Below are 57,671 nucleotides of genomic sequence, written 5' to 3'. Positions count from 1 at the left end.
GGGCCACCTACGGCGTGGTCTCCAATAATTACATGCGTGCGGGGGGAGACGGCTACAAGATCTTCTCGACGAACGCGGTCAACGCCTATGATTACGGTCCGGGTCTCGAACTGGTCCTTGCCGATTATCTGGCCAAGCATACACCGTATAAGCCATACACCGACGGGCGCATCACCGTTCTGGCGCCCGGCGCTTCAGTTGAAGCCAAATCGTCGGAACCGGCAACGGCTCCAAAGACTCCGGGAGCCGCCAAGCCTGCTGAAACAGCGGCAGCTCCGGCAGCAAACCATCATTCCGACACCTATACTATCAAGCGCGGGGACAATTTCTGGGACATTGCCGAAGAGGTCTACGGCAAGGGCATCGAATGGAAGAAGCTCGCCGAAGCCAATCCGGACATGAAGGCAATGAAGCTTCCGATCGGCGCTCAAATGAAAGTCCCGGCGATCTAGAGCAGTTTTTGCTTATTCAAAACTTGCTCTAGGTCGTGAAGCTCATAAAATCTGGTAGACATGGCGCCTGTCGGCCCCTTGCTGGAGCCGAAGGCGGGTGAGACCCGTGGCTCGACGACTTATTCTTGAACCCGCCACTCAACATGCGGCCTTTCGCACTCTTGCAATCACTCCCGTGCTGACTAGGTTCCACGCCAGGAAGTGGAGTTGATAGATATGGCAATTTCTGGCGAGGCGTTGAAAGCGGTCACAAAGCCGGAAGACCATCCGCACATCGAAACATCGAAGATCGGCGTGCTTCTCGTCAATCTCGGCACGCCGGACGGGACCGACAAGACGTCGATGCGGCGCTATCTGAGGGAATTTCTCTCGGACAAACGCGTTATCGAGTGGCCTCGTGCTATCTGGCTGCCGGTGCTCTACGGCATCGTGCTCAACACCCGCCCGAAAAAATCCGGTGCACTCTACGACAAGATCTGGAATCGGGAGCGCAACGAATCTCCCTTGCGAACCTACACCCGCTCGCAGGGTGAAAAGCTCGGCGCGGCGCTTGCCTCGCATCCTGAGATCATCGTCGATTGGGCTATGCGCTACGGCCAGCCTTCGATCGAGCAGGCCCTGGAGCGGCTGGACAAACAGGGCTGCAAGCGCATTCTGATGTTTCCGCTCTATCCGCAATATTCGGCAACGACGACTGCGACGGTCAACGACAAGTTTTTCGAAGCCCTGATCAAGATGCGCTTCATGCCCGCAACGCGCACTGTTCCCTCCTATCAGGACGAAGCCGTCTATATCGATGCCCTCGCCACCTCCATCGAAAAGCACTACGCGACGCTCGATTTCGAACCGGAGGTGCTGATCGCCTCCTATCACGGCATTCCGCAGAGCTATTTCAGGCGCGGCGACCCTTACCCCTGCCATTGCTGGAAGACGACGCGGCTGTTGCGTGAACGCCTTGGTTGGGACGAAAGCAAACTAATCACCTGTTTTCAATCGCGTTTCGGTCCGGAAGAATGGATGCAGCCCTATGCGGACAAGACATTGGAGAAGCTTGCCAGGGACGGCGTGAAATCCGTTGCGGTCTTCAACCCGGGTTTTGTTTCGGATTGTCTGGAAACGCTCGAGGAAATCGCGGTCGCAGGCGCCGAGACCTTCCATCACAATGGCGGCGTCAACTTCACCCACATCCCCTGCCTCAACGACAGCGACCAAGGCATGAAGGTCATCGAGATGCTCGTCCGCCGCGAATTGCAAGGCTGGGTTCAACTTTAGGTCGTAAATTCATCGACCGGATTTATAAGTTACGACCGCAAACATACCTCCCGCAAACCCTCGCGAGAATCACAACTATCGTCTATCGTGCACCCGCCGGCGAGGTGTGTTGATTGAAGCTGCCCATAAGGTCAGCCAGGGGAGGCCATAGATGAGCGGTTTTGACTTCACGATACCAGTACTTGTCGTTCTCGTGCTTGTGGTTCTGTTTGCGGGCGTCAAGACGGTGCCGCAAGGTTACAACTATACGATCGAACGCTTCGGCAAATACACGCGCACCCTTGCTCCCGGCCTCAATCTGATCGTTCCGTTCTTCGACCGCATCGGCGCCAAGCTGAACATGATGGAGCAGGTGCTGAGCGTTCCGACCCAGGAAGTCATCACCAAGGACAATGCCAACATCGCCGTCGACGGTATCGCCTTCTACCAGATCCTCAATGCACCGCAGGCGGCCTATCAGGTCAGCGGGCTGCAAAATGCCATTCTCAACCTGACCATGACCAATATCCGTACCGTCATGGGCTCCATGGTTCTCGACGAACTTCTGTCGAACCGCGATACGATCAATGACCGCCTGTTGCGGGTCGTCGACGAGGCCGCGCAATCCTGGGGCATCAAGATGACGCGCGTCGAGATCAAGGACATCAATCCGCCGCAGGACCTCCTCGACTCGATGGGCCGCCAGATGAAGGCGGAGCGCGACAAACGCGCCGTCGTGCTGGAAGCGGAAGGCACAAGGGCAGCGCAGATCTTGCGCGCCGAAGGCTTGAAACAGGCACAGATCCTCGAAGCCGAAGGCAGGCGCGAGGCCGCCTTCCGCGAAGCCGAAGGCCGTGAGCGTCTGGCGGAGGCCGAAGCCAAGGCGACGGAATTTGTTTCTGCCGCAATCAGCGGCGGCAATGTGCAGGCGCTCAACTATTTCGTGGCGCAGAAATACACCGAGGCATTTGGCAAATTCGCCGCAAGCCCCAACCAGAAGGTCATCCTGATGCCGATGGAGGCGTCCGCGCTCATCGGCTCGCTCGGCGGTATCGGCGCGATTGCCCGTGAGGTGTTTGGCGAGAACGCCGCGTCAAACCCCACCACCCCGTCGACACCACCCGCACGCGGCCGCAGCGTTCCGGGCACTGGCGGGACAAATCCTTGACTGCGGAAGGTCTGGTCCTGCTGAGGTTCAGGACCGGCTAAGACAAAATGGCGGTATTGGAGAACCGAAGCGCAGTGTACTTTGCGTACATGAGCATCGGAAGCGCAGAAGAAAGCCATTTGCAGGCCGCGATGGCGTGAATATCAACAGGATTTGACATGCTTGAACGTCTCTTCACCGAGCTCGGACCCTGGAATTGGATCGTTCTCGGCTTGATCCTGATGATTTTGGAAGTGGCAGCGCCAGGGATATTCTTCCTGTGGTTCGGTGTCGCCGCGCTCATCGTTGGCGGGATCGCCATCCTGTTTGGCGATACTTCATGGATGCAATGGCAAATTCAGGTCATCCTCTTCCTGGTTCTCTCCGTCATAGCCGTCTTCATCGGCCGCAGGCTGATCGGCGCAACCGATGTAGAATCGGACGAACCGCTGCTCAACCGGCGCGGCGAGCAGCTGATCGGTCAAGTCGTGACCCTTGAAGAGGCAACGGTCAACGGCCGGGGCCGCGCCCGCATCGGCGATAGCCTGTGGCGTGTAACCGGTCCCGATCTTGCGGCGGGAACGCGCGTACGTATTACCGGCATCGATCGCGGAACGCTCGTTGTCGAGGCGGCCTAGGCTGCCCCTATCCGCAGCAAATCATGGAAATGCACGATGCCGACCGGAACGTTCTTTTCGGTCACGATCAGCGCGCCGATATTGTGATCGTTGAGAAGCGCCAATGCCGCGCTTGCCAGCATCGTCGGCGGCACCGTCTTGGGTTGCCGCGTCATGATCTCGTCGACAGTCATCGTCGCCAGATTGCGGTGCAGATTGCGTGAAAGGTCGCCGTCGGTGATGATCCCCGCAAGGGCACCTTCGTCATCGAGCACGGCCACACAGCCGAAGCGCTTGTCTGCCAGCACCTTCATCGCCTCGGGCATCGGCATCCCGAGCGGTACCAGCGGCAGCTGGTCGCCGCGATGCATGATCTCGCGCACATGTGTGAGGCTCGCCCCGAGCGATCCGCCCGGGTGGAACGTCTTGAAGTCGCCCGCCGTGAAGCCCCGCGCCTCGAGCAGTGCCACTGCCACCGCATCGCCCATGGCAAGCTGCATCAGCGTCGAAGTCGTGGGCGCCAGCCCGTGCGGACAGGCTTCCGTCACCCGCGGCATCAAAAGCACCACGTCTGCCGCGGTCGCCAGCGCCGAATTCTCGCCGGCGGTGACCGCGATCAAGGGAATGCGGAAACGCCGCGAATAGCTGACGATACCCTTGAGCTCCGCCGTGTCTCCCGACCAGGAAATGGCGAGAATGGCATCGTCGACGGCAATCATGCCGAGATCGCCGTGATTTGCCTCGGACGGGTGCACGAAAAAGGCCGGCGTGCCCGTCGAGGCGAAAGTTGCGGCGATTTTCGAGCCGATATGGCCGCTCTTGCCGACGCCGGTGACGATGATCCGGCCGCGCACGCCGGCAATCATTTCGATCGCCTTGCAAAACGCCTCTGCCAGGGGACCTTCCAGCGCATTGCTCAGTGCGGCCAGTCCGTCCTTCTCGGTTGAAATCGTCCGCTTGGCCGAATCGACGGCTGCGGTTTTGTCCAGTTCGGTATCGTTTATTGCCTGCATGGCCGCAACCGTTAGCGCCTCTGCTCGCCGCTGTCCAATATTTGTTCGCCGCAGCACCTTACAGTGGCACCGGTTAGCCAGTCGTTAACCATGGCTCTTTACCATCCTTAACGTTCGAACACTGGCAAAACCTATTGACGCACATTTCTCAACCACGCTTGGAAGCACCGCCATCGGGCGGCGGCTTCAGGACTGCAGTCAATGTCTGTCTGATGGCAGCATTGCTCAGCAGCACCGTGTTTGCGTTCCTGCCCTTGGCCCATGCCCAGCAGGCAACGCCGCTACGCGGCACCTTGCAGGACAATTCCGCGCAGGTTCAGGCGCAAAACGACAATGGTTCGCCAACGGCCAATCCGCCAGATGCCTCCCCTTCGCCAACGGATGGCGGTATACCGTCCCGCCGCTACGAGCCCGTTAGTCCGGGTGCGCTCCCGCCTGATGATGACAACGGCAATCTCGGTTTGCTCGGCGTACCCTTGGACGATGGTTCGCCGCCCGCGGGCCCAGCCGACAACAGCGGCGGGCTGAACCCGGACTCTGCCGCCCTGCCCGGCGCCGAGACCGCGCCTGTACCCGCTGCACGTCCGCTCCGTCTTCGCCCCGGCGAGCGATCGCTTTTGGGCGAAGAACGTGCCGATACATTCGATAACGGCCCGATCGAGCAAAACCGGGAAGCCAACCCGCCCGCTGGCCGCACCGATCGCGACAATCTTCCGGAACCAGCGCTCGAACGCCGCATCATCCGGCCCGATCCGGAGCCCTTCGCACCGCTTGGCATCAGGGCCGGTACCGTGACACTCCGCCCCTCCATCAGCACCGGATTGCGCGCCACGACCAATGCCGATGGCAGCTCGGACGGTAGCGCTGCATTGTTGTCGGAGACGCGCCTTCGCGCCCGCGCCACGACGGACTGGGCGCGCCACTCCGCCTGGCTCGATTTCGATGGCACCTATGACAAGACGATTTCAGGCGAGGAATATTCCGCTCCGAATGTCGGGCTGCGCGGTGGCATGCAGCTCGACCTTGGCGAACGCACCACCGTGAAGGGCGAGGCAGGCTATCGGTACCGGCAGGAAGACCCGAGTGCACCGACGACGATTGTCGGAACCTCGAACCGGCCCGCCGTCCAGGAGCTCGACGGCAGTCTTGGTATGCGCAAGGAATTTGGCAAGTTCTTCGCGGATGTAACAGGCAATGTGGATCGTACCGTCTATGGCAATGCCGAATTCTCCGATGGCTCAGTCGTCAGCCAGAAAGACCGCAACAACACCTTTGCCAGTATTGCACTGCGGGGTGGCTTCGAAATGTCGCCGGCCATCAAGCCTTTCGCCGAAGTCGAAATCGGCAAATTGATGTATGACGAGAAGGAAGATTCGAACGGCTTCCAGCGTTCCGGCGTTCGCACCGGCCTGCGCGGCGGTGTCGAGGTCGACTTTGCCGAAAAGCTGGCGGGAGAATTCGCGCTGGGCTATCTGCGTCAGGGCATAGACGATGACCGGCTTTCTCCAGTGGATGGGCTCAGCATTGACGGCGCCCTCAAATGGTCGCCGCAGCGCGGAACCGATGTGGATATCGGCCTGCTCACCCGCGTCGAAGGAGCCACGGCACCCGGCGACAGCGGCTCGATTTTCTACGAGGGCACAATCGGCATCAAGCGGCAGGCGCGCGCCAATCTCGATCTCAAGGCAACGCTGATTGCATCGCTGCGCGACAACAAGGACGGATCGGGCTGGGACAAGGGCTTTGGCGCTGAAATCGGTGCGACCTACTGGTTCAATCGTTTCTTCGGTTTTGATATCAGCGCCCGGCATGAGTTCACCCGCAGCGAGGTCGAAACGCGCCAGACCGATGAAACCAGCATTTTCATGGGTGTGACGCTGCAACGGTAGGATCGGCTTTTTGACGAAATGCGTTAATGAAGGCGCTGTGCGTGGTTCGACAAGCTCACCATGAGGGCGGTTGAGAATTGCAACTATAGTCGCCAGCGTTGCCTCTCTTGCTCCCTGCAATCAAACCACTTCCCTCATGGTGAGCTTGTCGAACCACGCACAGTACAACTGTTCAAGAGTTGAATGGACCGCTGAAGGGACAAATCAGCTTTAGATAGCGACCTGGCCGCGGCGCTTCAAAACGCTATCCGAAGGCGCCGTGCGTGGTTCGACAAGCTCACCATGAGGGAAGTGGGTGATTGCAGGGAGCAAGAGAGGCAACGTTGGCGACTATCGTTGTCATCCTCAACCTCCCTCATGGTGAGCTTGTCGAACCACGCACAGTACAACTGTCCACGAGTTATCTCCCCTGCGACGGGGAGATAGTGTTTCCGTCAATCTTCAGCCCTTCTTAGGCTCGATCGTCTTCAGCATATTGCCGATATTGTCGATGACGCCACTGCGGATATCCTCCCGCCAAAGCGCGAATGCGACGTTCGCCTCGACGAAACCTTCCTTGGAGCCGGTATCGTAAGTGCGGCCCTTGAAATGATAGCCGAAGAAATCCTGCTCTTTGGTCAGCTTCAGCATCGCGTCCGTCAGCTGGATTTCATTGCCGGCGCCGCGTTCCTGATTTTCGAGGATGCTGAAAATCTCCGGCTGCAGGATATAGCGGCCATTGATATAGAGATTGGAGGGAGCCGTGCCTTTGGCTGGCTTTTCCACCATCTGAGTCAGCTCAAAACCCTTGCCGACAGGTTTGCCCTGACCGACGATGCCATATTTGTGCGTCTCTGCCGGATCGCATTCCTGCACCGCGACGATATTGCCACCCGATTGATCATAGAGTTCCACCATGTCCGCGAGACAGCCATTCTTTTCCGGCTGCATGATCATGTCCGGCAAAAGCAGCGCGAAAGGTTCGTCACCGACAATGTCGCGTGCGCACCAGACCGCATGTCCGAGACCCATAGGCACTTGCTGGCGGGTAAAGCTCGTCGTTCCGGGCCCGGGCTGGATTCCCTGCAATTCGTCGAGCAGCCCGGTCTTGCCGCGTTCGGCAAGGGTAGCGTAGAGCTCGTACTGAGCGTCGAAATAGTCCTCGATGACCGCCTTGTTGCGGCCGGTTACAAAAATAAAATGCTCGATACCGGCCTCGCGTGCCTCGTCCACCACATACTGAATGACCGGCTTGTCGACGACCGTCAGCATTTCTTTCGGAATGGATTTAGTGGCTGGAAGAACACGGGTGCCAAAGCCCGCCACTGGAAAGACGGCCTTACGTATCTTCTTGGCTTCGGACATCATTACCTCGTTACTGATTACGATTGATATTGCGGGAATTTCCTCGATAGACTTTTTTGTCCCAAAGACCCAAAATGCACAGGTCTGTAAAATAAATAATCGTTGCCGGTGTTAATGTAGGCCATGCCGGCGGGTTTGCCCATGCATGGTAAACCAATTCCTAACTTTGACGTGCGTAATTTATCCTTTGACCCAAAATGACGGAAATGAGGAAAGACATGATCGGAGGTTTAGCAACGTTTTCGAAACACGCGCTGATCGTTGCCGCGGCAGCAGGCATCGCCTTGGCCGGTGCCATCAATAATGCGGCTGCCGATGCAAAGTTCCAGAACTGGATCGCGGATTTCCGTGGCACTGCACTGAACAGCGGCGTTTCGGCGTCCACGTTTAACCGTGCCTTTGCCGGCGTCACCGAAATCGATCCGGAAGTTCTGCAGAAGGCCCAGTCCCAACCGGAATTCACCGAGCCTGTCTGGGGCTACCTCGACAATCGCGTCAACGAACAATCCATCGCGACCGGTCGCGAGATGTCACGCAAATACAGCCGCTGGCTCGGCGCTATCGAAAAGTCGTTTGGCGTCGATCGCAATATCCTTCTCGCCATCTGGTCGATGGAAACCAATTTCGGCGAGATCATGAAACGCGACGATGTAATGCGTGATGCCGTCCGTTCGCTCGCCACCCTTGCCTATGCCGATCCACGCCGTGCCAAATATGCCCGCACGCAGTTGATCGCCGCGATGAAGATCCTGCAGACAGGCGATATCGATCGCAGCCATCTGACCGGCTCCTGGGCGGGCGCCCTCGGGCACACCCAGTTCATTCCGACAAGCTACCTTGCCTACGCCGTCGATATGGATGGCAATGGCAAGCGCGACATCTGGAATTCTGTTCCTGACGCATTGGCCACCGCGGCCAACCTGCTTCACAAGAATGGCTGGCAGCCCGGTCAGACGTGGGGTTATGAGGTTGTTCTGCCGGCTGGCCGCAAATTCCCGGCCGGTTCGCGCACAATTGCGGAATGGCAAAGCATTGGTGTCGTTCGCGCCAACGGCAAGGCCTTTCCGCGGGGTGGCGAAAAGGCAACGTTGAAGGTGCCCGATGGGCGCGGAGGCCCTGCGTTCCTGATGACGCGCAATTTCTACGTTCTGAAGAACTACAACAACGCGGATAAATATGCGCTCGGCGTCGGCCTTCTGGCCGATCAGATCGGTGGCTCTTCCGGGTTGCGTAAAGACTGGAATCGTCCTTTCACGCCGATTACGATGAAAGAGCGCGAAGAGTTGCAAAATCACCTGCGCGAACTCGGCTATTATGACGGAAAGGTCGACGGCAAGATCGGTGATGGCTCGCGCAATGCGATCCAGGCGTTCCAGAAGCAGATGGGCCTGGATCCCGACGGCCACCCGAGCAAGGAAGTGCTGACGGTGATAAGGAAGAAGTAGCAACGGCGCATGCCATTATCTCTCCCTACAAGGGGGGAGATATGCTCCGGCGTGGTCGGTGCAAATCTCGAAGGTCGCAGGATAGACTTATGTATGGCAATCAATTCGGTGTCCGCCAGGACAGAGGGGAGCGTTTCAGAGCCTCGGGCTCTAGCCCGATCAGCCACGCACCCCTGTTGCTTCCGTTGGTTCTCGCCCTTGCTGCCACTCTCATCTTCACCGAAACGGCTTCTGCCCGTACAATCCTCGACATGCTGTTCGGGCCGCGGCAGATCTATCGCGAAGATTCGGACCGCCTGATTGAAGATGGCAACGGCAGGCGGGTTCGCCCGCCCGCCCGGAACCGCCCGATCAAGCGCGCACGGCCGCGTACCGCAGCTCCGCAAGCCTTGGCCCGGCCGAGCACCACAATGAAAGAAGCCGCTATCCCGGAGAAATTGCCGGACGCCAAGACAGTCCTCATTGTCGGCGACTTCATGGCAAAGGGCCTTGCGGAGGGTCTCGATGAAGCATTCATCGATTCGCCCGGCGTTCGCGTCGTTGATAAAAGCGATGGTTCCTCTGGCTTCGTCCGCGATGATCATCGCGATTGGCCGGCAACGATCGGCGCTGTTATCGAAGCCGAAAAGCCTGCGGTCGTCATCATGATGGCCGGTGCAAATGATCGCCAGCAATTTGCCGACGGCCAGACGCTGTTGAGCGATGAGTGGAACAAGGAATATCAGGCGAGGATCAACGCCTTTCTCGAAGCCGTCAAGAAGACCGGCCGTCCGGTCGTATGGGTCGGTCAACTTTCCTACAAGACCAAGAGCATGACCAATGACGTGCTGGCCTTCAACGAAATCTATCGCAATGCGGCCGAGAAAGCCGGTGGCACATTTGTCGATGTCTGGGACGGATTCGTCGACCAGAGCGGCAGTTTCACCCTGTCGGGTTTTGACATGTCCGGCCAGACGGCGCGGCTGCGCAACAATGACGGTATCGGCCTGACGCCCGCCGGCAAACGCAAGCTCGCATTCTATGTGGAGAAGCCATTGCGGCAAATGCTGGGCAATGCAACCTCTCCCAACATTGCTGCAATCAAACCGGGTGCACCGGTGCAGGCGCTTCCGGGAACGCCGCAGGCTCCCGTAGAGGTCGACCGGCTTGCCCCGATCAGCCTCAACGATCCCGAACTCGATGGCGGCACCGAACTTCTCGGCGCCGCGCCGCGGGGTGCGCCGGTGCCCGAAAAGTCCGCGCGTGACCGGCTGGTCATCGATGGCGTAGCACCCGGCAGTCAGCCGGGTCGGGTCAATGATTTTTCCTGGCCGAAGCAACCGGATGCAACTCCGACTACCGGCGCTGTGCGTTGACCTAGAGCCTCGTGCGAGGTTCGACGGTGCCTCTCATGTCCTGCAACGTCTTTGCGTGACATGGTGCGATTCTTACGCAGGAATCCTCGAAACTGATGCAAGAATCATCGAATCTGGCGCAAGAATTTCAACCGGAACGCGAATTCTGGTTGTCCGCGGTTGAAAACGCTTATCGCGGCAGCACCGAAGTGCCCATCAGCGCCGCATCGATGGATTGCGCCGCCTGACGGCCCTCGCGGATCGCCCAGACCACCAATGATTGCCCGCGACGCACATCGCCGGCCGTGTAAAGCTTATCGACGCTTGTCCGGTAATTCTTGTCATCCGCTGCAACCGAACGGTTACCACGGCGATCGGCTCGCATATCGAGCGAACCCGCCAGTTCCTTGATAACCCCATCCTCGAACGGGCCGGAAAAGCCAATGGCGATGAACGCCAGATCGGCCTTGATGAAAAACTCCGTGCCGGCGATCGGCTTGCGCGCTTCGTCAACTTCGCAGCACTTGACGTGGGTCAACGTGCCATTTTCACCAATGAATTCAAGCGTTGCCACCTGGAATTCGCGGTCGGCGCCTTCGGCCTGAGAGGAAGATGTGCGCATCTTTGTCGCCCAATATGGCCAGACGCTCAGCTTGTCTTCCTTCTCCGGAGGCTGTGGACGAATGTCGAGCTGCGTGACCTTCACCGCACCCTGACGGAATGCAGTGCCGACGCAGTCGGATGCCGTATCGCCACCGCCGACAACCACCACGTGTTTTCCCGAGGCAACGATCGAGTCGCTCGGCCAGGCAACAGATTCGATATTCTCGCGGCCAATGCGGCGGTTCTGCTGGACGAGGTAATGCATGGCGTCATGAACGCCTTCGAACTCGCCGCCAGGGATACCCGCAGGACGCGGTGTCTCCGCTCCACCGCAATACAGCACCGCGTCATAGCTATCGATAAGTTCTTGAATTGGCTTGTCTATTCCGACATTGACCCCGCAGAAGAACGTAACGCCTTCGCCCTCCATCTGGGTGACACGGCGATCGATGAAGTGCTTCTCCATCTTGAAATCCGGGATCCCGTAGCGAAGCAAACCGCCTGGCCGGCTCTCGCGTTCATAGACATGCACCTCATGTCCGGCGCGTCCAAGCTGCTGCGCGGCTGCCAACCCCGCTGGACCCGAACCGATAACCGCGACGTTCCTCCCGGTCTTCGAAACAGCCGGCTGCGGAATGATAAAACCCTTTTCATAGGCCTTGTCAGCGATCGCCTGCTCTACTGTTTTGATTGAGACCGGCACATCTTCGAGGTTGAGCGTGCAGGCCTCTTCACACGGCGCCGGACAGATTCTTCCGGTAAATTCCGGGAAATTATTGGTAGAATGCAGGTTTCTGATCGCCTCATCCCAATTGTCGTTGTAGACGAGATCGTTCCAGTCCGGAATCTGATTGTGGATCGGGCAGCCCGTAGGCCCATGGCAGAACGGAATCCCGCAATCCATGCAGCGTGCAGCCTGCTTTTTGACCTCGCCATCCGACATGGGAATGGTGAATTCCCTGAAGTGCCGGATGCGATCCGACGCAGGCTGATACTTGCCGACCTGCCGGTCGATCTCGAGAAAACCTGTAACCTTACCCATAAAACTGTTCCCATGCTGAGCGTCGCCGCGGCAACGCTCCAAGCGTAAAGCATTGATATTATTCGGCTGCGACACCCATCCGCATACGCTCCATGTCTTCGAGCGCGCGGCGATATTCGACCGGCATGACTTTCACGAATTTCGGCCTGAAGGTTTCCCAGTTGTCGAGAATTTCCTTGGCGCGGCCCGAACCCGTATAGTGCATATGGTTCGAGATCAGCTGCACCAGACGCTCTTCATCGTGACGGGTCATATTGCCCGAAACGTCGACGCGCCCCTTGTGCATGAGATCGCCGCCGTGATGATGCAGCTTCTCGAGGATGTCGTCCTCCTCCGGTACCGGCTCCAGTTCGACCATCGCCATGTTGCAGCGCTGGGCAAAATCGCCTGCTTCATCCAGTACATAGGCAACACCGCCTGACATACCTGCCGCAAAGTTGCGCCCAGTCTGGCCGATAACGACGACTACGCCGCCAGTCATGTACTCACAGCCATGATCGCCTGTACCTTCGACGACTGCGATAGCGCCGGAGTTGCGGACAGCGAAACGCTCGCCGGCCACGCCGCGGAAATAGGCCTCACCCTCGATCGCACCGTAAAGCACGGTATTGCCGACAATGATCGAGTCTTCCGGCACGATTTTCGTGTTCTCCGGCGGACGAATGACGATGCGGCCGCCGCAAAGGCCCTTGCCGACATAGTCGTTGCCGTCGCCGATCAGTTCGAACGAAATGCCGCGCGCGAGGAACGCCCCAAAGGATTGCCCGGCAGTGCCGGTGAACTTGACGGAGATCGTATCTTCTTTCAGGCCCTTATGGCGATAGCGCTTGGCCACCTCGCCCGACAGCATCGCGCCGGCAGAACGATCAACGTTCTTGATACCCATCTCGATCTTGACCGGAATTTTGGTTTCGAGGGCGGTCTTCGCCTGTTCGATCAGCTTGCGGTCGAGAATATCGATGATGGGGTGGTTCTGCCGTTCGGTCCAGCGTGTCTTGTTCTCAGGTGCTTCCGGCTTATGGAATATGCGCGTGAAATCAAGTCCCTTGGCTTTCCAGTGGTCAATCATCTCGCGCTTTTCGAGAAGTTCGGCCTTGCCGACGATTTCTTCGAGCTTGGTGTAGCCCATCTCTGCAAGGAACTGCCGCACTTCTTCTGCCATATAGAAGAAGAAGTTGATGACATGTTCCGGCGTACCCTTGAAGCGCTTGCGCAAAACCGGATCCTGTGTCGCCACGCCGACCGGACACGTGTTGAGGTGGCACTTGCGCATAAGGATACAACCCGTTGCGATCAGAGGTGCCGTAGAGAAGCCGAACTCGTCGGCCCCAAGCAGCGCACCGATGATGACGTCGCGGCCAGTGCGCAAGCCACCGTCCACCTGCAGGGCGATGCGCGAGCGAAGACCGTTGAGCACCAGCGTTTGCTGTGTTTCGGCCAGACCCATTTCCCATGGGCTGCCTGCATGCTTGAGCGATGTCAGCGGCGAAGCACCGGTCCCGCCGTCATAACCGGAAATCGTGATATGATCGGCACGTGCCTTGGCAACACCGGCCGCCACAGTTCCGACGCCGACTTCCGAGACGAGCTTGACCGAGACATCCGCTTCCGGATTGACGTTCTTCAGATCGTAGATGAGCTGCGCCAGATCCTCGATGGAATAGATGTCATGGTGTGGCGGCGGTGAAATCAGCCCGACACCCGGAGTGGAATGACGGGTCTTGGCGACAGTCGCATCAACCTTGTGGCCAGGCAACTGACCGCCCTCGCCGGGCTTGGCACCCTGCGCGACCTTGATCTGCATCATGTCGGAATTAACGAGATATTCCGTCGTCACACCGAAACGGCCGGATGCTACCTGCTTGATCGCAGAGCGCTCGGGATTTGGCTTGCCGTCGGGGAGCGGATAGAAACGATCCGGCTCCTCGCCGCCCTCGCCTGTGTTCGACTTGCCGCCGATCCGGTTCATGGCAATGGCCAGCGTCGTATGCGCCTCGCGGCTGATCGAACCGAAGGACATGGCCCCGGTCGAGAACCGCTTGACGATGTCCTTGGCAGGCTCGACCTGATCGATCGGAATGGGCTTGCGGCCGGTATCCGACGCCATTTTGATCTTGAACAGGCCGCGGATCGTCTGCGCCTGCGCCGACTGGCTGTTCACCATGTCGGAATATTCCTTGAACGTCGCCGGGGACTCAGTACGTACAGCATGCTGCAGCTTTGCAACTGCGTCGGGCGACCAGAGATGTGCCTCGCCGCGGATGCGGTAGGCATATTCGCCGCCCACTTCCAGCGTGCTCATCAGCACGGGATCATTGCCGAACGCGTCGCGGTGCCGGCGAACGGTTTCCTCCGCAACCTCTTCAAGACCCACACCTTCGATCATGGTTGCGGTCCCAAAGAAGTACCGATCAACAAATTCGGATTTGAGGCCCACCGCATCGAAGATCTGCGCACCGCAATAGGACTGGTATGTGGAAATGCCCATCTTGGACATAACCTTCAAAATGCCCTTGCCAATCGACTTGATGTAACGCGAGACGATTTCGCGCGAGTCGACTTCCGGCGGGAACTCACCGCGCTTGTGCATATCGAGCAACGTGTCGAATGCGAGATAAGGATTGATCGCTTCCGCACCATAGCCTGCAAGGCAGCAAAAATGATGTACTTCGCGCGGCTCACCGGATTCGACCACAAGGCCTACCGAAGTACGTAAGCCCTTGCGGATCAGATGGTGATGGACTGCGGCAACAGCCAGCAATGCGGGGATCGGGATACGATCCGGTCCCACCTGACGATCCGACAGGATAATGATGTTATAACCACCATGCACCGCTGCTTCAGCACGGTCGCAAAGCCGCTCGACAGCACCAGCCATGCCTGCCGCGCCTTCTTCGACATTATAGGCGGTATCCAATGTCTTGGTGTCGAAGCGATCTTCCGTGTGACCAATCGATCGTATCTTTTCCAGATCGCCATTGGTCAGGATCGGCTGGCGCACCTCAAGCCGCTTGCGACGCGATGTGCCCACCAGATCGAAGATGTTCGGACGTGGCCCAATGAAGGACACGAGGCTCATAACCAGCTCTTCGCGGATCGGATCGATGGGCGGGTTGGTGACCTGCGCAAAGTTCTGCTTGAAATAGGTGTAAAGCATTTTCGACTTGTCAGACATCGCCGAGATCGGTGTGTCCGTACCCATCGATCCGATAGCTTCCTGACCCGTCGTCGCCATGGGCGCCATCAGAATACGCGTATCTTCCTGCGTGTAGCCGAAAGCCTGCTGACGATCGAGAAGACTGACATCCTTGCGCAGCGCGCGTGGTTCCACCGGGCTCAGTTCTTCCAGAATGAGCTGTGTATTCTTCAGCCATTGCTTGTAAGGATGGCGGTTGGCGATTTCCGACTTGATCGTGTCATCTGAAACGATCTCGCCCTTTTCCATGTCTATCAGCAGCATGCGGCCTGGCTGCAGCCGCCACTTCTTGACGATCTTTTCTTCCGGTACGGGCAGAACCCCGGCTTCCGATGCCATGATCACAAAATCATCATCGGTGACGAGATAGCGAGCCGGGCGCAGTCCGTTGCGGTCGAGGGTAGCGCCGATTTGCCGGCCATCGGTGAATGCAACGGCTGCCGGACCATCCCATGGCTCCATTAACGCCGCGTGATATTCGTAGAACGCCTTGCGGTCATCGGCCATGAGCTTGTTGCCGGACCATGCTTCCGGAATCAGCATCATCATCGAATGGGCAAGCGAGTACCCGCCCTGGAACAGGAACTCCAATGCATTATCGAAACATGCTGTATCCGACTGGCCTTCATAGGAGATGGGCCAGAGCTTGGAGATATCGTTGCCGAAGTATTCGCTGTCTACCGAAGCCTGCCGCGCCGCCATCCAGTTGACGTTGCCACGCAGCGTGTTGATTTCGCCGTTATGCGCCACCATGCGATAGGGGTGCGCGAGCTTCCATGACGGAAACGTGTTCGTGGAGAACCGCTGATGCACCAGCGCCACCGCGCTTTCGAAACGCGGATCCTTCAAGTCCTTATAATAGGCGCCGACCTGATAAGCGAGGAACATGCCCTTATAGACGATCGTGCGCGCCGACATGGAAACGACATAGAAATCGCTCTCCTTGCCACCATTCTCCTGATAGATGCGGTTCGAAATTACCTTGCGCAGAACAAAGAGGCGACCCTCGAAATCCTCGTTGGTTTCGATGTTGGGGTTGCGACCTATGAAGACCTGCCGGTGGAATGGCTCTGTCTCGGCAATATGAGGTGCTTTGGACAAGGATGAGTTGTCGACGGGAACATCGCGAAAGCCGATAAGCGATTGCCCTTCGGAAGCAATAACTTCGGTGATCACGGCCTCGATGTGCGCGCGCTCTTCAGGGTCCTGCGGCATGAATAGATAGCCGACGGCATAGTGGTTGACAGGAGGAAGCTCGACGCCTTTTTCGGCCCAGTCGGCGCGGAAGAAAGCATCCGGAATCTGCACGAGCAGCCCGGCACCATCACCCATCAAAGGATCTGCACCCACAGCCCCCCGATGAGTGAGGTTTTCGAGCATGAAAAGCCCGTCTTCGATGACCTTGTGCGACTTCACGCCCTTCATATGCGCGATGAAGCCGACGCCGCAGGCATCATGTTCGTTGCGCGGGTCGTAAAGGCCTTGTTGGACAGGAAAACCTGACGATTTATTGGTTTTGACCGCACGATTCTGTACGGCCTGAGCGAGTTCAGTCGTTACAGATGGCGTCAAATCCGACATCGTCAATTCCTCCGTTTGGCACCCTCGGCGGGCGGTAATATCTCAAGAGACGGAATACCATAATTCCAGTCCCGCTTCATGCGGCATATCTTCCGGTGCGGATTGCGGTCACTATTATAAGGACGGAAGCACCTGCTCGCCATCCTCGTTTTCAGATCGCATAAATAGGACAGCAATGCTGTCTTATTATCATATGCCAGAATTATTCCAAACAAACAAGATGGAAAAGCAAAAAATATCTCCATACTACGAAATATCCTTGCGCAAAACGCTTCAAAAGTATGCCGTTAGTTTCAAAGCATGCGATTTCCCCTAAAATCATTAGCGCAAACGGTCACTTCCACATGGCTAGCCTCTCCCGCGCCCTTTTCACCGGCGGATGAAAGGCGTATGCGTTTGCGCGTCAGTGGAAAATCGTAAGGTCGATTATGCATTTCGCTTCCGATAATTGGGCCGGAGCCCACCCGAAAATTGCCGAGAGTTTGAGCAAACATGCGGATGGCTTTGCCGCCGCCTATGGCACAAGCGACCTCGACAAAGCGGTCGCGCAGACGTTCAACGACATATTCGAGCGGGACGTTGCAGTTTTTTTCGTTGGCACCGGCACCGCCGCAAATTCACTAGCCCAGGCCGCTATTGCAAGGCCGGGCGGCGTTACTTTCGCCCATCGGGAGGCTCATCTCATCGAAGATGAGGGCGGCGCACCAGGTTTCCTCACCGGCGGCGCGCGTTTTCAGGCGGTCGACGGCGCCTTCGGCCTCATGCATATCGACAATTTGAAAGCAGCGGTAAAAGGCTTTGCGCCCGGCAACGTGCATGCCGGCCAGCCAATGGGCGTCTCGATCACCCAGTCCAGCGAAATCGGCACACTTTATGAATTGACCGAAATTGCAGCCATTTCAACCCTTTGCCGCGAAAATGGCCTGCCACTACACATGGACGGCGCGCGATTTGCCAATGCACTCGTGTCGCTCGGCTGTTCGCCTGCAGACATGACTTGGCGTCAGGGTGTCGAAATACTCTCCTTCGGAGGCACCAAAAATGGCTGCTGGTGCGCCGAGGCACTTGTATTCATGGACCCGGCCCATGCGAGAGAGATGCCATTCATCCGCAAGCGGTCCGCACAGCTTTTCTCCAAGTCCCGTTTCATAGCAGCGCAGTTCGAGGCGTATTTCGCTGATGGCTTGTGGCTGGAGCTTGCCGCCCATGCCAATGCAATGGCAGCGCGTCTTGCCAATCATATCAAAGCGTCGAACAAGTTGCGGCTTGCTTGGCAACCGCGCGCAAACGAGGTCTTTGCAATCATGGCAATGGACATGTCGACGAAACTGCATGAAGCCGGCGCTGTCTTCTATGACTGGAAGGCGCCTCATTCTGAAAGAAATCTGCTCGGGGAAAACGAAACGCTTGTGCGGCTCGTCACCAGCTTTGCAACGACCCCGCATGAAATAGACCGGTTTGGCGACCTGATCGCATAAAAAAGCGGCGCATTGCTGCGCCGCCTTTCTCATTTGTACCCACCAACCGCTCAGTTCGTGGCTTTCGCCTCGATCTGCTTGGCTTCCTTGTCGGACAGGGAAGTAACGGCGATCTTGCGTGGCTTCATCTCTTCCGGAATTTCGCGCTTGAGTTCAATGTTCAAAAGGCCGTTTTTCAGGCTCGCACCACTGACTTCGACGAAATCGGCAAGGTGGAATCGGCGCTCGAAAGCACGCGAGGCGATACCGCGGTAAAGCGTTTCGGCCTTCTCATCAGACTTCTGTACAGCCTTCTCACCCGTCACCTTGAGCTGGTTGCGGTGTGCCTCGATCTGGATCTCGTCCTCCGAGAACCCGGCAACAGCGATGGTGATGAGATAGGTGTTATCGCCAGTCCGCTCGATATTATAGGGCGGATAGGTCTGGGCACCTTCTGGCTGGGCCAGACTGTCGAGAATGGTGAAAAGCCGGTCAAAACCGACGGTTGAACGATAGAGCGGGGAAAAATCAACGTGACGCATGTTTAAGCCCTCCTTTAGAGCGACAATGTTTGCGTGTTTTGGCTCTCGGTAGAACTCCCTTTGTGGCAAGTTCCGTCGAACCAGCGACCCCGATATGGCGGTCGCAGAAATTATCTGGTTAGCCCGGCGGCGGATTTCAAGAGGTTACAAAGTGTGGCTCTGGATGAACGCAAAATGAACATCATCTTCGGAATACGTTCACATGGATGTGACTATAAATGCACCAAGGTTGGAAACGAACCGATACTACAAAGGATACGATAATGAAGAAAACCGTCCTCGCACTTACCGCTGCAGCACTTCTCGTTACCGGGTTTGCTGCTTCGGCAATGGCCGATAGCCGCTATTACCGCGGCGATGCGGCTGCCGAATATCTTGACGACAGCGGTGGCGCCGATGGCTATTTCGTTCAGGAACGCCGCTACTATGATGGCGAGAGCCGCCGCTATTATCGCGATGATCGTCGCGAACGGTTTGGCGCCCGCGACGTCGCACGCATGCTTGAACGCCGTGGTTTTCGGGTCCGTGACGTGAACTTCGAACGTGGGCGCTATTTCGTACGCGCTGCACGTCGTGGCAACCCGGTCCTTGTCGTCGTTTCGCGCGATGGAGATATTCTGGAAACCCGCCGCATGGGTGGTGACCGTTATCGCGATCGTCGCGAAAGCGGTTTCAGCATCGAGATAAACCCGGCTTACTGAGTACAAAAGCCGAATTCGTTCCGGGTGTAACGTCCCTTCCATCCGGAATGAACTGACCGGAAACTCTCAGGCGAGTTTCCGGTCATTCTTTTTTCTGGAGCAATCCCAGGAAAAGTAGCAATCGATTCTCCCAGGATTTGCGTAAAACAAAGAGTTAGAGAACTCCGCGATTCGAAGAAAAACAGAAATGCTCCAACTGCGATTTGACCTTTGCAGCACCACATTTTATCACAGGCAGAGACTATTGGCGGCAAGGGATTGACCAGACCAAATGATCAGACCGCTTGTCGAAACTTCATCCAATCCTATCCCGTCCGGTACACGCGTTGATTCGCTGAATCTTCGCGACGGCAAGGAAATCCGCTATACCATCACCCCGGCCAGTGCCCAGCCCGCGCAGGGTACGGTCATCATCCTGCACGGCCGTAACGAGTGCATCGAGAAATATTTCGAGACCGTCCGCGACGTCGCAAATCGCGGCTTTACGGTTGCGACATTTGACTGGCGCGGCCAGGGAGCATCCAGCCGGCTCCTGCGAAATGCCGCAAAGGGTTACGTAGAAAGCTTTGATGACTACGCAGCTGACTTCGAACAATTGTTTGAAGGCATTCTCTTGCCCGATTGCCGCGGGCCATTCTACCTCCTAGCTCATTCCACTGGAGCGCTGGCGGCCCTGCTGGCCGCCCCAGCCCTTTCGAACCGCATCCGTCGGATGGTCCTGATCGCGCCGCTTTTGGATATCAATGGCAGCCGCGCCAGAAAAACCATTGCGCGCGTTGGCGCCAACACCCTTCGTTACGCAGGACTTGGCCAAGCTTATATGCTCGGTGGTCCGCACCAGCTAAGGCCCTTTGATTTCAATGAAGTAACGTCCGATCCGGCGCGTTATCTGCGCAATTGCCAGATTCTCGAAAAAGCGCCGGAATTGGCCATTGGCGGGCCCACGGCAAGCTGGATCGTCGCAGCCGCCAAAGCCATCAAAAAAATCAGTCGGCCGGAGTTCATCGAAACGATCCGGATTCCCATACTGATGGTTGCAGCGGGCGCAGACAGCGTCGTCTCCACCCCCGCGATCGAGCGTTATGCCCTGCAACTGCGCAACTCCACATTGCTGACAATTGATGGCGCCAAGCATGAAATCCTCCAGGAGAAGGATTTCTATCGCGAGCAATTCTTTGCCGCGTTCGACGCCTTCATTCCCGGCAGCGGCAGCGAGACCGAGTAAAATCTCAGCGGTTAAGCAATTCCAGGGCCTTGGCGTGGAGTTCGCGCGTCGCAGCAGCAAGGATATTGCCGGCCTTCTCTGCCGGACCTCCATCCCATGTGGTGATCACACCACCGGCCTTTTCGATGATCGGAACAAGCGCCACAATGTCGTAGGGATGCAAGCCGGTCTCAACGACGAGATCGACGAACCCGGCGGCCAGCATCGCATAGGCATAGCAATCCGTGCCGTAGCGCGCGAGCCGCACGCTCTGCTCGACCCGTTCATAGTTAGCACGCTTCTCATCCTTGAACATCGCCGGCGTGGTCGTAAACAGCGTCGCCTCGGAAAGTTCGACCGTTTTCCGCGTTTCGAGGCGGCGAATGCCACCCGGACCCTCGTACCATGAAGCGTCACCGTCACACATGAACAGCTCATTGGTAAACGGTTGGGCCATGAGTCCCGCCACTGCGTCCCCGTCGATGGTAAGGCCGGCCAATGTCCCCCATACGGGAATACCGGAAATGAACGCGCGGGTACCGTCGATCGGATCGATCACCCAGACGTGCGAGTGATCGAGGTTTTCGCCACCGAACTCTTCACCGAGAATACCGTGATCAGGAAAGCTGGCGTTGATCAGTTTGCGAATCGCTTTTTCAGCCTCGCGGTCCGCTTCTGTAACAGGGTCAAAACCCGTCTGATACTTGTTGTCGATGAGCGAAATCGTGCGGAATCGCGGCAATGTCTGCTCCGCGGCGACACCGGCGATTTGCTTCAAAAAAGAAAGTTCAATGACCAAAATAGCTCCTCACGATTAAATTGTCCTCATTTTCCTGCAGCGTCGGCGAATTTATTGCATTTTTTTTAGGCAACTAAAAATGGTGCCCAAAAAAACATACAAAACACTTGACATTTGTGCGACGCAGCATAGATTGGCACATGGACAGGGCGACCTGTCTATGCCCTCCTTGGGCGTTTCCTCCCTAGACTTGGGCCGCGCTTACGCGCGGTCTTTTTTTTAAAAATCTGCTGCCGTTAAAACGCTATTCAGCAGCAAGCGGCGTATCCAGGAAGTAGAAGTCGGGTAGCGACACGAGATCCCGTAGAAACAGTGCAATATCCCGCTGCAGCTGATCGAAGCCCGCCTTTTTTTCGTAACTGTGTTCGTTGAGGTAAAGACCACGATTGACCTCGATCTGCAGGGCATGAAATTGCTTGAGGGGCCGCCCGTAGTGCTCGGTTATATAGCCGCCCGCATAGGGTTTGTTGTGAGCGACCACATAGCCCATGTCCCGAAGCAGCTGGATGGCTGCGTTTGCAAGCTCTGGCGCACAACTCGTGCCAAACCGGTCGCCTATGATGAAATCCGGTCGCATACCGCTTTCCGGAAAACGAATGCCCGTCGGCATTGAATGGCAATCGACAAGAACGCCATAGCCGAAGCGTTCGCGCGTTTTGACGAGAATGTCTCCGAGGAGCGCGTGATATGGCCTGTAGATCGTTTCGATGCGGCTAAGCGCTTCATCGAGGTGGAGCTTATGGGCATAGATTTCCTGCCCTTCGCCGACCAGCCGCGGAACTGTTCCCAGACCACCCGCAACCCGGGCGGAATGCCCATTGGCGTACGAGGGCAGCGGTTCGAAGAACATTTTGGCGTCGAGTTCGTAGGGTTCACGATTCACATCGAGATAGGCCCGTGGAAAATGTGCCACCACCAAGGGTGCGCCGATCATGACCGCTGAGGCAAACAGCTGATCGACGAAGCAATCTTCTGAACGCCGGACCGTGTGCGGATCGAGTTGCGATTGCTGCAGGAAGGCGGCCGGATAATATCGTCCGCTATGAGGTGAGTTGAAAACGAACGGGATGCGTTGATCGGACGGTTGCCGCAATTCGTAAGGCAGGCTGTCAGGAAAATCACGCTCGGCCGTCATCGCTCACTTCGAAGGTTCATACTGTCTATGATACCACTCTAGATCAAGTTTGCTTCAGATGGAATTGACCAACGGTCCACGACGACCAACTTTCTGACGTATAAGTTACACCCGTTGGGGTGCTTTTCCCGCGAAACGCCACCTCGACTTTTGCAACGTTCACGCTTATTTCTAGCAAATCATTCACGCGATCTTTACCAAAAAAGCGTTTCTTGAATCGTGATGGACGCTGATCTGGGGATGATCGGGTGCTAACCAATTCGGACGGACTGATGAAGAGAATCCTTCTTGCGGAAGATGACAATGATATGCGGCGCTTTCTGGTCAAGGCGCTGGAGAAGGCCGGATATCACGTCACGCATTTCGACAATGGTGCCAGCGCCTATGACCGATTGCGCGAGGAGCCATTTTCACTGCTTTTAACCGATATCGTCATGCCGGAAATGGATGGTATCGAGCTGGCGCGCCGTGCTTCGGAAATCGATCCCGACCTGAAGATCATGTTCATTACCGGCTTTGCTGCCGTGGCACTCAATGCAGATTCGAAGGCTCCCAAAGACGCCAAGGTGCTTTCCAAGCCCTTCCACCTGCGCGATCTAGTTAATGAAATCGAGAAAATGCTCGTCGCAGCCTGATAGGCGGCGGCATTCGTTCCTTCTTGTGAAGAAAGCCTGATAAGTTCTCCCCACAGCTATTGACGGAGCCAATTCAATATGGTGTATGCGCCCGTCAGATGGGCGTGTAGCTCAGCGGGAGAGCACTACGTTGACATCGTAGGGGTCACAGGTTCAATCCCTGTCACGCCCACCATCTGGACCTCATGATAAGACTTAGTCTTCTCGGAATGGCACAATCCTCAATCAATTGACCACCTTTCAGCTGTCACAGCGGAAGTGATGGGCACAATGATGCTTGCACATAATTTGAAGGATTTGCTTTCGCAGCACACGGATCAATGATTCCAACACACATCACCGATTTTGACCATCATTCAGGCCATCTTCAGATGACTGGTTCATGTTTGATGAGAAAGAAATCATCAGGAAATATTTTCTTGAGTTTGACCCTTTGTTCTGAAAAGTAACCGAAATTATTTTCAACGTCCTGAAGGCGTTCGGTTACCTGTATCAGGTATCCAGCGCCAATTTTCTCGATGGCAAAGCCCGCAGCAGCGATCTCAGTGGGATTGACCGCCTTCGCAAAATCGCCACCAAGATAGTTGCTCCAGCCGAGATTCGGGATTTTCGGATCTAGCGTACCCGGAGCACAGGTCTCGGTGGAATCAACGACATATTTACTCAAACCGAGATTCGAGATTTTGGGATTTTTGGCAGGTATGATACCGCCCCTAAAATAATTCTCAGGTGCTCCATTAGGGCCGCGGACGTCTTCCATGTTGGTAAATTGGTGCAACAAACCATATTGAGGTGTCATCGCCGCACAGACCCGCCGAAACACCGGCAGCCAGTCCACGGTTTTGTTTGGCGCGGCATAGAGGGAAAGGCCACCACCATTCCACTTTCCAAAATAATCATTTTGGCTATGCTTGACCTCTGCCTGATACCGGACAGCTTTCTTGCGTCGCCAGCCCAATCCCAATGGAAATTCAAACTTATAGTCCCCTCCACGCATCTGCGTTATCCACGCCCAATAACGTTCACAGGCATCAACTGTGGTAAAATCTTCAAGCTTGGTGCTCCACGAATAAATGGCTTCAGGGACCAGTCTAGGCTCGGCTTCGGCAAAAGCTGACAATACTTCCTTGCCAACAGTCCAGTCCGTCGTCACGGCCTCGGTTTCAATGAACATGCGTACCATATGATGTATCATTTAAAAGGTTCCTATATAATTGGTCATAATCCCGATCTTCGGATCAAAACGGTAAATGCCGCCACCACCAGCGATATCGGTTGGATCGACCGCCTTGTTGCGAAGTGGCGTTATCTTTTGTCGCCTGCGTCCTATCCAGGAGGATGTTCTTATCGGCGTTTAATTTTATCTTGCCGGCTGGTTCATCAGAGGCAATTTCATTGCCCGATGCATCATAGCCCGCGCTCATTGCGCGGGGTCGCCGATAGCGCGGGGCGCGGTATTAAATATAATCGCGTTCGACTCGGTAGTCCTTTTCGATCATCTCAAGCAAACGAGGTGCACTGGGAAAGAATGGACCTCTTGGGTATTTTTTTCCTGTTCCGTAAGTGGCCGATCCACTCGCCATTCTTTTTCCCCATCCCAAAAGAACCAAGTGGGATTCTCGTTCTTGATGTTATTAGTTCCCCGAAAAATCGGAAATTTTTTAAGGTGATCCGCCACGGGAACATTCGCCGCCAACGAAAACAAACCCTGCCTAACACCGTATTGGATAAGAAAGGTTGTAATGAACTGCGGCTCTTGCGAAACAACCGTTGTAAAGTTTTTCGGCTTTTTGGGGTAAAATTCCCTAAAAATACTGACGACCGCCGACAATTTTGGATGAAAATAAGTAACTTGTCCGTAACAAACACCCTTCGATGTTAAAATATGAAACACGTCGCCGATTTTTACTGTTTTCCGCTCCAACAAGACTATTTTTCCCATTCATATTTGGCTAGTTCGAGAAGCTCTTTTCCTCGGTGGTAGTAGTAACATCAGCTGCTTCCTCCACGTTCTTCAGCGCTGCCAGCTTTTCAAAGGCATGGCCAACTGCCAACTTGTCGGCAAGAAATTTTATTTCAGTTTGACCAAGACGACCTAACCCCGTTTTCGCGCCCGTTGCTATCTGGATTTCCGGCCGTGACGGTAATGAGACCACCTGCCGTGATCTCCGAAGCCGTATTTCGCGATGGGCGTAGCTCGGACCTGTTATGAAACAGCTGTGGCGGCTTTAGCGATCTCTACTGCGCGGTCAATCATGTCCTTGCTGACATAAGGCACAAAGCCAAGCCGATCGCCGCGTTCGAAAGCTTGCTGATAGAATTTGAGACGGCCAACATCTCCTGCCAGCGCAAGAGCTCCAAGATGGCGTCGGGGAAACGCACCTTTGGCATCGGTTGGCAGTTCTCGCAACTTCCTCAATGCAGCTTTAATGTCTTGACCCTCACCCCATTCTATCAGTCGTTTGGAAAGACTGCGGATATCAGAAAAACCGAACTCCAGTTGTCGGATATCTTCATCGCCGGTGATTATTGGAACATGAACCGGTTTTCTGTCCGATATGTCTCCTATTATCGCATCTAATTTACACAGTCCAACGGACTTGTAGATCAACAATCTCTTGCCAATCCTCCTCGGCTCAAGTCTCATGATGATTGTTATTTCAACGTCGCCAAGTGAATAACTTGCTAAGCGTTCGCCTACCTCGTCTCTGCCAATTTTCCAGCCGAGCTCCTTGAATGCCAGAAACACATCATTTTGCAGCATCATAACTTTGCTCCCGGGAAACCTTGTTCATAAATAGGAATGCCATTGGGGTAGAATCAGCCTTTTCTTGTTTTCGTCTAAGCTTTGTTGACCTGGATCATAGCCATCCGTAGCCGGCACATAGCGTACAAACGCTTCCACTTCCGACCGATATTCAAGTCAGCGTAAATCCTTTCAACTTCACCTAACGTATCCGCTCAAGGGAATGCTGACGTCGCGCCTTGGCATCAAACGCGATGTGTCCTTTGGCCTCGGTGTCTGCGGCGTCGCGATCCGGGGCGGTACATTGGCTCAAGGCCAACTACATCGAGCTGGTGTAGGGCAGAAAATCAAAGCGCCATTCTTTTTCCAAAAGAACATGTTCGCAGTAGCGATCAATGGCTTCAGCAGGCTCGGACAAAATACGCATGTTTTCGTTATCGGCATCTTTGATGTGATAGATCACTCCGTCTTGAATATTGTTTTTGACAAAGAACGCGTCGCCCTTTCGAGGGCCAGGCTCACCCGGCGCATACATGAACATCATGAAATTAATGTAGGAGGAGAGCCCCTTGGTCGGGCCCATACCGGGAATACGCTCCTCAAGCCAGGGAATATATTTCTTTTTATAACCGCGTCCACACGCCGATAAATAGCCATCAAAGCTTTCCCAGGGGCGATAAATCGGATAAGGTAAAAGGCGCGTATAAATACCAGCGACTGAATCTTCTGGAATATTCAACCCATCAAAGCGGTTATAATAGGCCGCGCCAATGGCGGGCGGTAGGCTGCGATAGCGATCCTCCGCTTTTCTTGGATAGCCGTCGCGCTTGGAGATATGGGCGCTGATCTGATCCAGTAGAGCCTGATAGCCCGCATCCGAAGGATTATTATTGAACGAACTGCGCTTCATCAACACAACCTTGCCGCGCATTTCCAGCCCCATATCGAAAAGATAAGGAACAGCACTGCCCCGGCTGACCCGCACAAAAAGCGGCCCACCTTGCATCAGCAAGGCCCCGGTGCGCGGCTGATGACGACAAGTGAGTTCAAACAGCCATTCTTTGCCTTTTGCCAAGGGCGTATAATAATCGTGCGTTCTGTGCTGTTCAAAAATTGTTTTTTTGATCGAATCCGGCACATCCTCTGCCTTGGTCCAGCAGGCAATAACGTCCTCTTCAATTAGAAAATCCTTTTGAGAAATGCTCTTATATTTCATGATTAGCCTCCACCACCAGACCTTATTTTTTCTACCTTCTCTGTAAAATAATCTGTCATATCCTTCTGTTGCTTACCAAGCCATATCTTATAATCCGCATTGATCGGTTGTCCCTTATAGGTCATCCAGCCACCATCCGTGTCTTCCACGTAGCACCATTTCGAACAATTCATCTGCCCATCCAAGGGCCGAAAATTCCTCGGATCCTCCAATAAAATCTTTTGCTGGGCGGGGGAGAGCAGGTTAAAGCCCGGTATTTTTTCAAACGCGGCTTTCGGCAAGATATGATCTTCGTGCAAGACCATACCGGGCGGGATATTTTCAACCTGATTGGTCAAAGGATTGCGCCATCTGAGCGGTTTTCCCGCATTATCGTAAAATTCAAGGCGATAGCCGATGGTAGCAACAACATCAGCCGTTTCCGCCGCCTCCGCGATCTTCTCCACTTTCTTCAGTGCTGCAAGCTTATCAACCGCCTTGATGGCGCTCAGGCCGGTCCCGGCCACCGGCGCAGCAACCTCTATGGCAAGGTCGATGGCCAGCCCCGAAAGGTGCTGTCCGGCCGCCTTATAGTCCTGATTGGCGAAGGGCTTTGACATAAAGCAGGGCTTCTGCCTCGAGCCCAGCGGCCAGTTCAACGCCATATTTGGCCGCCGCCGCCTCGGGGTCCTGATAGAACTCAAAGGCCACGCCCGACATGGATTTCGCCAAGGCCTTCGGATCGCTGACAAGCTTGACCATGTCCGCACCCTGATCCTTGACCCCGTCGAGGAGGCCCTTGCTGAACAGGTCGAGATTGGCCGAGATGCCAACAGTCTGCGCATAAAGCGCCTTCCCCAGCACTTCGATGCAACCCACCCGATCGTGGATGACGATGGCATCGCCCTTGACCGTTTTGATAATGCAGTCGGCCGCATGCGCCGAAGGCACGATCCACTCCCACAGCCAGAACGCATCGCCGCGCTGCTCGCCGCAAGCACCCGATCTAAGCTGCTGCAAGGCGTCAAGCGTGTCGATTTCCTTGCCGCGGATTGCCTTGGAAAGCGCAGGCTCCCTCACATGCTCAAGCGCGCCGCCAATGATTTCCGTCACCGCGGCCCCGGCTTCCAGCGCCTTCTTTACGCTTTCGCCGGATAAATAAACCTCCAGATCGACATGGCTATCCCTGGTGATCTCCATGGCTTTATCGGGATCACGGTTGAGCCCGGCAAGCGGCAGCGTGACGCCGCTTTGCTCCAGCGAAGCCTGCTTTTCACTATCGCGGATGGTGATGTCGCCAGGACCAACTGTCGAGCGAACGGTCTGGCGCGTATCGTCGAGCCTGTAGCTGCCGTCGAGCGTGCTATTGCCGACAGGGCTCGCATCCGTGCCCTTGCCGCCCGTCAGGTCAATGCCAAGATCGGCATTAAAGCCCTCATATGCCTTCTTGCCCTCGAAATCCTTATGGGTCAGCGTGCCGGTGTCGAGTTTGAGCTCGCCTGTGTCCGAGACGATTTTTCCCGCGTCAAGATTGGTCGCGCCGTCCACATGGACATCCATCCTGCCTTTGGAGACGAGCCCGGACTGCTCGGTGATCCACGCCGTATTGCCATTGCCCGTGCCGCCGTTGGGGTTGACACCGGTTATGCCCATATTGCCGATCTGTGCGGGTAGCGGGCTGCCAAAATCCAAGGGACCCGCAAATTGCAGGCCAATGCCAGCGGATTTATTCTTGCTCTCGCCGGTGTCGGGAACGGAGGTGATGTTGAGATCGCCGCCAACCTTGGCTTTGACCGTATCGCCGGAGACAACAGCGCCTTTCAGCGTCGTGTCATTGCCGGATTCGATGCTGACGCCGCCGGTACCGGTGACATGGCTGTTAACTTGGGTGGTGCCACTGGTGTTGGAATTGCCCGTGCCGAAATTGAAACCGCCTGTGAGCCCTAATGGGGTCAGACCATTGAGGCCGACGCCTGCCGAAACGCCGATATTCGCCCCGGCTGACTTGCTGCTTGTTGACGTTTCGTTTGTTGCCTGCGCGCTTTAACGCCACGGCGAAATCATCATTAACCTGCTGATCATCAGCAGACTCTTAATGAAACAGTAGATCGATGAGAGTTTTTGATAAATTTTTATTGAGAGTATCAGCCATCCACCCAATCATAATGTATTTGCTAAATATCAGAACTGAAGGTTTCACTGACATTGCTATTTTTCCGGATATTCGAAATTCACCTTAACACTACCATCCTCATTTATTCTTAATGTGAACGCGCGCCAATTCCCACCCGTGTGCGCCTTCATTTTGGCGTGTAGTTGGGGTATTACATCATATAAAACAGCGTCATCAGGGTATGAAAGTCGCGCGTGTTTCGTTTCACCGTCTTTTACATAGGAAAGGCGAGTGCTTATGGAGGTACTTTCGTCATCCATAGATACGAAGTATTCAAACAAGCAACTTGCTGTATCAAAATCACCATTTAGGCTATCGTGTATCAATCTATACAAAATATCAATTAACTGACGTTGCTCTTCTATAGGGTTCACTGTCCACCTCTTGGTCGATTTACAAATCGGCGCGTCTCTGGAACCCCATTTATATTGTATTCAATACGCAATGCATCAGGCCGCGCATTGTATGGGTTAGATCGTTCAAATTGCACCGTTATAGACCCAACAGTATCTCCATTCTTTAATGCGCGCGTAATCTCATTCTCCCATCGCTTGTAGGCACCACTATTAAAATTAGAATTCTGCGGAAACAGATTGAGGCGGTCACAAGTGCCGCCATGGCGGCAGGCTTGAATATGCCCACCAACATCACCGGCTATGCCTTCTTTCCCAACCAGAGTTTGACGTCCATCACGGACACCTGAACTGTCGACCGGCTGATAAGTAATCTCATCGACATATCCCCCTTCATTGGTTGTAAACTTCGTTCCATTGTTCATCTCTACGCGGGTATTAGATGGAGGATTGTTGAGAGCCTCATACTCCGGCGTTCCCTTGGTCGCACGCGAAGCATCCACCTCAATTGTTTTACTTGGAGTTTCTTTTCCTGGATTACCTTTCCCACCGCCTCCGGGAATGACGCTGAGAACGATCCCGGATACGAATGCGAGTAGCTGCTTATTCTCTTTCTGCCCGGCCCAATTGTTGAAGAGGTCGTCTGATACGCGCTTGGTGCAGGCGCCGTCGGTTCCACACTCATCCTTTGCGTCAGTCAATGCCTGCTGACGGGCCATCGCGATTTCGTTAACTTTCGAGATAGCCTCGTTCGACTGCAGGTTAAAGAGAGCAGTGTAATACTGATCATTATTGTAGTTGAATGGGGTTAGGAACAGATCGGCGACATCCTTGGCCCTCGTGAATTCGTCGTAGTGCGTCTTTCTGCACTCTTCCGTGTCACAGGCGCTCCACTGCCCGTTACGATCTGCAGATATGTCGAAAAATTTGGAAAAGACCTGATAGTCGTCACATGCAGAATCTTGACGACATTTCTCCAGCTCGGCATTGAACTGCAGAATTTCCTCTCGCTTCAGATAATTGTTCTGAAATTCATTGCCTGCATAAGCAGCGGCATCACCACCGCCTGCGGCTGCTGCCAATCCTTGAACGAGACTTGCCGCAACCGAGTTGATCAGGAAACGGCCTTCATCCGTATTGGCAAATTTCGTTTGACCAACGACGGCTTCAACCAGCTGGTGGATGGAATCGGCGGAGAGCGATGCGATAGCACCGCCAAGTGCCCCCTTGATCGCTCCGGCCACATCATTGACACCGCCCAGCAGCGCGCCGCCCGCCGCATGAAGAGCGGCACGGCCAAGACCATCTGTCCCCCAGAGCTTCTTTCCCGCTTCGTCATTGTTGGCAACGGCATCATCATAGAATTTGTTGGAGATGTTACCGATTTCAGTAGCAAGCGTTGCCGCTGCAGCCTGATAGTCGGCTTGTGTCTTGTATTGCTCGTCCAGAATCTTTTTCAGGTCCGGTAATCCAGGCAATGACGTATTGGTATCGGTAGCATCGCGTCTGATATCATCCAAGTTCTGCTGCTGGTTTGCCGGATCTGTAATGACGATCTGACCGGGCGAAATGGCGGAGAGTGCCTTGCCGGTTTCGTTTTCGCCTTCCTTGAGCGGCGGGGCCATGGTTGGACCGTTCGGGCCAAGACCGCCACCATAGGTTGTGGCCTTCCAGTTGGAATGCGTGTCGAGATCGGAGACTTCGAGCGTCCCTGTTTCAAGCCTGTTCAAGGCAGGAGTGGCTTCCGATGTGACCAAACCACCAACGATCGAGGTCTTGCCACCCACGGCAATGTCAAAGCCGCCCTTACCCGCATGAACACCGGACTGTTCACCGACGAGCGCCGCATCGCCTTTGGCTTTCTGCAGGGCCCCGCCAAGACTCCATCCCGTCGGTCCAAAACCGCCACCGATGGAAAACTGGTTGGCTTTCTGGCCCGCCAGATCGAGTTGGCTCTCGATGATGAGATTGCGGCCAATATCCATCGTGACGCCGCTGCCTGAGACAGTCGCCCCCTTCAAGGCCGTATCGCGACCCGACTGAACGAATACCGTTCCGGTCCCGTCCACATGGGAATTGACTTGAGTAAGCGTTGAGCCATTGGATTTGCCATTGGCAAAGTTGAAATTGCCGACGGGGCTTCCAGTGGTCAGGCTGAGCCCAAGCTGAACACCGGATGAGGAATTCTTGGTCGAATTGTTTGACAGCTCCTGCGCGCTTTCAAGGATGACATCCTTGCCTGCGATAAGAGCAATGTCGCCATCCTTGCCGTTAGGGTTTCCTTTTTCGTCGTATCCGGCAACGATCTGAGCGCCATGACCGGTCAGATTGCCCGACGATGCTTCTATTGTGACGGAATTTCCGCCCCGGATGATGGTTGGAACCGGCGTGGAAATATCGCCCTTGGCCGAGCTTTTGCTTTGCTGGAAACCGACCGTCAGAGAAACATCGCCAATGGGTTGTTTGCCCATGGCGATATTGGCAATGTCCTTCAGTGCCTGATAGGCATTCAGCGAAGCGATAGCAACATTGGAGACGGCTTTTGCTCGACTCTCGCCCGATGTATCGGCAAAACGTTCTGCCGAGCTGTTGATGCTTTGCGCCGCGCTGATCAGACCGGAGGATACGTTGAGCGAAACACCGGCGAAAAGCTTCTCATGCACTTCTTGGTAGTTGGACTTGTCCTGGGCCGACAGGAGATTGACATCATCGACTGCCCAGATATCGACATTGCGCTCGCCGGCAACCTGTGCTGCCTGAAGGTTGGCATTGCGCCCCGCTGTGATCGTCAGATCACGGCCTGCTGCCAGTGACGAGACAGCATTGGTCTCTGATCCTTGCGTAATCTTATCCGTAGTTGAGCCGAAACCAATACCAATGGATGCACCTCCACCGCCCGACGAGAAGGATAAGCCAAACCCGGACTTCTTTTCTTTTTCATAGGATGACGCGCTTTCTGCACCGGGCAGGATATTCACATCCCGATTGGCGTACAGATCGATATCCTGACCAGCCGCAACATGACTGCCCAGAATGTTGATATCCGTATCACGGGCAGTAACTATGACATCCTTTCCGGCACTGAGCTGCGATTGAATATTCAGCGTTTCCGACTGCTTTACGTCCTTCTGTTCCTTGCCCCAGATGGAAACAAAGCCATCGCCGGACCCCGCACCTAGACCGGACTTCTTCTTTTGGGATCCAAGCTCGTGATTTTGCTGCGCCCCGATAACGGAAACACTGTCACCCTCGACTTTGACACTGTCACCAGCACTCACCTTTGAACCCGCAATGACAGCGTTGTCACCCGCATTGAGGTTGACACTGCCCGAAGCACCGAGTTCCGCACCCACGGTTCTTTCGTCATAGCTGTCGAGCTTGGCACTTTGCTTGGACAGGAATCCCTTGCCGCTGCTGGCATCATGCCGTTCCAGCGTATCCTTGCCCGAAGCAATCACCAGATCGCCGCCTGCGGTGACGTTGAGATCGGCCTTTTTATCAGGCGTTCCAGCCTGGACCTTCGAGGCTGAAATGATGGTATTTTCACCAGAAGCGATATCGACACCCGCGTCGCCGCTGATTGACGCGCCGACGGCCGTGGTGGTTTCGGTGTGGGTTGTTGCTTCCTTGCTGGAAAAGATGCGTTTGCTTGATGTCTTGGTGTCAACAATGGACGAATCTTGCGCTTCGGCAATGGTGACATCCCCATCCGCTTTCAGCTGAACTTTTCCATTCGCAGCAAGTTTCGAGCCAATAATATTGAGATCACCCTTGTCCGCTCCCCCAACCGATGTTCCCGTTGCTGTGGACACACCGCCTGCCGCCACGGCAATAGAACCGCCTGCATTGATTTCCGACCCAGTATTGGTGATGGTGGATGAGGATTTTTCATCCATCGTCCGGTCCGTGCGGCTTTGCGCCGTGGTGATGTTGATATCATCGCCAGCTTTCAAGCCGACGCTGCCGTCCGCACTAACTTTCGAGCCGGAGATGAGAATGTCATCGCCAGCATTGATACTGGTGTTGCCGCCGGAACTCAGCTCCGATTGCTTTTGCGCGGTGGAATCGAACGCCGACAGGCGGTTATGGGGCTGTCCTGCATCTTTCTTGGCAACATCCGCCGTGACAACATTGACGGAGCCATTTGTCGCCGTAACTTCAAGCGCTCCTCCCGCCTTGGCACGACTTCCAATGACGTTCACATTGTCATTGGCTGCGATGATGAGATTGCCGCCAGTCGTAACACTCGTACCGGTGGCAAGCTCAGTCCCCTTATTGTCCACCTTGGCAACATCAAGGGCGACGTTGTTGCCGGACAGTACACCAGTACCGCCAGCATTTACGGATACGCCGTTCAGGGTCAGGTCGTTGTTGGCGGCAAGCTGTGCATTGCCACCAGCTTTGACACCCGCATTGGGATTTACGATGTTAGTGCCGCCGATCGTCAGGGACTGGGCACTAAGTGTCAGATCGCCTGATGAGACAAGTTTGACATTTCCGCCCGCAACAAAGCTGCCGCCATTGGCCTTGATATTGGTTCCTGCAATTTTCAGATCGGTCTTGGCAGCAATGGCACCAGAATTATTGACATTGCCCACATCCATATCGAGCGAGCCGCCCGAAATTAGGGCCCCTGCGACGGTCAGATTCGCCTTGTCCGAATTTGCTAGATAGACGGTCGGAACCAGGACCTCGATGCCACCAACAGTCTTTTTCTGGTAAACGACTATGGATGAGGAAAGCGCCGCAGCCTGCTCAGGGGAAAGTTGCTCGCCCATTTTCAGATTATGTGCCTTGACGTAGTCAACACCGTTGTCGAGCAGAAGCTTCATCTGCTCGATGGCATCACTACCCGGTAGGAACGAACCCTTGCCAAGCCCCTGATTCACCAGTTGTCGTAGTTGCTGGTCGATCAGCTGGCTTTCGTAAAAAGCATCGCCGAGGAAGGGAATCTCTCGGTCAGGATTGTAGCCGATCCGGTTGATAAAATAACCCGAGCCATAAAATTTGCTGACGTCAAGGAATGCTACTCGTGTTTCATAAAGAAACACTTGACCGGGGACTGTACCGCCAACCCCGCCAGAATCCGGCTTGGCAACAGAACTTGCGAGATTTGCTTTGATGCTGGCGATTTGCTCAGGGGTCAGATTGACACTGGTCTTACCGGCGAACAAACCGCCGGATTGCTGTAGAGCGTTCAGGGCAGCGTTCGGCGTGAACAATGCTGCACCTGCTGTCAAACCTGTCAGACTGAGCGTTGGATCAGCAGGCGTATTGGATGCCTCCAGCGTCGCGGCGCCAGCCATGGAGCCCGCGGCAGCCGTATTATTGACGGTAGTAAAGCCCGATATATTGAGATTACCCGCCGCCTTGATGGTTCCGCCTGCACCACCAATGGCAACATCGCTGGTCAGTCGTGCAACGCCGTTGCCAAGATCATTGGCGGCATTACGGTTGCCTGAGGCGTCATAGGCCTCACAACCGCCCTTCGCTTCGCATTGCGTCAGCGTGGTGCGATGCAGAGCGACACCCTCGTTGTTAAGGACCGAACCTTTCAGGCTTGCATCGCCGCCAGCCTCAATGGACGAATAAGAATTTGTAAGCGTCGTCGCATCAACATTGAGATTGCGTCCGGCATGGATCATCGCCTCGGGACTTTGCGTGCCAGTCAGACGATCTTCGCGAATGGTTTGACGCAGTTGCGTGTTGTCATCCCAGGTAAAAGTCCAGGCAAACTGACTGTTATCGTCATGATTGGCCACGGATTTGGTTGGTTCTTTCGGATCAAGGCGCAGCGATCCGTCCGGATTAAGCGGTTGCGTTTTTTTCAGCCAGACAATCATTGCCTGATTGGGCTCAAGATTGTTCCTCCATATCCATGGCATGTTCTTGTCAGGTGCGGTGATGCCTCTGGTTCGATATGAGGAGCCATCGACAAGCGTGATGACACCATAGAGTTTTGCGAACCATTCATTCGTATTGAGTGGCCGCTCAATCCCCTTGAACAGCCTTTGTGCCTCAGGGTCGGCCATAAACGTTTGCCAGCTGTTGACATTTGGTTCATTGAACAGAAGCCCAACCGGCTTACCCCATGTTTCAGGGTTGATCTGGAACTTGACGACATCACCATTCGATACCAGCACATTTTCCCAAGTCGGCGTCGTCAGGCGTTTGTTGGTGAGATTTTCTGTCAGGATCGAAACGTCATTCTCCGCTCGGATCAGGCCGGAGATATTGTTGATCGACTGGTTCTTCGCACCATTGGCACCGGCTGCAATTGCAAGATCATGGCCGGCCATAATCGCACCCTGATCATTGGTGAGATTGCCGGCAGCATAGAGTTTTGCATCATTGCCCGAATAGATGAGACCCGTTGGCGCATTGGTAAGGTCACTGGCAATATTGAAGGTCAGATCGCGACCAGCTGCGAGCTGGCCGGGATTAACAAGTGAAGCAAGGGAGAGCGTCAGATCGTTCTGCGCCAGAAGAGCTGTCGAACTATTGGTATTGATTGTGGTTGCCTTAACGTTGATATCGCCCATTCCGCCATTGTTTGAAACTGCGCGAACACTGGCGCCGGTGAAATCAGCACTTCCCGAGAGATTGAGGCTAAGTCCGCCATAGGTCAGCTTGCTTCCGGCAAAGCTGGCCGAGACGGCATTCAGAATAAGATTCTTGGCTGTGGCAACGTTTTGACCGCGATTGTTGGAGAAATCAAAACTCTGCGCCGTCAAGCTGATGTCACCGGCAGCGCGAGTGGTCTTGTCGATGCTGATGGATCCATGATCGGCGGCAAGCGATGCCGCCTCAAAACTTTGCAGGCTGTTATACCCAATATTCTGCACTGCATGGGCGGCAAAGTTGCCACCGCTCACCAGATTATTTGCTGTAATCGAACCTTGGCCTGCATCAAGAACCATTGCGCCGGACGGTCCAGTCGCACCGGTCCCGCTGGTCTGGCTCTTGAGCAGGAGGCCGCCGTCGCTGGAAGCAGCGGAGGCTACAAAATCAACGCCGGAGACAAGTGTGTCGACATTAATATTGCCTGCTTTGAGGACAAGATCAGAACTGGAGAGCGACTGACCTGTCAGGGTTATCGTATTTCCGGCTGAGAGATTGAGGGCCTGATGGGCAAGCGCATTGGCGGTAATATTTTGAGCGGCGATTCCGTTCAGATTGCCCGCCGATAAGAGATTGGCAACTTCAATACTGCCAGATGTGGCGTTCAGATCGAGATTCCCCGTCCGCCCGAGCACGACATCACCGGTTGGCGATTTGGCTGTTGCCGCAAAATCAACCCCGGAAACAATGCCGCCTGCTTTAATACCCGCGCCCGCTATGGAAACATTGTCCCCACCCAGCAACTGACCTGCAATCTTGGTATCGCCCGTTATGGCAATCACCTGGTGCCCGGTGACATTTTGCGCCGTGAAGGAAGCAGCAGTAACAGCAAGCTGTCCAGCAGACAGCAATGTTCCTGAATTCACATTCCCCCATGGTGTGGCGTTGATAACAAGATCGCCCGACAAGCCGAGTAAGATGGCTCCCGATAGCGATGTACTGCTGGCCGCAAAATCGACACCCGATACGATCGAACCCGCTGATACAGCTTGCCCCGTGATGAAAACATTGTTTGCGGCAAGCAATTGGCCCCTGACAGTGGTGTTGCCGGTCAGACTAATATTCTTATGGCCGGTGATATTAGTGGCATTGATGGTTTCGGCGGTCGCGTCCAGATTACCCGCGCTCAAAACTGTCACAGTGTTGATCGAACCGCCAGATGCATTTAACGTCAGATCACCGCTTTGGGTGAGAACAATATTGCCGCCGCCTGCGTTGGTTGCCCCGAAATCAACACCTGAGATCAACTTACCAACCGATATGGTCTTGCCATTGATGACAATGTCGGAAGCACCGAGCAACTGACCTGACACATTGACATCGCTTGTTATTCCGATGGTTCCGTGTCCGGTGACGTTTTGCGCCGTTAGGCTCGCTGCTTGAACATTGAGATTGCCCGCGCTCAAAAGCGTGGCGACCTTTACCGGGCCTGAGGCCGCACGAAGAATGAGATCGCTCGCAGTGGTCGCACCACCGGTTGATCCGAGGACAATAGTGCCGTTGCCGGATGCGGCGAAGTTCACGCCTGATATGATTGCGTTGGCTGCAATGCCCTGACCGGTGATGAGGACATTCTGTCCGGCGAGAATTTGACCGCTGACATCCACGCGACCGCCCGAGGCGCTCGTAGCACTCGCGGTCGTCGGGCTGGCCGCACCATTAATGGTAAGGTTCTTGTGGCTGGTGAGGTTGCCAGCGGTCAAACTTGCGGCACTGACATTCATGTCACCCGCTGAAAGCAGCGCTGTCGAATTGATGGTGTTTGCCGCCGCCAGAAGCAGATCGCCCGAATATCCAAGGATGGTCTTGCCGTTGGGATCGGCTTTCGTTGCAGCGAAATCAAGACCTGCAATCATTGTCCCTGTTTTGATTGACTGGCCTGTTGCAACGAGATTGCCAGCGGCCAGAACATCGTTGTTTACGCCGATATCAAGCCCTGATGTCAGCGTTATGTCGTTGAAACTGACCAGCGATGCCGCCGTGATTGAACCGGCATTTGCCGAAATTGTCAGATCATTTCCTGATGTCACAGCGCCTGCGATAGCAATATTGCCGGATGTGCTGGCGAGTGAAGCCGCGCCAGCCATCGCTGTTACGCTTCCTGCGGTGATGCCTCCTGTCGATGACAGCTGAACGTTCTTTTGTACACTGCCGATATCACCGGCGACGGACAGAAGTCCCAATCCACCATCAAGCACCACATCATCATCGGCCGCCGCTGATTGCAGCGTAATACCCTTGTCCGCTTGAACAACAACACGCTTCTTGGACGTGACACGATTGGCTGCAACACTGGCTTGGGAACGCAGGGTAACGCCCTCAGTTCCGGAAGCATTGCCAATGGAAATTTTGCCGTCGGAAGAAAGCGATAGTTCACCCGCATTCGCAGCCATGTCGCCGCGCATACGAACGCCCGCGCCCTTTTCGGTGACGATGATCTTGATACGGTTCGCCTGCATGGCACCAAGCGCCGAACCATCAATGGCGTATTCCGGCGCACCCGTTGTGGCATCGAGCGCTCTTGCTTCACCGGTCACATAATTGAACTTGTTGCGCCCTGCAGTCAGGCGCAAATCCTTGGCAAAAACTCTACCATCGACATTGATTGAGCGCGAAACCACATCGAAGAGATCGACGCTGCCCTTTCCATCGACAAAATTACCGCCCTTTTCACCAAAAGTGACATCACCGCCATTGACGGTGAAGCCATTGAGGCGTCCATCGGCCCCGATATCCGGGACACCTGTTGTCAGCGTAGCACGTGGCGTATTGATGAACCCGCAGCCGTCGCACGTAATGCCGTTCGGGTTAGCAATGATGACATCGGCTTTGCCGCCAAATACTTCGATTGCTCCATTCAGGGCACTGCGATTCTGCTTGGTGACCTCATTGAGAATGACAGTGGCAGGTCCGGAGTTCTTCAGATTGGGATTACCCGGTGTCACACCACCAAGGTTCGAAGTCCCAACCTCTGCATTATGGTTGTTGAGAATGAGGCCGGGTGTGCCGACATTGAACTGATCATACCTGTTGTGCGACAGACCCGTGCTGTTCGGCGTGACGATATCAACGAGCGGAACACCATTGGGTGCAACGCCTACCCCTGGCTGGTTAACCGTCGGAGCAGTTACGTCAGGTGATACCTGCTGAGCCTGAAGCAAGGCAGGCTGGAAGACCAGAAGAGCGCTGAGGAATGTCGCGGACGCTTGACGGACAAATCTTCCCAAATAGCCCGCCCTGGCCACGGCTGAATTCATTGGCTTGTTTCGCGCAACTATCGGCTTGCTTGCAAACTTCTTGTTCATCGCCTTGTCCCGTTCGTCGTGGGGGGATGCGTTTGGTCTCATAAAAGTCAGCCTTTTGCCGGCGTGAGCCAAGATTTGACCTTCTTTGCAAACGTTTCAGCCAAAGTGGCAGCAACAGCAGTCTGATTGGGTGTCACGGCTGCGTTGATAATCATTGCTGGAATGATGGCCAACCCGCCGCCCCTGACTGTCATATCGTTGGTACGTATTCTTTGTGGCTGTGCGATCAGCTTTCCTGTCCGCACATCCTCGATCCGCACCGTTCCGTCGATAAAACTGTTCGTGCCTGCAACAATGCGGCCGGGTGCCGATGCCACATCGACGTCATGCAAGGTCACAACAAGTCGTGCTGGGACCGTGCCACCGGGATATCCTTTGAGATCGCGTGCCAATGTGCTTTGCAGCACACGAGAGACTGCCGCGACTTGCGATTCCTGCGTAACGCCATTCAGAAGCGGCATGCCCATCTGGACGTCCGGAGTAGATTCAACACGGACGTCCACTATTCTCGTGGTTTTGAGAGCTGCAGTAAGTCGCGGATCCTGCGTGACACAACCGGCAAGCACAACGGTGCAGCCAATGGACAAGACCATCATTGTGAAGGTGCGTAGGAAGGTTGTTGATCGCTGGTTATCCATATTCGTCCCTCTGATTGCCTACCAACGCACTGATGTTGAAAAATAAAAGAGCCCGCTGTGATCCGTATCGGCGCTCGCTTGTAAAATGCCGGAGTAACCGACATCAGCGGAAAGAGTGCCTCCGGCAAGCCGTGCACCTGCACTCCAACTGGTCATGTCGCCCTCCGGGATCCCATACTTCTGTTGTGAGAACACATGCCCGTAATCGAGCCCGACATAGGGGCGGAATTCGCCGAGGCGTTTCGTCAGCAGCGCATTGTTTGCCCAAGGCAAAGTTCTCCAGACAAACTCATTGCGGCTGAAGAAGCCATTGTTGCCGAACAAAAGACTGTCCCGGCTGCCACGCACGTTCGAATAGCTGCCAAGCGAGATTTGTTCGGCACCGAACAGATTATCCGGAGAATACTGACCAGTGAGGAGCGAGCTGAATTCGAAACGCTGCTTTGCCACCTCGATGGGTTTGGTTGCATTAATCGTTGCCGTAAACTTGGCAAAGTCCGGATTGGCATTGCCGGCGCCGGGATCACCCCGCTCAACCGCACCGAAGAGATCAAGACCCTGTTCGTAGCCCGCATCAAGCACCCAGAGCCCGCCAAGCATGCGGCGCGAATGCGATATGCCAATATTGGCAACCGTATATTCCCGACTTCCCACTTCGATCTTACTGCCAAGCAGGAAATTGTTGGTTTCCTTGTAAGCCAGTCCGGTATTGAGGGTGGTGATGGAATCCTTGTCGCGACCAATGACGCGATCGATACCAAGGCCCAGCTGGCTGGAATCACCGGATGTCTTGATCGTGCTAAAATTACCCTGGGTCTCGCTGTCGTATTCATACCACGAGCCATTAAGTGAGAACGTCCAATAGCCATAGGGAATGCTGACAGTGCCCGAGTAGCTGTCACTCTTCCCCCAGCCATCGTCGCCCCAAGGATAATCGGGGCCGGTATGTTCATAATTGAGTGCAATGAGATCGTTGAGGCTCAGCAGATTGTCCATGCGGAAAGACACCGAGCTTTTGGACGTGCCTGTCTGCTCCTGTCCAAGGTTGCTGTTGGCAACGGAAACATGCCACGGGATGATATCCGGCTTGTTCTCCACGTTGAGAACGGATGTGCCTTCGCCCTTGCCAGGCAGCATCGCTGTCTTGGCATTGTTCGAGGACAAGCGGTTGATCTGATCGAGCCCCTGCTCGATATCGCGAATATTCGCAATCCTGTCCTTCATCCCCGGAAAAGCCGTTCCGAGAACAGTCGGATAATCCGCTGGCTTGCCATTGAGATAAATATCGGACAGCGCACCTTCCACCACGATCAGGCGTAGTGTCCGGGTAGCCCTTATATCCTGCTCGGGCACGTAAGCCCGCGAGGTGATGTAACCTTTATTGAGATAGACATAGGTCAGGTCACGCAGCAGCGTGTTGATCTCGGCAAGACCCACGCATTTTTTCTCGTATGGCCGGGTGACCGAAGCAATGTCCTTTGCCGAGAACTGCTTTACGCCCTCAACGACGACAGTGTTTATGGCAAAGCAAGGTCCACCGGTTTGAATCTTCGGTCCGGTTTGTGGTGCATCAAGCGCCGCATTCGGTTTCGGCGTCTGTTTCTTCAACGCTTCCAGCCGATCGGCCTGTTCTTGTTCCGCCTGCCGCCGCGCGAAATCATCTGCCGGAGACTTTTGGGTAGGAGACCGGGCAAAAGCTGCACCCGCCGCCAGCAACGAAGCAAGCGCTGTCCACGTCACAAAATGGTGCCGCCAAGTCAAATTCATCAATAGGCCCGCCTTATTTCGAAGCAGGCTTCTGAAGTTCTGTCAGCGCAGCCGACAGCCCTTTCAGCGAAAACTTGATATTGATGTTTTGACCATTCATCAGGCGAAGGCTGCCTGCCGCATCGCTGTTCTTCTGCAGCGCAGTCAACATCTTTGCATCGAGGTTCACTTGAGCCCAGCATCCCGCCTGATTGCAGTTGCGGTAAGCCATCTGCGCAACGGGTTTGTCAGCCGCCGTAATGCTAAACCCCGAAGGCAAAAACACATTGAGCGGAACCAGTGCCATTAACAACAGCTCCGACCCGGGCGCTGGCTGCGATTTAGCCTCTTTACCTTTGGCAGCGGGAGCCGGCGTCGTCTTGGCAATTGCCAGCGTCAGAATATTGACGTCCTGACCGTTCTGCTTGACCTGAGCGATCTGCGCCACTTCACACGACGCAGCAGCTTTTCCATCAGCCACCTGCGTATCAACACAGCGATAATACCAATCTTCAAATTTGACGGAGGTAACATCAGGCGTTGCAGGTTGTGCCGATGCTGGAGCGGCAGATCCCGCAGGATTACCAGAAGTTTGTGGTGCTGTAGCAGCCGGAGGTTGCGTTTCTTGGGCGATAGATAGCTGAGGCACACCGATCGTCATCAAGGCTAATGCAACAAAATTTACAGAAACTGATCTATTTAAGTATTCCCAAGCCATGCGATATCCTCGCGTAAAAATAATCACTATGGCGAAACCTTGATTTCGCTCGAAAAAGTTTTTTAAATATATGCAATGCAATGCTGCTTAACGGATTGGCCCAAGGCGTCTGCTGCTGTCAATAAGTGCAACTACGTGAGAGGGGCCAAATTGGGTGGTATTGAAAAATAGAAATTCACTAGTGCAAAAAAGCCACATAATTTCAATGGGATACAGTCTTCTGTATTTCACAAAATGCAATTGTTCCCGATTTAATTGAATTTTTGAAATGATCTTGACGGCTCGTCTGGTTTTGGCGGATCGGTTGCGGGCGCGCGCGCCACAGCTGGCTGTCTCGGTAGGCCGGCGACGCGTAGGCCACTGTCCTCGGCCGTAGTCTTCCATCACGATCTTATGACCAGGTGCATCGCTTGTGCCGCCATATATGCCGACCTACGTTGTCGGTGGCATTGCCCTGTCGCCGTTTAGGTGTAGCCTTCTGAACAATTCCAACCTTCGGCGGAGATTCGAGATGCAGCTTGGTATGATTGGACTGGGGCGTATGGGCAGCAACATGGCGCAGCGCCTGATGAAGCATGGCCACGACTGTGTGGTTTACGACACGCGCGCCGAGAGCATGGTGGAGTTACAGAGCCTCGGCGCCAAGGGCAGCACGTCGCTGCAGGAATTTGTCGCCATACTGGCAAAGCCCCGCGCGGTCTGGCTGATGTTGCCGGCTGCAGTCGTGGACAAGGTTCTGGGACAATTGGTCCCGCTGCTCGACAAGGACGATATCGTCATCGATGGCGGCAATTCCTACTATCACGATGATATCCGCCGCAGCGGCGAGCTGAAATCCAGCGGCATCCACTATGTCGATGTTGGTACGAGCGGCGGTATATTTGGCTTCGAACGCGGCTATTGCCTGATGATCGGCGGCGAAAAGGATATTGTTCAACACCTTTCTCCCATCTTTGCCGCCCTTGCTCCCGGCAAAGGCAATGTGCCCGAAACACCGAGCCGGCTGGAGAACCCTGTCGCCGACAGCACGGCCGATCAAGGCTACCTGCATTGCGGGCCGCATGGCGCCGGACACTTCGTCAAGATGATCCATAATGGCATCGAATACGGATTGATGGCTGCCTATGCGGAAGGCCTCAACATTCTGCGCAATGCGGATATTGGTCTGCGCTCGCATGAGGTCGATGCCGAGACGACACCGCTACAGAATCCCGAGCATTATCAATACGAGTTCAACCTGCCGGACATTGCCGAAGTATGGCGCCGCGGCAGCGTCGTCAGTTCGTGGCTTCTCGACCTCACGGCCGATGCCTTGCATGGCGATCCCGCGCTCGCGAGCTATGAGGGGCGCGTCTCGGATTCGGGCGAAGGCCGCTGGACAGTCATGGCCGCGATCGACGAGGCGATACCGACGCCCGTTCTCAGCGCTGCCCTACAGGAACGGTTCTCTTCGCGCGGCAACGCCGACTTCGCCAACAAGATCCTGTCCGCCATGCGACGCGAGTTTGGCGGACACGTGGAAAAACAGGCGCCGAAACCGGCTGGGTAATCCCGCCCGCCGGACGCCTGTGCATATAGGAGTACAAAGTCATGGACTTAAAAATGTTGAGATCGACCCTTCCGATACTGGCTCTGGCCGCTGGCGTGGGGATGGCGCTGCCGCTGGAGGCCAGCGCCCAAAGCATGATGAAGAAGGGTCCGTCAACCATGACGACGAAGGCGTCCAACAGGGTCAATGTCCGTGGAACAATCGAGAGCTTCAACGACACATCCATTGTCGTCAAAACACGAGAAGGACCGGATGCAACTGTCACCTTGAGTGATGGCTGGGTTGTCGGCGGCGTTGCAAAGGCGTCGCTGGATGACATCAAGAAGGGCGATTTCGTTGGGATAACCAACGTGCCGAAAAGCGAAGGGGGCAACAGCGCGCTTGAGGTCGTGATCTTTCCGGCTGCGCTCAAGGGCACAGGCGAAGGCGACCGTCCCTGGGATCTGAAGCCAAATAGCAGCATGACAAACGCCACGGTCGCCGATGCGGTCAAGGACGTCGATGGCCGTACCCTTACAGTCACCTATCGTGGCGGCGAAAAGAAGATCGCGGTTCCCGACGGCACGCCGATCGTTACCCTTGCACAGGCCACAAAGGACGATCTGAAGCCCGGCGCGACTGTCTTTGTCGCCGCCGAGAAGGGTAGCGATGGCACCCTCACCTCGAAGCGCGTCGTGGTCGGCACCAACGGCGTCGTTCCGCCGATGTAATCACAAGACAACATCCCGGAAACAGTACGGCTTCCGGGATGGGCACTCAATGGTGAACGCCAACTTCGCTATCGAGATGCGCCATCTGCACTTCGGCATAGCGCGTCCCGGCAGCAGCGCCTTTCGGCACGGCATGTTCGATAGCGCTCAGGTCTTCTCTTGTCAGCTTGACGTCGATTGCACCCAGCGCTTCGCTCAACCGGTCGCGCCGTCGCGCACCGATCACCGGTACGATGTCCTCGCCCTGCGCCGCGACCCAGGCGATGGCGATCTGCGCCACCGTCAAACCCTTGCTGGCTGCAATTTTCTGCAACGCCTCGACCAGCGCCAAGTTCTTGTCGACATTGTCCCCCTGGAACCTTGGGCTGTGCGTGCGGAAATCTCCCGGATCCGTGTTACCCTTTTTCCAATGCCCGCTGATGAGACCACGTGAAAGCACGCCATAGGCGGTGATCCCGATCCCGAGTTCGCGGCAGGTCTGGAGAATACCGTCTTCGATGCCGCGCGAAATCAGCGAATACTCGATCTGCAGGTCGACGATTGGGTGAACGGCTGCGGCCTTCCGGATAGTAGCCGCACCAACCTCGGACAAGCCAATATGCTTGACATAACCGGCCTTGACCATGTCGGCGATCGCACCAACCGTATCTTCGATCGGTACATTGGGATCGAGTCTTGCCGGCCTATATATGTCGATATAGTCGACACCCAGGCGTTGCAGCGAGTAGGCGAGAAAATTCTTGGTCGCTTGCGGCCTTGCGTCAAAGCCGGACCAGCCGCCCGCGGGATCGCGAAGCCCGCCATATTTGACGCTGATTACCACGTCTTCGCGCTTCTTGCCCTTCAAGGCCTCCGCAATCAGCAGTTCATTGTGGCCCTGGCCGTAGAAATCGCCCGTATCGAGAAGATTGATCCCTGCATCAAGCGAAGCATGAATGGTCAAAACGCTTTCGGCGCGATCGGACGGCCCATAAATACCCGACATGCCCATGCAGCCGAGACCGATTTCGGAAACACGCGGTCCGGTTTTTCCAAGTTGACGATATTGCATATTCTAACTCCGGTTTTCAAACTTCCCCATCAATATAAAACAACTATGTTTGTGCGATAATACCGTCTATTGTGTACGGGTTGTTCGGAAAAATGCACAATGATTGAGCCTGATCTGTCGGACCTTGGTGCGTTGGTAGCTGTCGCGCATGCCCGCAGTTTTCGCGCGGCGGCCGCGCTTCGCGGTGTGTCGGCGTCTTCCTTGAGTGAAGCCATTCGCCGGCTGGAAGCGCGTGTTGGCGTACGATTGCTCAACCGCACAACGCGCAGCGTCACACCAACCGAGGCCGGAACGCAGCTGCTTGAACGTCTTGATCCGGCGCTGGGAGAGATTGCCGGAGCGCTCGATGCTCTCAATAATTTTCGCGACAGCCCTACCGGCACGCTCAAGCTCAATGTGCCGGTCATCGTGGCACAAAAGATCCTGCCGACGATCGTCAACCGATTCCTTGCAGCATATCCCGGAATCACGCTGGAGATTTCTGCCGTCGACACTTTCATCGATGTGCTGGCGGCAGGATTTGATGCGGGAATACGCTACGACGAAAGCATCGAGCGCGATATGATTGCAATCCCGATAGGCCCCCGCACCCAGCGCTTCATGGTTGCAGCAGCACCATCGTATCTCGCAAACAACGGCAAGCTCGAGCATCCGCGCGATCTCGTCCATCACGCTTGCATACGTCACCGCTTTGCCAGTGGCGTTGTTCTAAACTGGGAATTTGAACGAAACGGCAAGCTGTTAAAAATCACCCCCAACGGTCCGCTCATTGCCTCGACTGCGGATATCGGGGTTGGTGCTGCCATTGCCGGTATTGGGCTGATCTATACATTCGAGGAATACTTGAGCCCGGCGTTGGCCAGCGGCGAACTCGTCCCGGTGCTCAGCCCCTGGTGGCAGAGCTTTACGGGCCCTCGTCTCTACTATCCGAGCCGCAGGCACATGCCGGCGCCGCTTCGGGCTTTTGTGGATTTCGTTAAAAATAGCGAACATCCGCAAGTTCAAGCGTAGGTCTCTTGCATCCACTGCCCCGCTATGCCATGACGCGCGCTCCCATTCGAGGCGGTGCTTTGCGCGGCCCTTCATAGATTCTCGACCACTCAATTTCCGATACAAAAGGAGCGCTGCCGTGGCTCAGGCGCTGGGTTTCGACTTTGGTACGACAAATACGGTTATGGCCTTGGCCGATGGATCGTCGACCCGCTCGCTGGCATTCACCAGTGCGGCGGGCACGGCTGACAGCATGCGAACCGCCTTGTCGTTCATGAAGGACCCCCTCGCAGGCGCATCCGCTTTGAAAGTCGAGGCCGGACATGCTGCCATCCGGCAGTTTATCGACCATCCCGGCGAATGCCGTTTCCTGCAATCCATCAAGACTTTTGCCGCAAGTGCGCTGTTCCAGGGCACGTTGATCTTCGCCAAGCGCCAGACTTTCGAGGACCTGATGGAGATATTCCTGCGGCGCCTTAGAATCTATGCAGATGGCAACTGGCCTTCGGACATAAAGCGTGTGGTCACCGGACGCCCCGTACATTTCGCCGGCGCAAATCCTGATCCGGTGCTGGCAACCGAGCGCTACAACGAAGCATTGACGCGCTTTGGATTTCCGGAAATCCACTTCGCTTATGAGCCGGTTGCAGCAGCATTCTACTTCGCCCAAAATCTCAAAACCGACGCGACAGTACTGGTTGCCGATTTCGGTGGCGGTACGACCGACTATTCGATCATCCGCTTTGAAACAACGGCTGGAAAGCTCAACGCGACACCGATTGGCCATTCTGGCGTAGGCGTTGCCGGTGATCATTTCGATTATCGCATGATCGACCAGATCGTCGCGCCGCAGATTGGCAAAGGCAGCTTGTTTCGAAGCTTCGACAAGACCCTCGAAGTCCCCGCCTCGTGGTACGCCAATTTCGGGCGCTGGAACCAGCTTTCGATATTCAAGACCTCGCGCGAGTTTGCCGCTTTGAAAAAACTCGTCCGTGACAGCCTTGAGCCGGAAAAGCTGGAGATTTTTGTCGATCTGGTCGACCACGACGAAGGGTATCCGCTCTATCAGGCCGTGTCTGCCACCAAGATCGCGCTTTCATCGGCAGATGAAGCGGCGTTCGATTTTGCACCACTCGGGCACGGTGGCCACAAAACTATCCGCCGCTCCGATTTCGAAGGGTGGATCGCCAGCGATCTGGCCCGTATCGAAGGCGCGCTTGATGATGTGCTCGAAAAGACGAAGACCTCGCCTGCCCATATCGACAAGATATTCCTGACCGGTGGTACATCCTTCGTTCCGGCGGTCCGTCGCATTTTTACCGAGCGGTTCGACCAGGATCGAATCGAGAGCGGCGGCGAACTTCTTTCGATCGCTCACGGCCTTGCGCTGATCGGCGAGCGCGACGACATCAGGCAGTGGACCGCTTAGACAAGAATTGCTTGAGGGATGACAATCTGGCTGCAACGGTCTATCGAACAGTTTCGAGATTACGTTTGGAAACGGGATTATGAAAGAAGCGGTTACGCTCAAGCAACTCACTGCAGCCATCGGAACTGAAATCGGCTGTTCGGAATGGCGCGTGGTCAGCCAGGAAATGATCAATCTGTTCGCTGACGCGACCGATGATCATCAGTTCATTCATACCGATCCGGAACGCGCCGCGGAAACGCCCTTTGGCGGCACTATCGCTCATGGTTTTCTGACGATCTCACTGCTGTCGACATTGGCCTATGAGGCGCTCCCGATGATTGAAGGCGCGACCATGGGCATCAACTACGGTTTCGACACAGTGCGCTTCATGGCGCCGGTAAAATCCGGCAAGCGAGTACGTGCCCGCTTCAAGCTCGTGGATGCTGATATCCGCCCTTCGGGCCGTGTTCTCAACAATTATGAAGTAACGCTTGAGATCGAAAACTCCCTCAAGCCCGCGCTTGTCGCCAATTGGCTCACTATCGCGGTTCTGGAACACCCGCCGGAAATGGACTGAGCAGGTTCACGTGAGGCTGCCGGCCGCATCAAGCGGCGCACCGCTTTCCCGATAGGTGGTCACAAGGTCCCTGAATTCGAACGGGCCTTGCACGAACATCCCCATATCGTAAGGATTGCGGATTTGTGCGCCCTTCAGAAACAACAAATGCATCTTGAAGAAGTTGGCCTTCGCACGTGCATAGCGTGTAGCGCTGTGAATATTCTTGAAGCGGACTTGGCGGATGATCGGTTGGTCGACGACCGTTATTGCCAGCGCAGCTGCGGGGTTGGACTTATAAAAATGGATGATGTCGGTGATGGTCTGAAACTCGGCCCAGAGCACCGGCGTTTCCTGGAGAACGGCCCTTGTGTCTTCGCGCAAGCTCGTCGCCCGCGGGTGAAAGGCGATCATCAGCAGGCACGAGCCCGCAGCCAGCAGCGACACGGGCTTTTGTTTTAGAAGTTGCGGGTTGCTGCGCCAGACATCGGCTATGGCCTCCACGGCAGGAACGGTCCCAAGGCTATGCGCGACGATCACAACCTCATCGGCATCACTCGTTTGCAATTTACGCACGAGATGCTCCGCAAACTCGCGCCTGCGTTGCAACAGTCTCGGATTACGCTGGTGAATACGGTCGGATGCTGCGGTCCAATCATCCAGCAAATAGGAGAAGAACACCTTGTCGCCTGGCCAACGGACCAGCAGCCGGCCGAACAGCAATGCCAGTGGTATCGTCCAGATCAGATGGAGTGCGTTGAACCCGCCCAAGAGTGGCGACAGGCCGAGGCAGATTGTCACCAGCGTGACGAAGCAGGCGAACGCAAACGGCCACAGGAAGAAGATGCAGAACCGCCAACTCGTCCAGAGATAGCGAAAGAACGTACCACTCAAGATGATATCGAGGAACGCCATGAGCCCCGTGGCAAAACGCGCCGCCACGTTTCTCGCAGCGTAGGTGTCGAAAATATCGGCGCTACCATATTGGCAGAATTCCGTTTCGGTCTGCCAATTTGCGCCGGTGGTTTCGATATGCATGGAAGCGATGTTCGGCCCCTCCGCCAGCATCGGTCCGGTCTTCGTCTTTGCGTGCCAGAGGCGGCTGAAGTCAGCAGAGCTGTTCAAATATCGGCCGCGCACCTTGTCAGGATGCAACCCTTCATAGCCGGTAAAATTGATAACCAGACGCTTTCTGACAGCCATCACGATTCTCTATGCGAAGAGACCGCGTAAGACTGCAGCCACCGGGCATCTCATTGGGGCGAACGGCGGCGCAATTGTGGTCGGCCGCCCAAAGTTGAGCGCCACTAGCATATAATCGTTACAGTTTGTACTGCCCGGGCCAGTTATCTTCTGCCAAGTTGTTCGACATACGAAAAATCCGGAATCCGCTAGATAGCGACGTCTCGCGCGGATTCCTGCAGAAATGCATAGGCATAACTGGAAAATGATCGCCAGCACTCGACGCGGAAAACGTCCTCGCCTGTCCGCCACAGGACGATCTCGATCTTGCCAAGAACTGTCCGCGACGCAGCGCCTACAGGGAAAGTTTTCAGCGACAGGTCCTGCGGGCAACCGCCATTGATGACCGCGGCGGCGCCTCTGCCGTTCACAATAATCCCGACATTGCGATGTGAAATATCGACCGCCGAATGCAGCACTTTCGCCTTGGCAAGATCGGCAACAACAGCACTATCGGCATCATCGATGATCAGCCATTCGTCCGGGCCAATCCAAAGGGCTGCGCGGCCGCCGCTGGACGCGGTAGTCTTCGGCTTCACGGGCAATGTCACGCCCAGTGCCTTGGAGAGCGCAGGAAGCGCATTGTCCTTGGCGCGAAGCGAAACACGGGTCGCGTTGTCCGCCAAGGTGACCGAGACGGAAGCGACATCCAGCGGGCCCGCCTGCAGCGGATGACGTCGTGTTGCCTGGACGATCTCAACCATTCAAGCGCTCCCCCTTCTCGTCAAAAAATACGGTGCCGGTGACTTCCACTTCGATCACGCCATTCGGCATTGGTACGTATAGCGTTTCGCCAAGCCGCTTTGATCCGTCGATCACCAGCGCCAAAGCAATGGAGCGGCCGCAATTCTCCGACCAATAGGACGATGTCACGTGACCGATCATGGTCATTGGTACCGGCTGGTTCGGGTTTGCGACAATCTGCGCGCCCTCTTCCAAAACCGTCGTCGGATCAACCGTTTTCAGACCGACAAGCTGTTTACGGCCGTCGGCCACCAGGTCCCGCCGCAAAAGGCCGCGAATGCCAACATAGTCCGTCTTGTTCTTCCCGATAGCCCAGGTCAATCCCGCATCCTGCGGTGTGACGGTGCCGTCCGTATCCTGGCCAACGATGATATAGCCCTTTTCGGCGCGCAGGATATGCATCGCTTCGGTGCCATAAGGCGTCAGGCCCAAAGGCTTGCCTCGTTCGTAGACGGCCTCCCAGACGGCCCGGCCATAGTCGGACGGCACGTTGATTTCATAGCCTGTTTCGCCGGTAAACGACATGCGGAACAGCCGTGTCGGCACGCCGCAAATCGTTCCTTCGCGCACGCTCATATGCGGCATGGATTCGTTGGACATATCAATGCCTTGGACCAGCGGTGCTATGATCTCACGAGCCTTCGGACCCTGCACGGCAATCACAGCCCATTGCTCGGTCGTCGAAGTCAGCCAGACATCAAGGTGCGGAAATTCGGTCTGGAGGTAATCTTCCATATGATGCATGACGCGCGGCGCACCGCCCGTTGTCGTTGTCACATGAAAACGGTCTTCCGCCAGTCGGCCGACAACGCCGTCGTCGTAGATGAAGCCGTCCTCGCGCAGCATGATTCCATAGCGAAGGCGTCCGACGCCAAGCTTTTCCCAGGGATTGGTATAAAGCAGCTCAAGGAATTTCGCAGAATCCGGGCCGACCACTTCGATCTTGCCAAGCGTCGATGCATCGAAGATGCCAGCCTGATTACGCACGGCAACACATTCGCGATTGACCGCAGTGTGCATGTCTTCGCCCGCCTGGGGGTAGTACCAGGCACGCTTCCATTGACCGACGTCCTCGAAAGCAGCGCCCTGCGTCGCGTGCCAGCTGTGCATAGGCGTGCGGCGGGTCGGATCGAACAGATCATGCCGCGCGTGGTTGACAATCGCGCCAAAGGTAACTGGCGTGAATGGAGCGCGGAAGGTCGTCAGACCCACCGCCGGGATCGGCCGGTTCAACGCCTCGGCAGCGATGGCGAGGCCATGCAGGTTCGAGGTTTTGCCCTGATCGGTCGCCATGCCATTGGTTGTAAAGCGCTTGACATGCTCGATGGAATGCATGCCCTCACGCACGGCCAGCCGTACATCTTTGGCCGTAACGTCGTTCTGAAAGTCGACGAAAGCCTTGACAGTTGTGTCGGCACCGGAGCCGGGCGCCGAGCCGATCATGCCCCCGATCCAATTGGTACCGCCAGTCGCGACAATAGGCTTGCTTTTGCCTCCGCCTGCTGCATGGGCCTCGTCTAGCGTTGCCTGCAAACCGTCGGTTCCGTTGCAGGCTCCTATCGAAACACATTCCTGCGCGTAGGTGCCCGGCAGGAAGCGCTCGTTTGCCGCATCCCATGCGACCTTGCCACGGGACTGCGAAAACAGATGAACCGATGGCGTCCAGCCGCCGGACATGATCAACGCATCGACGGCGACCTTCCGTTCGCTACCGCCCCTCGTCGGCTGGATCGACATCGACGACACGCGCCGCTTGCCGCCGGCGCTGAAAACGGCGTGGCCAGTCAGAACCTCGATATCGAGTGAGCGGGCAGCGTCCACGACGGCCGGCGTTGGATTGTCGCGCGTATCCACGATGACGGGCACGTCGATACCCGCGCGCTTGAGGTCGATCGCCGCCGCATAGGCCGAATCGTTTGAGGTGTAGACACCGACCTTCCGGCCGATGGCAACGCCATATTGATTGAGGAATATTCGCGCCGCCGAAGCAAGCATGATACCCGGGCGATCATTGTTGGCAAAGACCATCTGCCGCTCGATAGCACCTGTGGCGAGCACGACCTTTTTCGCCCGAACCTGCCATAGCCGTTCACGCGGCATATCGGACGCCGGATTGCTCAAATGGTCACTGATGCGTTCTACCAGACCGACGAAATTCTGGGCATAGTAGCCAAACGCTGTCGTACGGGTCAGGACGGTGACATTGTCCAACGCGCGCAACTTCGCGATCGCTGCAGCGGCCCATTCAAAACCGGGCAGATCGTCGATGATGACATCGCTTTCATAACGCAGGGCACCGCCTGGCTCGGCTTGCTCGTCGCAGATGATCACGCTTGCTCCGCTCGACGCTGCGCTGAGAGCTGCAGTCAGACCAGCGGCACCGGCGCCGACAACCAGCAAGTCGCAATGAGCAAACCGGTTGGAATAGCGGTCGGTATCGGCCTCGTCCGGAACCACGCCGAGCCCGGCAGCGGCGCGAATCTTCGGCTCGTAAATTGTCTTCCAGGCAAATTTGGGCCACATGAAAGTCTTGTAGTAAAAGCCGGCGGGCAACATCGGCGAGAACACATCGTTGATCGCCCCGACATCGAAGGTCAGCGACGGCCAGCGATTCTGTGATTTGACCTTGAGACCGTCGTAGATCTCCTGCACGGTCGCACGCACATTTGGCTGCTTGCGCGATTTGTCGCGTTCGATATCGACCAGCGCGTTCGGCTCTTCGCTGCCTGCAGAGAGAATGCCGCGGGGCCGGTGATACTTAAACGAGCGCCCAACGAGATGAATGCCGTTGGCCAGTAGTGCCGAGGCAAGCGTGTCGCCTTCGAGGCCGGTCAGGCTCTGCCCGTCGAATGTAAAGCGAACGGTCTTCGCCGGGGTCAAGCGGCCTACGCCCGGGATACGGTTACTGCCGGAGTGGGGAGAGGTGCTCATTGGCTTATACCTCCACTTTCTTGGCACGGGGGCGTTTCATGACGGGGGTGTCGGTTTCGGCAGCCGCCGGTGACAGCAGCGTACTCACGTCAGGACGTGGCTCGCCGGCCTTGTAGACCGTCAGGAATTTGTCCGAGACAGAATCGCGCACCGCATTGAAGAACCGGCCGCAACCATGAATATGACGCCAGCGTTCGAATTGCAGCCCCTTAGGATTTTGGCGAAAATAGAGAAAACCGGCAAAATCGTCGTCCGACTGCTCGATGATCGGATTGGCGCGCACAAGATGTGCTTCCCCTGCATTGCGGAATTCGAGTTCCGGACGCTCTTCTTCGCAATAAGGGCATTTGATGAGAAGCATGGTTCTATCTCGTTTCTTGAAAATCAGTGCGCAACGGCAGCGGCTGCGGCCTCGTCGATGAGGCGGCCGGTGGTAAACCGCTCAATCGTGAACGGCGCGTTGATGCGGTGGGGCTCGTCGCGAGCGATCGTATGAGCGAACACGTTGCCCGAGCCCGGTGTCGCCTTGAAACCTCCGGTGCCCCAGCCGCAATTAACATAGAGCCCGGACACGGGCGTCTTGGCCAGGATCGGCGAGCGATCCGGCGTCACATCGACAATACCGCCCCAGGAGCGCAGCATCTTCAATCGTGTCAGAACCGGGAACATCTCGCAGATCGCATCGAGCGTATGGTTGATGATGTGGAGACCGCCGGTCTGCGAATAGGACGTGTATTGGTCGGTGCCAGCACCGATGACCATCTCACCTTTGTCCGATTGCGAGATATACGCGTGAACCGTGTTGGACATGATTACGCAGGGGATGAGCGGCTTGACCGGCTCGGATACGAGCGCTTGCAACGGATAGCTTTCGAGTGGCATGCGCACGCCAGCCATGTTCATAATGACAGAGGTATGGCCAGCTGCCACAACGCCGACTTTCTTGGCATTGATCGGGCCGCGATTGGTATCGACCCCCACAACTGCTCCATTTGGCGCACGGCGAATTCCCGTCACTTCGCAATTCTGGATAATGTGAACGCCGCGATCAGCTGCGGCGCGGGCGTAACCCCAGGCGACGGCATCGTGCCGGGCGGTGCCACCACGCCGTTGCAGCGCTGCGCCGATTATCGGATAGCGGGCATCCGCTGAAAGATTGATTGGCGGGCAGAACTCTTTGACCTCTTCCGGCGTCAGCCATTCATTGTCGATGCCGTTGAGCCGGTTGGCATGGATATGCCGCTTGAACACCTGCACGTCGTGGATGTTGTGCGCCAGCATCATTACACCGCGCGCCGAATACATCACGTTGTAATTGAGGTCCTGGCTGAGACCTTCCCAAAGCTTTACAGCGTGCTCGTAGATACCGGCGGATTCGTCATAGAGATAGTTGGACCGGATAATTGTCGTGTTGCGACCGGTGTTACCGCCGCCAAGCCATCCCTTTTCAAGTACGGCGACATTGGTAATGCCGTGCTCCTTGGCGAGATAATATGCGGTGGCAAGCCCATGCCCGCCTGCGCCGACAATGATGACGTCATATTCCGGCTTGGGTTCGGGCGAACTCCATTGCTGATCCCAGCCTTTATGGGCACGCATGGCCTCGCGGGCCAAGGCAAACACCGAATATTTCCGCATCGTTCATTCCCAGCAACTTGGCCCAGCAATTAAGCCATCGCACAGCTATTGTTCAAACCCGTTTACTTGCATTGCCTGTTCAGAAATCGACATCGATTTTAAGAGCGAGAGCCATGCTTCTATGCATCAGTATCGTATCCGCTTAAAGCTCTTTTGCCATTTTGCGACGGAGATTGGCGCTGCGTGCCGGTTAATTTAAAATTCCGAGGCACGAGGGCATTTTCTATCCGAATATCCGCCATTGCCCGCAACAGAACCATGGACATACTCGGAACTTTCTGATAATGGCCACCCTAGTTTGCGATGGATGACCGTCGCGAAGTCTGGTTTGTTGTCCCATGGTCAAAGATTAGGGATTAAGGTCAGGCTCAACGAAATTCTAAGAGATACAGGATAAAACGTGCAGGTACTCGTACGCGAAAATAATGTTGATCAGGCTCTCCGCGTTCTCAAGAAGAAGATGCAGCGCGAAGGCATGTTCCGCGAAATGAAGATGCATGATCATTACGAAAAGCCTTCGATCAAGCGCGCCCGCCAGAAGGCAGAGGCAATCAGCCGCGCCCGCAAGCTTGCTCGCAAGCAGGCCCAGCGCGAAGGCCTTCTTCCAATGCCTGTGAAAAAGACACCGGTTCGCGCTTCAGCGGCTCGTTGATCTTCGATTCATCGACGCCTTGACCCGATTACGGGGTGGAGTGGCTTGCGTCACACCGCCCTTTTTCGTTTGGTGCCATCGGAACAATAAGGCCTTTACGGCTTTTCATTGAACGGGACACATAAGACATGACACATCCGGTTGAACTGGCCTCACATCGCGCAATCTGGGCGGCCCCTAAGACATTACGTGTCACAGGACTCGTCATTGCCTCTGTTCTCGCGCTTGCGATCGCCGGATGCCAGAGCACCTCGACCACGGACATGACTGGTATCGATAAGGCGCAGGGTTCCACCGAGAATATTAGCTCGCTTAACGACGTTATCCGCAACAATCCCAAAGATCCGGAAGCCTATAATGTCCGCGGATCGGCCTATGGTCGTGCCGGCAAGAACAGTGACGCAATTAAGGATTTCAATACGGCGCTGCAACTGAACCCAAATTTCTACCAAGCTTACGCCAATCGCGCGCTCGTCTATCGCAACATGGGCAACACGGCCCAGGCGGCTGCGGACTACAGCAAGGCAATCCAGATCAATCCGCAATACGATGCCGCCTATATTGGCCGGGGCAACCTTTATCGCCAACAAGGGCAACTGGATCAGGCTCTGAATGATTTCAACCAAGCCATCCAGTTGAGCACGACGGACGCACGCGCCTATCACAACCGCGGCCTGATCTATCAGGCGCGCAACCAGCACAAGCAGGCGATCGAGGATTTCTCCACAGCCATCTCTTTGCAGCCCGATGCAGCGGAGCCCTATAACGGTCGCGGAATCTCCTACGTCGCGCTTGGCGACGATGACAATGCCTTCGATGATTTTAATACGGCAATCAAACTTGATGGTGACATCGCAGAGGGTTGGGCCAATCAGGCGCTAATCTATGAACATCGCGGCGACAAAGCCCGCGCTGCGAAATCCTACGCCAGGGCCGTGCAATTGGATCCCAATTACAAGCCCGCACGCGACGGGCTGGCTCGCACACGCAAGACTTCTTGATTCGCGCCAAGGGCAAACGCTTTGTCGTTGTCCTGGCTCATCCGCTTAGGAATAGTCTTTGAGCGCATCTGCAGCTGTCGCGGCTTCTTTATATCCGGAGAAGATTGCCGCCGATTAACTCGCGTACCTGCGAGAGGCAGCTTAAGCGGAAACTGCGAATACTGATCTGATCAAACAAAAGGCCCGCCAAGTCTGGCGGGCCTTTGTTAACTCGATTGAGCCCTTGTCAGTGATCGAGTGCTTTGACGATATTTTCGACCATTTTCTTGGCGTCGGCGAAGAGCATCATGGTGTTGTCGCGGAAGAACAGTTCG

General features: G+C 55.6%; 42 protein-coding genes, 1 tRNA gene and 2 pseudogenes (1 of these 45 running past the window's edge). 19 read left to right on the top strand and 26 right to left on the bottom strand.

All coding sequences use genetic code 11. The annotated features are described in order from the left end of the window. The 4 genes from J2X72_RS14905 to J2X72_RS14890 form a co-directional block, all read left to right on the top strand. Window positions 1-452, top strand: partial view of a 5'-nucleotidase C-terminal domain-containing protein gene (locus J2X72_RS14905; RefSeq protein ID WP_310073149.1) — the 3' end only. 1,426 nt of this gene lie to the left of the window's left edge; 452 of the gene's 1,878 nt are visible here — the last part of the coding sequence; its start codon lies beyond the left edge, outside the window; the stop codon is at window positions 450-452. Between the two features lie 216 nt (window positions 453-668). Beyond that, on the top strand, window positions 669-1,724 hold the full coding sequence (gene hemH / locus J2X72_RS14900; RefSeq protein ID WP_310073147.1) for a ferrochelatase: 1,056 nt from the start codon (window positions 669-671) through the stop codon (window positions 1,722-1,724). A gap of 151 nt (window positions 1,725-1,875) precedes the next feature. Then, window positions 1,876-2,871, top strand: coding sequence for an SPFH domain-containing protein (locus tag J2X72_RS14895; RefSeq protein WP_310073145.1), 996 nt, complete (start codon window positions 1,876-1,878; stop codon window positions 2,869-2,871). A gap of 158 nt (window positions 2,872-3,029) precedes the next feature. Further along, entirely contained in the window at window positions 3,030-3,488 is a 459-nt protein-coding gene (locus J2X72_RS14890) for an NfeD family protein (RefSeq protein WP_310073143.1), read from the top strand. On the opposite strand, the gene J2X72_RS14885 is transcribed toward J2X72_RS14890, so the two are convergent. Then, the gene (locus J2X72_RS14885; protein WP_210003297.1) at window positions 3,485-4,480 is read right to left on the bottom strand and encodes an SIS domain-containing protein; all 996 of its coding nucleotides are present in this window, start codon (window positions 4,478-4,480) and stop codon (window positions 3,485-3,487) included. The genes J2X72_RS14890 and J2X72_RS14885 overlap by 4 nt on opposite strands. 134 nt (window positions 4,481-4,614) lie before the next feature. Here J2X72_RS14885 and J2X72_RS14880 point away from each other — a divergent pair, with 134 nt between their 5' ends. Next, window positions 4,615-6,369: an outer membrane beta-barrel protein gene (locus tag J2X72_RS14880; RefSeq protein ID WP_310073140.1), complete on the top strand. Its 1,755-nt coding sequence runs from the start codon at window positions 4,615-4,617 to the stop codon at window positions 6,367-6,369. 441 nt (window positions 6,370-6,810) lie between these two features. Here J2X72_RS14880 and galU read toward each other — a convergent pair whose 3' ends face one another. Continuing rightward, window positions 6,811-7,713: a UTP--glucose-1-phosphate uridylyltransferase GalU gene (gene galU / locus J2X72_RS14875; protein WP_210003299.1), complete on the bottom strand. Its 903-nt coding sequence runs from the start codon at window positions 7,711-7,713 to the stop codon at window positions 6,811-6,813. 305 nt (window positions 7,714-8,018) lie between these two features. Between galU and J2X72_RS14870 the strand changes: the two are divergent. Both J2X72_RS14870 and J2X72_RS14865 read left to right on the top strand, forming a co-directional pair. Continuing rightward, a pseudogene (locus tag J2X72_RS14870) lies at window positions 8,019-9,158 on the top strand (lytic murein transglycosylase); the annotation flags it as partial. An 89-nt stretch (window positions 9,159-9,247) separates the two neighbouring features. Further along, window positions 9,248-10,513: a DUF459 domain-containing protein gene (locus J2X72_RS14865; protein WP_310073137.1), complete on the top strand. Its 1,266-nt coding sequence runs from the start codon at window positions 9,248-9,250 to the stop codon at window positions 10,511-10,513. Window positions 10,514-10,682: 169 nt separating this feature from the next. Here the strand turns inward: J2X72_RS14865 and J2X72_RS14860 are convergent, their stop codons facing one another. Then, the gene (locus tag J2X72_RS14860) at window positions 10,683-12,137 is read right to left on the bottom strand and encodes a glutamate synthase subunit beta (protein ID WP_210003302.1); all 1,455 of its coding nucleotides are present in this window, start codon (window positions 12,135-12,137) and stop codon (window positions 10,683-10,685) included. Window positions 12,138-12,195: 58 nt separating this feature from the next. After that, complete coding sequence (gltB, locus tag J2X72_RS14855) at window positions 12,196-16,914, bottom strand: glutamate synthase large subunit (RefSeq protein WP_310073135.1); 4,719 nt, start codon at window positions 16,912-16,914, stop codon at window positions 12,196-12,198. A gap of 428 nt (window positions 16,915-17,342) precedes the next feature. Between gltB and J2X72_RS14850 the strand changes: the two genes are divergently transcribed. Further along, on the top strand, window positions 17,343-18,392 hold the full coding sequence (locus J2X72_RS14850; protein WP_310073133.1) for a low specificity L-threonine aldolase: 1,050 nt from the start codon (window positions 17,343-17,345) through the stop codon (window positions 18,390-18,392). Between the two features lie 50 nt (window positions 18,393-18,442). Here the strand turns inward: J2X72_RS14850 and J2X72_RS14845 are convergent, their stop codons facing one another. Further along, window positions 18,443-18,913 carry an Hsp20 family protein gene (locus J2X72_RS14845; protein ID WP_310073132.1) on the bottom strand — a complete coding sequence of 157 codons (471 nt, stop codon included), beginning with the start codon at window positions 18,911-18,913 and terminating at the stop codon, window positions 18,443-18,445. Window positions 18,914-19,176: 263 nt separating this feature from the next. On the opposite strand from J2X72_RS14845, the gene J2X72_RS14840 reads away from it, so the two are divergent. Continuing rightward, the gene (locus J2X72_RS14840; protein ID WP_310073130.1) at window positions 19,177-19,614 is read left to right on the top strand and encodes an antifreeze protein; all 438 of its coding nucleotides are present in this window, start codon (window positions 19,177-19,179) and stop codon (window positions 19,612-19,614) included. 271 nt (window positions 19,615-19,885) lie between these two features. After that, window positions 19,886-20,839 carry an alpha/beta hydrolase gene (locus J2X72_RS14835; protein ID WP_310073128.1) on the top strand — a complete coding sequence of 318 codons (954 nt, stop codon included), beginning with the start codon at window positions 19,886-19,888 and terminating at the stop codon, window positions 20,837-20,839. Window positions 20,840-20,843: 4 nt separating this feature from the next. On the opposite strand, the gene hisN is transcribed toward J2X72_RS14835, so the two are convergent. After that, entirely contained in the window at window positions 20,844-21,617 is a 774-nt protein-coding gene (gene hisN / locus J2X72_RS14830) for a histidinol-phosphatase (RefSeq protein WP_310073126.1), read from the bottom strand. Window positions 21,618-21,861: 244 nt separating this feature from the next. Next, entirely contained in the window at window positions 21,862-22,752 is an 891-nt protein-coding gene (locus tag J2X72_RS14825) for an N-formylglutamate amidohydrolase (protein ID WP_310073123.1), read from the bottom strand. 272 nt (window positions 22,753-23,024) lie between these two features. Here J2X72_RS14825 and cpdR point away from each other — a divergent pair, with 272 nt between their 5' ends. After that, the gene (gene cpdR, locus J2X72_RS14820) at window positions 23,025-23,387 is read left to right on the top strand and encodes a cell cycle two-component system response regulator CpdR (protein WP_008124673.1); all 363 of its coding nucleotides are present in this window, start codon (window positions 23,025-23,027) and stop codon (window positions 23,385-23,387) included. A 100-nt stretch (window positions 23,388-23,487) separates the two neighbouring features. Then, window positions 23,488-23,562 (top strand) — tRNA-Val (locus J2X72_RS14815). 192 nt (window positions 23,563-23,754) lie between these two features. Here the strand turns inward: J2X72_RS14815 and J2X72_RS14810 are convergent. The 13 genes and pseudogenes from J2X72_RS14810 to J2X72_RS14750 form a co-directional block, all read right to left on the bottom strand. Continuing rightward, window positions 23,755-24,582 (bottom strand): hypothetical protein, encoded by an 828-nt coding sequence (locus tag J2X72_RS14810; protein WP_310073115.1) that lies wholly within the window; start codon window positions 24,580-24,582, stop codon window positions 23,755-23,757. A 300-nt stretch (window positions 24,583-24,882) separates the two neighbouring features. Further along, a complete protein-coding gene (locus tag J2X72_RS14805; protein WP_310073114.1) occupies window positions 24,883-25,329 on the bottom strand; it encodes a hypothetical protein in 447 nt (148 codons plus the stop codon). 10 nt (window positions 25,330-25,339) lie between these two features. Next, complete coding sequence (locus tag J2X72_RS14800; protein WP_310073112.1) at window positions 25,340-25,543, bottom strand: hypothetical protein; 204 nt, start codon at window positions 25,541-25,543, stop codon at window positions 25,340-25,342. 50 nt (window positions 25,544-25,593) lie between these two features. Beyond that, window positions 25,594-26,154: a DUF6990 domain-containing protein gene (locus J2X72_RS14795; RefSeq protein WP_310073110.1), complete on the bottom strand. Its 561-nt coding sequence runs from the start codon at window positions 26,152-26,154 to the stop codon at window positions 25,594-25,596. A gap of 298 nt (window positions 26,155-26,452) precedes the next feature. After that, entirely contained in the window at window positions 26,453-27,349 is an 897-nt protein-coding gene (locus tag J2X72_RS14790; RefSeq protein WP_310073107.1) for a PA domain-containing protein, read from the bottom strand. A 2-nt stretch (window positions 27,350-27,351) separates the two neighbouring features. Next, the gene (locus J2X72_RS14785; protein WP_310073105.1) at window positions 27,352-27,948 is read right to left on the bottom strand and encodes a hypothetical protein; all 597 of its coding nucleotides are present in this window, start codon (window positions 27,946-27,948) and stop codon (window positions 27,352-27,354) included. After that, window positions 27,917-29,020 carry a hypothetical protein gene (locus J2X72_RS14780; protein WP_310073103.1) on the bottom strand — a complete coding sequence of 368 codons (1,104 nt, stop codon included), beginning with the start codon at window positions 29,018-29,020 and terminating at the stop codon, window positions 27,917-27,919. The genes J2X72_RS14785 and J2X72_RS14780 overlap by 32 nt, the downstream gene beginning before the upstream one ends. 84 nt (window positions 29,021-29,104) lie before the next feature. Continuing rightward, a pseudogene (locus tag J2X72_RS25080) lies at window positions 29,105-29,317 on the bottom strand (hemagglutinin repeat-containing protein); the annotation flags it as partial. A 219-nt stretch (window positions 29,318-29,536) separates the two neighbouring features. After that, window positions 29,537-29,875, bottom strand: coding sequence for a hypothetical protein (locus tag J2X72_RS14770; protein ID WP_310073100.1), 339 nt, complete (start codon window positions 29,873-29,875; stop codon window positions 29,537-29,539). Next, window positions 29,872-39,732, bottom strand: a complete 9,861-nt coding sequence (locus J2X72_RS14765; RefSeq protein WP_405044730.1) for a hemagglutinin repeat-containing protein — start codon at window positions 39,730-39,732, stop codon at window positions 29,872-29,874. The genes J2X72_RS14770 and J2X72_RS14765 overlap by 4 nt, the downstream gene beginning before the upstream one ends. A gap of 95 nt (window positions 39,733-39,827) precedes the next feature. Then, entirely contained in the window at window positions 39,828-40,418 is a 591-nt protein-coding gene (locus J2X72_RS14760; protein WP_310073096.1) for a hypothetical protein, read from the bottom strand. Between the two features lie 18 nt (window positions 40,419-40,436). Then, window positions 40,437-42,185, bottom strand: a complete 1,749-nt coding sequence (locus J2X72_RS14755; RefSeq protein ID WP_310073094.1) for a ShlB/FhaC/HecB family hemolysin secretion/activation protein — start codon at window positions 42,183-42,185, stop codon at window positions 40,437-40,439. Window positions 42,186-42,198: 13 nt separating this feature from the next. Next, a complete protein-coding gene (locus tag J2X72_RS14750; protein ID WP_310073092.1) occupies window positions 42,199-42,882 on the bottom strand; it encodes an invasion associated locus B family protein in 684 nt (227 codons plus the stop codon). Window positions 42,883-43,393: 511 nt separating this feature from the next. Between J2X72_RS14750 and gnd the strand changes: the two genes are divergently transcribed. Continuing rightward, window positions 43,394-44,431 (top strand): phosphogluconate dehydrogenase (NAD(+)-dependent, decarboxylating), encoded by a 1,038-nt coding sequence (gnd, locus tag J2X72_RS14745; protein ID WP_310073090.1) that lies wholly within the window; start codon window positions 43,394-43,396, stop codon window positions 44,429-44,431. Between the two features lie 41 nt (window positions 44,432-44,472). After that, a complete protein-coding gene (locus J2X72_RS14740) occupies window positions 44,473-45,141 on the top strand; it encodes a hypothetical protein (RefSeq protein ID WP_405044723.1) in 669 nt (222 codons plus the stop codon). Window positions 45,142-45,187: 46 nt separating this feature from the next. On the opposite strand, the gene J2X72_RS14735 is transcribed toward J2X72_RS14740, so the two are convergent. Further along, window positions 45,188-46,192: an aldo/keto reductase gene (locus tag J2X72_RS14735; protein WP_310073088.1), complete on the bottom strand. Its 1,005-nt coding sequence runs from the start codon at window positions 46,190-46,192 to the stop codon at window positions 45,188-45,190. A gap of 99 nt (window positions 46,193-46,291) precedes the next feature. Here J2X72_RS14735 and J2X72_RS14730 point away from each other — a divergent pair, with 99 nt between their 5' ends. The 3 genes from J2X72_RS14730 to J2X72_RS14720 all read left to right on the top strand — a co-directional run bounded on the left by J2X72_RS14730 (window position 46,292) and on the right by J2X72_RS14720 (window position 49,170). Beyond that, complete coding sequence (locus J2X72_RS14730; protein WP_310073086.1) at window positions 46,292-47,203, top strand: LysR family transcriptional regulator; 912 nt, start codon at window positions 46,292-46,294, stop codon at window positions 47,201-47,203. A 118-nt stretch (window positions 47,204-47,321) separates the two neighbouring features. Continuing rightward, window positions 47,322-48,611, top strand: a complete 1,290-nt coding sequence (locus J2X72_RS14725; protein ID WP_310073084.1) for an Hsp70 family protein — start codon at window positions 47,322-47,324, stop codon at window positions 48,609-48,611. 79 nt (window positions 48,612-48,690) lie between these two features. After that, window positions 48,691-49,170, top strand: coding sequence for a MaoC family dehydratase (locus tag J2X72_RS14720; RefSeq protein WP_310073082.1), 480 nt, complete (start codon window positions 48,691-48,693; stop codon window positions 49,168-49,170). 6 nt (window positions 49,171-49,176) lie between these two features. Here the strand turns inward: J2X72_RS14720 and J2X72_RS14715 are convergent, their stop codons facing one another. From J2X72_RS14715 to J2X72_RS14695, 5 genes are all read right to left on the bottom strand, one after another. Then, entirely contained in the window at window positions 49,177-50,352 is a 1,176-nt protein-coding gene (locus J2X72_RS14715) for an alpha/beta hydrolase (protein ID WP_310073080.1), read from the bottom strand. Between the two features lie 188 nt (window positions 50,353-50,540). Next, window positions 50,541-51,095 (bottom strand): sarcosine oxidase subunit gamma, encoded by a 555-nt coding sequence (locus tag J2X72_RS14710; RefSeq protein ID WP_310073078.1) that lies wholly within the window; start codon window positions 51,093-51,095, stop codon window positions 50,541-50,543. Then, window positions 51,088-54,066, bottom strand: coding sequence for a sarcosine oxidase subunit alpha (locus J2X72_RS14705; RefSeq protein WP_310073076.1), 2,979 nt, complete (start codon window positions 54,064-54,066; stop codon window positions 51,088-51,090). Before J2X72_RS14705 ends, J2X72_RS14710 begins: the two co-directional genes overlap by 8 nt. Window positions 54,067-54,070: 4 nt before the next feature. Further along, a complete protein-coding gene (locus tag J2X72_RS14700) occupies window positions 54,071-54,427 on the bottom strand; it encodes a sarcosine oxidase subunit delta (RefSeq protein WP_210003324.1) in 357 nt (118 codons plus the stop codon). A gap of 23 nt (window positions 54,428-54,450) precedes the next feature. Further along, on the bottom strand, window positions 54,451-55,704 hold the full coding sequence (locus J2X72_RS14695) for a sarcosine oxidase subunit beta (protein WP_210003325.1): 1,254 nt from the start codon (window positions 55,702-55,704) through the stop codon (window positions 54,451-54,453). Between the two features lie 400 nt (window positions 55,705-56,104). Between J2X72_RS14695 and rpsU the strand changes: the two genes are divergently transcribed. Next, complete coding sequence (gene rpsU / locus J2X72_RS14690; RefSeq protein WP_112532314.1) at window positions 56,105-56,356, top strand: 30S ribosomal protein S21; 252 nt, start codon at window positions 56,105-56,107, stop codon at window positions 56,354-56,356. 128 nt (window positions 56,357-56,484) lie between these two features. Beyond that, on the top strand, window positions 56,485-57,357 hold the full coding sequence (locus J2X72_RS14685; protein WP_310073068.1) for a tetratricopeptide repeat protein: 873 nt from the start codon (window positions 56,485-56,487) through the stop codon (window positions 57,355-57,357). Window positions 57,358-57,671: the final 314 nt, after the last annotated feature.

This window comes from Phyllobacterium sp. 1468, assembly GCF_031455525.1.
Lineage (GTDB): Bacteria > Pseudomonadota > Alphaproteobacteria > Rhizobiales > Rhizobiaceae > Phyllobacterium.
This window is presented reverse-complemented; position numbering and strand designations above follow the sequence as displayed.

Excerpts from the sequence above, each read along its gene's own strand:
- hemH (WP_310073147.1), top strand. The coding sequence starts at position 669 with ATGGCAATTTCTGGCGAGGCGTTGAAAGCGGTCACAAAGCCGGAAGAC.
- J2X72_RS14895 (WP_310073145.1), top strand. The coding sequence starts at position 1,876 with ATGAGCGGTTTTGACTTCACGATACCAGTACTTGTCGTTCTCGTGCTT.
- J2X72_RS14890 (WP_310073143.1), top strand. The coding sequence starts at position 3,030 with ATGCTTGAACGTCTCTTCACCGAGCTCGGACCCTGGAATTGGATCGTT.
- J2X72_RS14885 (WP_210003297.1), bottom strand. The coding sequence starts at position 4,480 with ATGCAGGCAATAAACGATACCGAACTGGACAAAACCGCAGCCGTCGAT.
- galU (WP_210003299.1), bottom strand. The coding sequence starts at position 7,713 with ATGTCCGAAGCCAAGAAGATACGTAAGGCCGTCTTTCCAGTGGCGGGC.
- J2X72_RS14865 (WP_310073137.1), top strand. The coding sequence starts at position 9,248 with ATGTATGGCAATCAATTCGGTGTCCGCCAGGACAGAGGGGAGCGTTTC.
- J2X72_RS14860 (WP_210003302.1), bottom strand. The coding sequence starts at position 12,137 with ATGGGTAAGGTTACAGGTTTTCTCGAGATCGACCGGCAGGTCGGCAAG.
- gltB (WP_310073135.1), bottom strand. The coding sequence starts at position 16,914 with ATGTCGGATTTGACGCCATCTGTAACGACTGAACTCGCTCAGGCCGTA.
- J2X72_RS14850 (WP_310073133.1), top strand. The coding sequence starts at position 17,343 with ATGCATTTCGCTTCCGATAATTGGGCCGGAGCCCACCCGAAAATTGCC.
- J2X72_RS14845 (WP_310073132.1), bottom strand. The coding sequence starts at position 18,913 with ATGCGTCACGTTGATTTTTCCCCGCTCTATCGTTCAACCGTCGGTTTT.
- J2X72_RS14840 (WP_310073130.1), top strand. The coding sequence starts at position 19,177 with ATGAAGAAAACCGTCCTCGCACTTACCGCTGCAGCACTTCTCGTTACC.
- J2X72_RS14835 (WP_310073128.1), top strand. The coding sequence starts at position 19,886 with ATGATCAGACCGCTTGTCGAAACTTCATCCAATCCTATCCCGTCCGGT.
- J2X72_RS14825 (WP_310073123.1), bottom strand. The coding sequence starts at position 22,752 with ATGACGGCCGAGCGTGATTTTCCTGACAGCCTGCCTTACGAATTGCGG.
- cpdR (WP_008124673.1), top strand. The coding sequence starts at position 23,025 with ATGAAGAGAATCCTTCTTGCGGAAGATGACAATGATATGCGGCGCTTT.
- J2X72_RS14810 (WP_310073115.1), bottom strand. The coding sequence starts at position 24,582 with ATGATACATCATATGGTACGCATGTTCATTGAAACCGAGGCCGTGACG.
- J2X72_RS14805 (WP_310073114.1), bottom strand. The coding sequence starts at position 25,329 with ATGGGAAAAATAGTCTTGTTGGAGCGGAAAACAGTAAAAATCGGCGAC.
- J2X72_RS14795 (WP_310073110.1), bottom strand. The coding sequence starts at position 26,154 with ATGATGCTGCAAAATGATGTGTTTCTGGCATTCAAGGAGCTCGGCTGG.
- J2X72_RS14790 (WP_310073107.1), bottom strand. The coding sequence starts at position 27,349 with ATGAAATATAAGAGCATTTCTCAAAAGGATTTTCTAATTGAAGAGGAC.
- J2X72_RS14785 (WP_310073105.1), bottom strand. The coding sequence starts at position 27,948 with ATGTCAAAGCCCTTCGCCAATCAGGACTATAAGGCGGCCGGACAGCAC.
- J2X72_RS14765 (WP_405044730.1), bottom strand. The coding sequence starts at position 39,732 with ATGAATTCAGCCGTGGCCAGGGCGGGCTATTTGGGAAGATTTGTCCGT.
- J2X72_RS14760 (WP_310073096.1), bottom strand. The coding sequence starts at position 40,418 with ATGGATAACCAGCGATCAACAACCTTCCTACGCACCTTCACAATGATG.
- J2X72_RS14755 (WP_310073094.1), bottom strand. The coding sequence starts at position 42,185 with ATGAATTTGACTTGGCGGCACCATTTTGTGACGTGGACAGCGCTTGCT.
- J2X72_RS14750 (WP_310073092.1), bottom strand. The coding sequence starts at position 42,882 with ATGGCTTGGGAATACTTAAATAGATCAGTTTCTGTAAATTTTGTTGCA.
- gnd (WP_310073090.1), top strand. The coding sequence starts at position 43,394 with ATGCAGCTTGGTATGATTGGACTGGGGCGTATGGGCAGCAACATGGCG.
- J2X72_RS14740 (WP_405044723.1), top strand. The coding sequence starts at position 44,473 with ATGGACTTAAAAATGTTGAGATCGACCCTTCCGATACTGGCTCTGGCC.
- J2X72_RS14735 (WP_310073088.1), bottom strand. The coding sequence starts at position 46,192 with ATGCAATATCGTCAACTTGGAAAAACCGGACCGCGTGTTTCCGAAATC.
- J2X72_RS14730 (WP_310073086.1), top strand. The coding sequence starts at position 46,292 with ATGATTGAGCCTGATCTGTCGGACCTTGGTGCGTTGGTAGCTGTCGCG.
- J2X72_RS14720 (WP_310073082.1), top strand. The coding sequence starts at position 48,691 with ATGAAAGAAGCGGTTACGCTCAAGCAACTCACTGCAGCCATCGGAACT.
- J2X72_RS14715 (WP_310073080.1), bottom strand. The coding sequence starts at position 50,352 with ATGGCTGTCAGAAAGCGTCTGGTTATCAATTTTACCGGCTATGAAGGG.
- J2X72_RS14710 (WP_310073078.1), bottom strand. The coding sequence starts at position 51,095 with ATGGTTGAGATCGTCCAGGCAACACGACGTCATCCGCTGCAGGCGGGC.
- J2X72_RS14705 (WP_310073076.1), bottom strand. The coding sequence starts at position 54,066 with ATGAGCACCTCTCCCCACTCCGGCAGTAACCGTATCCCGGGCGTAGGC.
- J2X72_RS14700 (WP_210003324.1), bottom strand. The coding sequence starts at position 54,427 with ATGCTTCTCATCAAATGCCCTTATTGCGAAGAAGAGCGTCCGGAACTC.
- J2X72_RS14695 (WP_210003325.1), bottom strand. The coding sequence starts at position 55,704 with ATGCGGAAATATTCGGTGTTTGCCTTGGCCCGCGAGGCCATGCGTGCC.
- J2X72_RS14685 (WP_310073068.1), top strand. The coding sequence starts at position 56,485 with ATGACACATCCGGTTGAACTGGCCTCACATCGCGCAATCTGGGCGGCC.